The following is a 57,369-nucleotide window of genomic DNA, read 5'->3' on the forward strand; positions in this document are numbered from 1 at the left end:
AGCTGGCGCCCCGCCACGACGTCGGCAAGACCGTCAAACGCGAACCCACACTCCAAGCCCACCTCGCCGCGCGAGGTTAAAGATCAAGCTGAGAAGCCGTTGCTCTATCGATCATGGTGAGCGCCCATTCGAGTGTGATGACTCGGTCGGGTGATTTCCCGGCGCCAGGGCATGAGGGCGTGGCATCCCGTGCGGTTCGTGGGTGTCTCCATCCGGGCGTCAGGAGGTTTGCCCGCCTGCCACAGCTCCACAGGATCTTCCGACACGCCGGGTTTGCCGTGGCCAGCCGACCAGCCGAGTCTCCCCGATCTGGGCTCTACCGGCCGGACGCTGATGAGCGGGACCCAGTCGGAGCCCGACGAGTGCTGGCGGGGCAGCCGCGACCGATCCACCGTTCGCGGCCGCCCGGCCGCTTGCTCGTTACTGACCCACGCTCCTAGCGGTGGACATCCTCGGGGGGCTGTACGCCTGAGGCGCCTCCCGGTTGCCGGCGCCGACTGACAGCACCCATGATGATCTTGATCGCAAGCCCGAGGACGACGAGATCAGCGATCATCTGCCCGGTGACCACAAGCCGAGCCGCCTGGCTCTTGGCCGTGATGTCGCCGAACCCGACCGTCGAGAAGATGGTGACGGCGAAGTACAGCCCGTCGGTGTGGGTCAGCGGCCCGCCGAAGTTACCGGCCGACATCGCGGCCATGACGACATAGGCGCTGGCGAACAGCAGCAGGAACAACGGAACGCTGGTGGCCAGGGCTTCGACGGCCCGCAGTCCCGGGAACGGTGACCGGATGATCGAGCGGACCTGAAACGCGACCAATCCGACGAACACCACCAGCCCGACTACCAGCATCGTGACGGCGGACCAGGTCGAGGAGCGGTCCAGGGGCAGCAGAAAGTACAAGGTCACCAGCGCGGTGGCGGATCCCACGATCCGCAGAACAGCCCGCACGATCATGCGGCGCGGGGGTCTGACCTCTCGCCGGGTGTCCGGCCCGGGGCCGGCGCTGTCAGTCATTGGTCGCGGTGTGTGTTGGAGGGCTCACCGACAGCGGCGCGCACCCAATCGTGAGCACTGCCGGGGTCGAGGGCGGCGAGAAACTCTGTGAGCGAGCCATCCCAGCTGTACTTCGCACGTTCGGCCGCTGCCGCGGCGACCATCTGCCGTGTGTCTGCGTCCTTGCAGCGAACCAGCGTGATGGCGGCATGGGGGCCGGCTTCCGCGAGGATCCTGTGGGCTTGCTGCTCGTTGGATCGGACGTGTCCTTTACGCACTTCAGCGGCGTGCGCCCCGACCTCTGCTCCTTTCAGCGTGGAGAAGAGGCCCATGAATCCGACCGTCCATGAGAGGGAGATGCGCAACAGGGCGTTCGCAAAACCGCTGGCCGTCAGCACGCGAGACTGAGTCAGTTTCAGCGAGCCGTCGGCGTTTCCTCTGATCACTACAGCAGTCGCGCCGCCCTTGCGGGCCTTTGTGCGGAAGCCTCGCCCGAGCGACGCCAGCATGTGTTCGGCGCGACGGTGGTTGTCGAAGCTGGCGATGACTACCGATTCCTGCCCGGATTGTGCGACCTGCGTGGTCTCCGACGTCATGGGGTGTCCTTCGCAGCCGAGTGACCGAGGTCAAGACCTGGCGGAGGGTGCAGCCAGGCCTGCTCGATGGGCTTGCTGTCCTATTTTAGCTGTTCAGAAGCCTGCTGCTCTATCGATCATGATGGGCGCGGGTTCGAGTGTGGTGGCTCGGTCGGGTGGTGTTGGGTCCGGGCGCGCATGAAGACAGAGCCCGTGGTGCAGCTCGGGGTTGTCGAAGCCGTCGAGCCCGCCGGGAGGCCCTGATGTCGCAGTTGTACGCCCCTGTCGAGGCTGGCTCCAACTCTGCCGCTCCTGAGTGTGACTGCCTCGCGCACCGGTTCGGGAACGCCGGGGACCGGCCGCACAGGAGGCCGAGGTATCCCTCCGACATGAGGGACGGGGAGTGGGCGGTGGTCCACGACGCGATGCCCGTGCCGCCGTGGCTGGAGGGGCGGGGCGGCCAGCCGGAGGGGTACTGCCACCGGCAGATGGTCGACGCGGTCCCGTACCTGGTCGCGGGCGGCATCACCTGGCGGGCAATGCCGCTGGACTTCCCCGCCTGGGACCGGGTCTACGCCTTCGCCCGGCGTTGGCGTGTCTCGGGACTGCTGTCCGAGCTGCACGACCGGTTGCGCGGCCTGGTCCGCGAGGACGCCGGACGGGATCCGGAGCCCACTGCGGCGATCGTCGACTCGCAGACGGTCCGCGCGTCTGCGGCCGTGCCGCGGGCCACGTCCGGGTGGGACGGCGGGAAGCGAACGCCGGGCCGCAAACGGCATGTGGTCGTCGACGCTCTCGGCCTGCTGCTGGCCGTGATCGTCACCGCCGCCAGCGTGCAGGACCGTGACGCCGCCCGGCCGCTGTTGGATCGCCTGCGCTCGCGCTTCACGAGGATCACTCTTGCGTGGGCCGACGGCGGCTACGCGGGCCAGCTGGTGACCTGGGCGGCCGAGAAGCTCCAGCTGACACTGCAGATCGTCAAGCGCAGCGACGACGCCGCAGGATTCGTGGTGCTGCCGCGCCGGTGGGTGGTGGAGCGCACGTTGAGCTGGCTGGTGCGCACGCGCCGTTTGGTGCGCGACTACGAGACGCTGCCCGCCGTCCACGAGCAGATGGTGCTGTGGTCGATGACGATGCTCATGACGCGGCGGCTGGCCCGGCTGCCAGGGTGAACCTGCTCGGGGCCGGCTTGGCCAACCAGCCCCGGCCCACCAGCCGCTTCGCCTTCACCCGCACGCCTTCAGCCCGGGCCGAGAGCACATCCGATCCGATTGCGGCCGTGATCTCCTGACAGCTCATCATCCCGCTCCCGCCTGCGTGGCGGTGCTCGATCAGCAAGGCCATGATGCGCTGGTAGTCCACCGCCAGTGAGCCCACCGGCAACCCGGGCCGCCATACCGGCACGACCGAACCCGCACGCGCCGCCTGCGGTGGCACGACCTCGGGCGCGGTCTCCACCGGCTCGCAGGTGGCCGACGTCTGCGGAGACTCACTGTCCACCTTCGCCGCCGGCTCCGCCCGCGGCGCGGACAGGACCTGCCCGACGCGCTGCCGGGCGACGACCCAGTCCTCCCAGCCCGTCTCAGCCTCGGCCAAGACCCGGTCGGCTTCCTCCCGAAGCCCGTCCACACGCTCGCGCGCGGCCAGCTCCCGCTCCTCCAGCAGACCCAACGCCGACGGCATCCGGCACCTCCACCGACGAGACAATCCGACGGCCCGACTCTGCCTCGCTACGAAGGACTTCATGCCTGACCTGCAGAAACTCACCGATCAGATTCGGAAAACAACGGCTTCTGAGAGGTTGGCGAACATTGAGGATGCCGCTAGGCGCGCGGAGGTGATGGGTGCGGGCGTTCTCATCTGGTGAGGTGCCTGCCGGCTTCCCCCTGCTTCGCCTTGACCGGGATGCGGAGGTATGTGACTCGTCAAGGTGCCTCCGGGGCTGACGGCGTGTTTCGAGGTTCAGGGATGCCCGGATCGACGGCGGCAGGCCGTGTCCGACGCCTCCTGGCTGGTTGCCGTAGCCGGCAGGACCGAGTTCCGAAGTCGTATCGGCGAACTTCTGCTGGCCAGCGGAGGGCCTTATGCCGGCGCGGCCTACTGCGTCACTCTTGCCACGTTCGGCGACAGTGCCGACGCAGACCTGCTGTGCAGATATCTTGATCACTACTTGCTGCGGCCTGACCTCGACTACGACCAGGGCCTTGCTCTTGGCGCGCTGCTTCACCTCGATGCCGCCCTCGGGACCGAGCACGCATCCCGCTACCTTTCCGCAGATGGCTTGTGGCTTCAGTGGACCGACGCTCCGCCCAAGAGGGACCTGGATCCGCAGCGTATTCGGCAGTTCGTGGACCAGCTGCGCTCCTTCGCCGGCGAGTGCGCTGAACTCTTCGCAGCGCTGGAGAACGAGCATTGATAGTTCGTCCTCTCTGAACCTCCTGTCGCCCACCAGTCCACTTGGCGGCCCTGGCCGTCGGCATGTCAGCGGGCTCTGACAGCATCACGGTCATGACCGACACTGATGACCTCGTGCAACGCGTCGCCGGCCGGGCCGCATCGGACAACGAGGACCTTCCCGCGCCTGTCGGCGATGCCCAGATTGCGGAGGCCGAGAGGCAACTGGGGTTCGCGCTGCATCCCCTGCTTGCGCGTCTGTACCGCGAAGTCGCTGACGGCGGCTTCGGCCCTGACTACCGACTGCTGCCGCTGCTCGGTCCGGGCTCCAGCGTCGCCGGCGAGTACCTGACGCGACGTGAGGCGTCCGTTGGCGTGGAGCACCCGGAGTGGCCCGAAGGCGTCGTACCGATCCTGACCTGGGGTTGTGCCATGTACGCAGGCGTTGATTGTCTCAGTGAGGACGGTCAGGTCCTGCTCTTCGAGCCGAACCCGTACAGCGGCGGATCGTGGGACCAGTGTTGGTTCCTCGACTCCGCCAGCCTCGCAGCGTGGCTGGAGACCTGGCTCGCGGGGACGGGCTGGTTCGAGGAGGACGCCTTTGACAGGGACGACCTGGTTGAGCCTCAGCCATGGGACCAGGCAGCAAGCCGACTGCCCTCCGGCGCATAGCGGAACACCGACGCTTCGTCCCGTTGGGCCGGGTCCGGCCGGAGTCCAGCGCGGAACCGAGGGCCGGTAGCGGCCTGTCCGCTCCGGCACCCAGGCGTCCATCGGGTTGTGGTGCGCGTGCGCGCGGTTGGAACGACGCGCCAGGTCCAGCGGGAACGGGTTGAGCAGTGGCCCGGATCCGGCATCACGGTGCAGGTCGTAGAACCTGCGCAGCACCATCTCTGTGTGGGCGGCGGTCGACGGAGCATAGCCGCGCCCAGGCCTCCTTAGGGGATGACCCCGTGGCGTCCCTGACGTGCTGCCGACACCCTCTCCGGCACAACCCTTACGATTCTGAGGCGACGTCAACTCCCTTTCTTTGCACGTACGGTCATCGACATGACCGGAATCCGTCGCACAGTCGCAGCGGCAACTCTGCTGCTCGCCCTGCCCCTGTCCGTGGCCGCCGCCGCACCTGCCCTGGCCGCGCCCACGCCCGCGGCCACTGCCGCGAACCCCGTGCCGACAGGGGTCCATGCCGAACTACCGCGCCCGACGGGCCCGTTCTCGGTCGGCCGGGAGATCCTGCACTTCGTCGACCAGGACCGGCCCGACCCGTGGGTACCGTCGGCGGGCCCGCGCCAGCTGATGCTCTCGATGTACTACCCCGCAAAGGCGGGGACGGGCGGGCCGGCCCCGTACATGACTCCCGAGGCGGCCCGCCTCATGCTGGACGGGAAGATTCCGGGCAACACGATCCCCACCTCAGCGGTCGCGGGCACCCGGACCTGGGCGAGGTCCGACGCGCGCCCCGCGCACGGGCGCTTCCCGCTCGTGGTGCTGTCCCCGGGTTTCACCATGCCGCGCACCGAACTGACCAGCCTCGCCGAGGATCTGGCCAGCCGTGGATACGTCGTCGCGCTCGTCGACCACACCTACGAGAACACCGGTACCACTTTCCCCGACGGCAGGACGCTCACCTGCGTGATCTGCGGCCGGATGCCAGAGGGAGGTCCCGAGGCCGTACCCGCAAGCCGGGCGAAGGACGTGTCCTTCGTCATCGACCAGCTGACCGCCCACCCCCACCCGGCCTGGCGCTACTCGCGCATGATCGACGACGACCGGATCGGCATGGCCGGGCACTCGCTCGGCGGTGCGGCGGCCGTACCGGCCCTCCTCACCGACGACCGGATCCTGGCCGGGGTGAACCTCGACGGCACCATGGACATCAAGGTCCCCGCCACCGGGCTCAACGGCAAACCGTTCATGATGATCGGCCACCCGCTGGACGGCGAGGAGGACCCCAGCTGGACGGAGAGCTGGCCCCACCTGGACGGCTGGAAGCGGTGGCTGACCGTCGCCGGTGCCAACCACAGTTCCTTCACAGACGTCCCGGTACTGGCCGAGAAGCTCGGTATCCCCAGCCCTCCCGGCACCACGGTCTCCGCCAAGCGGGGGGTGGAGCTCACCCGGTCCTATGTCGCGGCCTTCTTCGACCTGCACCTGAAGGGCATCGACCAGCCGATCCTCGACGGGCCGACCGCGGACCACCCGGAGGTCAGCTTCGAGCTTTAAGGGTCAGACGGTCGGCAGGAAGCCGGCCGAAGTCTTCAACTCCACTGCGAGGAAGCCGTCATGAGTGTCGTCCCGAGCGGCGGGTGAGGGAGATGCAGGCCCATCCGGCGGCGATCAGCAGGGCACCGGCGGCGCCTGCCGGCCATCGCCATCCGCCGGGCGAGCCCGTCGGGGGAAGCTCACCCGACGGGCTCGGGGACGGCACCGGCGCAGGGTTGGTCCGGGTGGGCGAGGGGCTCGGGCTCGTCGGACTCGGCGAGGACGACGTTGGTGAAGGCGAAGGCGAAGGCGAAGGCGAGGGCGACGGGGAAGGTGACGGCGAGGGCGAAGGACTGGGCGAGGGCGAAGGACTCGGTGATGGCGAAGGCGAAGGAGACGGCGAAGGAGACGGCGAAGGAGACGGCGAAGGCGCCTGACAGGCGACCTCCACCTCGCCCAGCCGCAGAGCCGTGATGTCGCCCTGGTAGACCGGCTGTCCGGCGGTGTCATTGAGGGTCCCGGACACATTGATGTCCAACCAGGCCTCGGCGGTGGCCTGGCGGGTCTGCGCGGCAGGGTCCTGGTGCGGTGTCACCACCACGGTCAATGTGCTCGGCCCGACGTTGGTCACCCCGAAGTCCGCCCCGGTGACCGGGAGGATCGTGGTGCCCAGGCCGACGTTGTAACCGAGGACGGTGATCCGGCTGCTGTCGGTCCTGTTGTACGCCAGGGCGTACGGGCCGACCGGCGGCGGCACGCACTCCGCGTAGGAGTCGAGCGAGGCCACCGACCCCGCGGACGTCGGGGCCAGCCCGATCAGCCCCTTCTCGTTGAACAGCACCTCCAGCGCGGTCAGCTGGGCCTGCGCGTAGTACTTGGCCGGGTCGGTGGCGGTGCGGGTCGTCATCGTGCTGATCGTGATCCGCTGCAGCATGCCGTCGGGATCCGAGAAGTCCCCGGGGTCGGCGTCCGGGACGGTGGTACTCACCGCTCTGCCGTAGGTACCGGTGTAACCGGCCATGCCGATCGCGGGCACGGACTGGTAGGTGAGCTGGACCAGCGTCGCCTTCGCCAGCTCCCCGGGGCCGAGCGCGGCGTTCGCGGAGGTCGAACCCTGGGTCAGCACCAGCACCGCCACCGCGCCGACCGTCGTCCCGGCCACGGCCACCGCTGCGGGGGAGAAACCGCGTTCACGTCGCATCATGAGCCACTTCTTAGCAGCGGCGCGTCACCCCCCGGCCGCGCCACGCGCCCGCACCCCGCGCCCCTCCTCCATCCGCACCAGCACACGCACAGGCACCGCCAAGCACCCCGCCAAGCGCACGGGACCCGGCGTCAAAGCCCGAGGCACGCCCGACGGGAGGAGGATCCGGTCAGGTCATCCGATGGTTCGACACACCGTCCCGGACCATCCGCACATTGGGCAACCTGCCTCGCCAGAGCTCCCGTTCCCCGGTGAGCTCGAAGCCGTGGTGCCGGTAGAAGCGGACCGCCCTCGCGTTGTACTCGGTGACCCAGAGGCGTACCGGAGTGTCCTGCGCCCAGGCGAGGAACCCGTCCATCAGCCGCTGCCCGACGCCCTGGCCCTGGGCTTCGTCCAGCAGGTACATCGGTCCGAGGGTGACCGTCTCGTCCCGGCGGCCGCAGAGCACCCCGACGATCCGGTCGTCGCAGCGGACCACCCGGCAGTAGAGCTGGTCCAGCTGCCGCCCGGCCTCCTCGATGAACTCCCGCCACTGGCCGATGCCCTCCGCGGTGACGGTGGGGCCGCGGTGCTCACGGATCCACGCCTCGTCGATCCCCGCCGCCGCGTTGGGGTACGTCTGGATCCACGCCCTCAGCTGCATTCTGCTCACGGCCGCGGCATCGACGGGGCGAGGGACTTCGATCCGATGGAACATGAGGACATCCTGGACGACCGGACGCCGACCGCGTGCCGGCACGCGCGGACGACGGCGACTCGAGCGCACCTGCCGGGTCGGCCGGGCGCAGGCCCGCACCCGGTCGGCACCCAGCCACCACCCGGCAGCTCCGTCAGCCCTGGTCGCCGAAGTCCAGCCGGTCGGCCAGCCCGGCGGCGGTGAACGCGGCCACCAGTTCCTCACGGCCTTCGGTGAAGTGCGCCCAGCTGTCGTAGTGGGCGGGAACCACCCGGCGGGCGCCGAGGATGGCGGCGGCCTCGGCGGCCTGGGTGCTGTCGAGAACGATCAGCGCGCCGTCGAAGAGGACGGGGAACCGAGGGGCCCCGGCGAAGAGGACGGCGGTGTCCACCGGGCCGAAGCGCTCGGCGATCTCCCGGACCAGGTCGAGCGAGGCGTTGTCACCACTGACGTAGATCGTCGGCAGGCCGTCCCCGGTCAGGACGAATCCGACGACCTGGCCGGTCAGCGGCTCGACCGCTTCGCGCGCACCGGGGCCGTGCAGGGCGGGCACGCCCGTCACGGTGATCGTGCCGCCCCCGGGGCGGTCGAGCTCGATCGCCTCCCAGTCGGCCAGCCCCCTGGCCCCGCCCCCCAGGCGCTGCGCCCCGGTGGGGGTGGTGAGGGTGAGGGGCACGTCGGCGAGCAGTGCCCGGCCGGACCGGTCGAGGTTGTCGGGGTGCTCGTCGTGCGAGAGCAGGACCACGTCGACGCGGCCGAGGTCCGCCGGGCTGCCCGAGGGCGGCGCGGTCTTGGCCAGGATCGGGCGGGCCTGCACCAGGTACTCACCGGGGGCGTCGAAGGTGGGGTCGGTCAGGAACCGTACGCCGCCGTACTCGAAGAGGGCCGTCGGACCGCCGAAGACGCGGACGGGAATCTGCTCACCGGGCGTGCTGGAGTCGGCCGTGGGAAGAGCCATGAAAGAAACACCTCACGGATAGAGATCGGTTCATCCGTGAGAGACGTTAGCCGTTTCTCACGGCTGGAGGCAACCCTTAACATGAGAACTAAGATGAGAGCCATGAAGGAGACCGAGCCCGCCGAGCCCGCCGAGTCCGCCGTGCCACCCGCCCCCGGCGCGGAGCAGCACCCTGCGCTCGACTTCGCCAACAGCGCCGTGGCCCTGCCCGGCGGCCAGTTCACCGACCTCCTGGGCACCCCCGCCGCCGCCAACCGGTGGCTGATCGAGCACGACCTCGCCCCGGCCGAGGTGGACCTGCAGGAGATGTGCACCGCACAGCTGCGGTCGCTGCGCGAACACGTCAGATCACTGCTCGCCTCCCGGGTCGGCGGCCTCCCCGCCCTGCCCGGGGCGCTCGCGGCCGTCAACGACGCGCTCACCCGCGCCCCCGCGGCCTCCCTGCTGCACTGGGACCGCACCCACGGCCCGTTCCGCGCCGCGTCCCACCCCAACACCCAGATCGTCGAGCACGCCCTCGCGGTCCTCGCCTCCGACGCCGCCGACCTGCTCACCGGCCCGGACGCCGAACGCCTCACCGCCTGCGGATCCGCGCCCTGCAACCGGTACCTGCTGCGCCACGGCCGCCGCCACTGGTGCTCGGTCCGCTGCGGCGACCGCGCCCGGGCCGCACGCGCCTACGCCCGGCGCACCCGGGCCGAGTCCCCCGCCGCCCCCTGATCCAGGACACCCCTGCCACGGAAGGCCCTGCCGGCATGGTCACCCCGACGCTGTCCCCGCTCACGTTCGCACCGCACGAGATCGCCGAGATCGTCGACCTCTACGCGAGCAACCCGGGCTACTGCCTCGACTCGGGCGAGTACGATCCCGAGCTCGTCCAGGCCGACCAGGTCGAGGCGGACCTCCGCGAGGAGATCGGTACCGAGTCCTGCGAGGTCCTGCTCGCCCGCGACGCCCAGGGCGCTCTGCTGGGGCTCCTCTCCCTGCTCCACCGGCACCCCCGCGACGGCCGGCCCTGGATCGGGCTGCTGCTGGTGCACGGCAGGCTGCACCGCAGGGGCGTCGGCCGGCGGCTGGTCGACCTGGTCGAGGAACGCCTGCGCGCCGAGGGCAGGGACGGCATCCGCCTGGCCGTCCTGGAGAACCGGCCGTCCTCGCTGGCCTTCTGGAGCTCCCTGGGCTGGCAGGAGATCGACCGCCGTCCCGACGTCCAGCGCGGCCGCCCCTGCATCGTGATGCACAAGGAACTCGCCTGAGGACGGATACCGCGGGCCGCCCCTGACCTCGGCCACGCCCGAGAACAACCACCCCCGCCCGAGAACAGCCACCCCGCCCGAAGGCAGCCACCCCCGCCCTCGGCTACGCCCGGGGGCGCCGCGCCTGCCGCCACAGCAGGGGCAGGCCGACCGCCGCGGCGACCGCGACGAGGCCGGCCAGGCCGACCGCGCGGCCGGTGCCGACGGCCTGCACCTCCTGGTAGGCCGCGGTGATCGCGTCGGCGGTGCTCTGGTCGACCGAGGCGAGGATCTGGTCGGCGAGTTTGGAGTCGGTGACGGCATTGCCCAGTTGCTCGGCGTCGGCCTCGGAGAGCCCGGCCGCGCGCGCCCGGCTGACCGCCTGGTTGGTCTCCACCGCCTGCTGGACGGCCACCGTCACGGCGACCCCGAAGGCCCCGCCCAGCATGCTGGTGACCTTGAACATCCCCGAGGCCGCCCCGGCCAGCTCCTCCGGCGGCCCGGCCACCGCGGTGTCGGAGAGCGGGATCGACATCAGGCCGAGGCCGGCTCCGAGGATCAGCAGCCCGACGGCCAGCACGGCGTAGTGGTACGACGTGCCGAGCACCGCCGCCACCAGGGTGCCGGCGCCCAGCAGATAGAGGCCGAGGACGACCGGCAGCCGGGCTCCGCGCCGGGCCGCCACCCGCCCGCCGATCGGGTTGAGCAGCAGGATGGTCGCCGTCGAGGGCAGCAGCAACAGCCCCGCGGCCACCGGGCCGTAGCCCCGGACCTCCTGCAGGTACAGCGTCAGCAGGAAGCTGACCCCGGCGAAGACGATGTTCATCACGGAGTTGGCCACCAGCGCCCCGCTGAACGGGCGGGAGGAGAACAGCCTGAGGTCGAGCAGGGGGTCCGCGACGCGCCGCTCCACCAGGACGAACAGCCCCGCCAGGACGACGGAGCCGACCAGCAGGCCGATGATCACCGGGTCGGTGAAGCCGTCCTCCTGACCGGCCGTGCATCCGTAGAGCAGGCAGAACGCGGCGGCGGCGCTGATCACCAGGCCCGCCAGGTCGATGTGCCGGGTGGCGTTCGGGTCGGTGGACTCCACGGCGGCCCGGCGGACCAGCCAGAGGCCCACCAGCGCCACCGGGGCGTTGATCCAGAAGATCGACCGCCAGCCGAGCAGGCCGGTCAGCAGTCCGCCGACCGCCGGCCCGGCGGCCTGGCCCACCCAGGCGACCGCCATCCAGGCGCCGAACGCGCGCGGTTGCTCCTCGACGGGGAACATCGGCGGGATCAGCGCGAGCGTGGCCGGCAGGATCAGCGCCGCGCCGACGCCCATCAGCGCCCGGCCCGCGATCATGCCCTCCACCCCCGGTGTGAACGCCGCCGGAATCGAGACCAGGCCCATCACCACCAGGCCGATCTCCAGCATCCGGCGGCGGCCGAACACGTCGCCCAGCCTCCCGCCCGCCAGGACCAGCGCACCCGTGGAGAGGCTGAAGGCGTTGTTGGCCCACTGCAGTGCCGGCAGCGACACCGACAACTCGTCCGCGATCGTCGGAACGGCGACGCCGAAATCCGCGAACGACAACCAGACCATGCCGGCGGCGACGCACATGCCGGCCATCGCCGTCCATCTGTCCGGGGAGTAGCCGCCGTTCGGCGCCCCAGGCGATCGGGCCATCTGTCGGCTCCCTCATCCCGCGCCCGGCCCCGCTGCCGGACGGATCAGCCCACTATCCGGGCGCGCCCCCGCCACCTCCCGCACCCACGCCGGACACCTCCTGAATCGGTCCCGTACGCAGCAGCTCAGCGGGCGCGTCCGGCGGCGGCCGTCCCGCACAGGCACCTGCCCGGCAGGCGGCACCGGGGCACCCCGGCACCGCCCGCGGCCGCGTCACTCCGGGGTGACGTACGCCCCGGAGATGCCGCCGTCCACCAGGAAGGTGTTGGCGGTCATGAACGAGGAGTCGTCGCTGGCCAGGAAGGCGACGGCGGCCGCGATCTCCTGCGGCTCGGCGAACCGGCCCAGCGGGATGTGCACCAGCCGGCGGGCGGCCCGCTCCGGGTCCTTGGCGAACAGCTCCTGCAGCAGCGGGGTGTTCACCGGCCCCGGGCAGAGCGCGTTGACCCGGATGCCCTCGCGGGCGAACTGCACGCCCAGCTCGCGGGACATCGCCAGCACCCCGCCCTTGGAGGCGCTGTAGGAGATCTGCGAGGTCGCCGCACCCATCACCGCGACGAAGGAGGCGGTGTTGATGATCGAGCCCTTGCCCTGCCGCCGCATGTGCTCGATGGCGTACTTGCAGCACAGGTAGACGCTGGTCAGGTTGACGTCCTGGACCCGCCGCCAGGCGTCGAGCCCGGTGGTCAGGATGGAGTCGTCGTCGGGCGGCGAGATGCCGGCGTTGTTGAAGGCGATGTCCAGCCGGCCGTAGTGGTCGACGGTCTGCTGGTACACGGCCCGCACGGCGGCCTCGTCGGTGACGTCGGCCTGCAGGAACAGGCCGCCGACCTCGTCCGCTGCCTTGCCGCCGGTCGTCTCGTCCAGGTCCACGCACACCACCTTGGCGCCCTCGGCGGCGAAGCGCCGGGCCGTGGCCAGGCCGATCCCGCTGCCCGCGCCGGTGATGACGGCCACCCGGCCGTCGAGTCGCTCGGTCATGCTCATCATTCCTCCGTGGAGATGAAGACGTTCTTGGTCTGGGTGAAGGCGTCGAGGGCGTCCGGGCCGAGTTCGCGGCCCAGTCCGGACTGTTTGAACCCGCCGAACGGGGTCGAATAGCGCACCGAGGAGTGCGAGTTGACGGAGAGGTTGCCCGCCTCCACGGCGCGGGAGACCCGCAGCGCCCGGCCGAGGTCCGTGGTCCAGATCGATCCGGACAGGCCGTACTCGGTGGAGTTGGCGATCCGTACCGCGTCCTGCTCGCCCCGGAACGGGACCACCGCGACCACCGGGCCGAAGATCTCCTCGGTGAAGGCCCGGTCGTCGTGCCGGACGGGCGCCAGCACCGTCGGCGGGTACCAGAAGCCCGGACCCTCGGGGGCCGAGCCGCGGAACGCCACCGCCGAGTCGTCGGGGACGTACGACGCCACCCGGGCCCGGTGGGCCGCCGAGATCAGCGGTCCCATCTCGGTCTTCGCGTCGGCCGGGTCGCCGACCCGCACCCCCTGCACGGCGGTCTCCAGCAGCGCCATGAACTCCTCGTACACGGAGTCCTCGACCAGGATCCGCGAGCGGGCGCAGCAGTCCTGTCCGGCGTTGTCGAAGACCGCGTACGGGGCGGTGGCGGCGGCCCGGGCCAGGTCGGCGTCGGCGAAGACGATGTTGGCGCTCTTGCCGCCGAGTTCGAGGGTGACCGGCTTGACCTGGGCCGCGCAGCCCGCCATCACGGACCGGCCGACGGCGCCGGATCCGGTGAACACCACCTTGCGGACGGCGGGGTGGGTGACGAAGCGCTGCCCGACCACCGGGCCGCGCCCGGGCAGGATCTGCAGGACGCCCGGCGGCAGGCCCGCGCGCAGGGCGAGTTCACCCAGGCGCAGTGCGGTGAGCGGGGTGAGCTCGGCCGGTTTGACGATGACGGTGTTGCCGGCCGCGAGGGCCGGCGCCAGGGCCCAGGCGGCGATCGGCATCGGGAAGTTCCACGGCACGATGACGCCGACCACGCCCAGGGGCTCGTGGAAGGTGAGGTCCACGCCGCCGGCCACCGGGATCTGCCGGCCGAGGTGCCGCTCGGGGGCGGCCGCGTAGTACTCGATCACGTCCCGGGCGTTGCCGGCCTCCCAGCGGGCGTTGCCCACCGTGTGTCCGGCGTTGGCCACCTCCAGGGCGGCCAGGTGCTCCCGGTCGGCGTCGACGGCGGCGGCGAACGCCCGCAGCAGTCTGGCCCGGTCGGCGGGGGCGACCTTGCGCCAGGTCTCGAAGGCGGTGGCGGCCCGTGCGATGGCCGCGTCGGTCTCGGCGAGCGTGGCCAGTTCGACGGTGGTGATCACCTCCTCGGTGGCCGGGTTGATCACCGGGTGCAGGTCGGGTTCGGTCATCTGGCTGCCTCCTTGCAGCTGGCCGCGGTGAACGCCTCGAACAGCCGAGGGTCCTCCGGGTCGGTCTCGGGGTGCCACTGGACGGCCACCGTGAAGGCCCGGCCGGGCAGTTCGAGCGCCTCGACGTTCTCGTCGGCGCTCCAGGCGGTGGCCCGCAGGCCGGTGCCGAGGCGGCCGACCGCCTGGTGGTGGTAGCAGGAGACCTGCGCCACCGGGCCGAGGATCTCACCGAGCCGGCTGTCGGGCCGGATCACCACTCCTCGTCGGACGTAGGTGGCGGGCGGGTCCTGGTGGCTCTGGTCGGGCAGGTGCTGGCGCAGGTCGCCGCCGAGGGCGACGTTGAGCAGTTGCAGTCCGCGGCAGATGCCGAGGACCGGCAGGTCGCGGTCGAGTGCGGCCGCCAGCAGGTCCGACTCCCAGCGGTCCCGGTGGGGTTGGGGCGATCCGGTGCGCGGGTGGGGTTCGGCTCCGTAGCGGGCGGGGTCGATGTCGGCGCCGCCCGCGAGGAGCAGCCCGTCGAGGGCGCCGATCAGCCGTTCGACGCCGCCGTCCTGGGGCGGGAGCAGGACGGGGGTGCCCCCGGCCCGGGAGACGGCGTCGAGGTAGCTGCCGGGGAGGACGGCGGCCGGCTGGCGCCAGACGCTCCAGGCGGCCTCCTCCAGATAGGTGGTGATGCCGATCAGCGGGCGCACGGTCACAGCCGCTCGAATCCGCGGCGCCGCTCCCAGTCGGTCACCGACCTCTCGTAGGCGGCCAGTTCGGTCCGGCCGGCGTGGGTGTAGTGCTGGACGACGTCCGCGCCGAAGGCCTCGGCGGCGACCTTGCTGCGCTCGAACGCCTCGACCGCGTCGCGCAGCGTGGCCGGTACCCGGGGTGCGTCGGAGGCGTAGGCGTTGCCGGTGGACTCGGCCTCCAGCGGCAGCCGGTGCTCGATCCCGTGCAGGCCGGCCGCGATCAGCGCGGCGACCGCGAGGTACGGGTTGACGTCACCGCCGGGCACCCGGTTCTCGAACCGCAGCGAGGCGCCGTGGCCGACCACCCGCAGGGCGCAGGTGCGGTTGTCGCGGCCCCAGGCGACGGCGGTCGGGGCGAAGCTGCCCGGCGCGTACCGCTTGTAGGAGTTGACGGTGGGTGCGAGCAGCAGCGAGAAGTCGGCCAGGCAGGCGAGTTGGCCGGCCAGGAAGTGCTCCATGACCGGGGAGAAGCCGTGCGGCCCGTCGCCGGGCATCACCGGGCGGCCCCGGTCGTCGCGAAGGCTGAGGTGGATGTGGCAGGAGTTGCCCTCGCGCTCGTTGTACTTGGCCATGAAGGTGAGGCTGACCCCTTCCTGCGCGGCGATCTCCTTGGCGCCGGTCTTGTAGACGGCGTGGTCGTCGCAGGTGGTGAGCGCCTTACCGTACTTGAAGGCGATCTCGTGCTGGCCCGGGTTGCACTCCCCCTTGGCGGACTCCACGGTGAGCCCGGCGCCCGCCATGCTGTTGCGCAGCCGGCGCAGCAGGGGTTCGATCCGCGAGGTCCCGAGGATGGAGTAGTCGACGTTGTACTGGTTGACCGGGGTGAGCCCGTGGTAGGCCTTGTCCCAGGCCTGCTCGTAGCTGTCCCGGAAGACGATGAACTCCAGTTCGGTGCCGACGAACGCGTGCCAGCCGTGGGCGGCGAGCCGGTCGAGCTGGCGGCGCAGGATCTGCCGCGGGGAGACGCTGACGGGGGTGCCGTCGTGGTGGTGGACGTCGCACTGGACCATGACGGTGGCGGGGTGCCAGGGCACCGCCCGCAGGGTGTCCAGGTCGGGGGTGAGGACGAAGTCCCCGTACCCGCTGTCCCAGGAGGAGATCCGGTAGCCGTCCACGGTGTTCATGTCGATGTCGACGGCGAGCAGGTAGCCGCAGCCCTCGGCCGCGTTGGGGACGACGTCGCTGAGGAAGTACTCGGCGGCGATCCGCTTGCCCTGGAGGCGGCCCTGCATGTCGGTCATGGCCAGGACGACGGTGTCGACGGTGCCGTCGGCGACCTGCCGCTCCAGGCGTTCGAGGGTGAGCCGGGGGGCGGTCATCGGGTCTCCATTTCGTCGGCGGTGGCGGCGTCGCGCTCCGGCGGTTCCTGGCCGCCGGCTGCGGGGACGCCGTGGATCCGGGGGCCGGTGAACCAGTGCCGGGCGGAGAACAGCCACCACAGGCCGGCGAAGCCGAGCACCACGGCGACGGCCACGGGGGTGTAGTTGAAGCTCTCGGCGGTGACGGGGCTGACGGTGGGCAGCATGAACAGCACGGTGATCACGGCGGTCCAGCCGACGGCGACGGCTCCGACGGGCCGGCTCCAGCGGCCGAGGTGCCAGGGGCCGCGCGCGAACTCCTCGCCCTGGCGCAGCCGCAGGAAGACCGGGATCACGTAGGAGAGGTAGAGGCCGATCACCGAGATGGAGGTGACGGCGGTGTAGGCGGTGGTGTTCCACAGGGCCGGCAGCCCGAGCAGCAGGGCGCCGCCGGCGGCCAGCCAGACGGCGCTGGTGGGGGTCTGGGTGCGGGGGTTGATCCGGTGCCAGAACCGGGAGCCCGGCAGTGCGCCGTCCCGGGAGAAGGCGTAGATCATGCGGGAGTTGGCGGTGACCGAGGCCATGCCGCAGAAGAACTGGGCGCCGATCACGATCAGCAGCAGCAGCTTGGCCCCGGTCGGGCCGATCGCGTCGATGAAGATCTGCGCGGGCGGTACGCCGGTGGAGCTGGTGAGCGCCCCGTCGTAGTCCTGGATGGCGAAGGTGATGCCGAGCAGCAGGATCCAGCCGGCCACCAGCGAGACGACGATGGCGTTGACGATGCCGCGCGGGCCGGAGCGGGCCGCGTCGTGGGTCTCCTCGGTCATGTGGGCGGAGGCGTCGTATCCGGTGAGGGTGTACTGGGCCAGCAGCAGGCCGAGCATGCCGACGTAGAAGCCGTTCCCGAAGCCGGTGTTGTTGACGAATTCGGTGAACACGAAGGAGGCGGAGGCGTGGTGGTCGGGCAGCAGGACCAGCGCGCCCACGATCACCGCGACGCCGACCAGGTGCCACCAGACGCTCACGCTGTTGAACAGGGCGACCAGCCTGACGCCCCGGGTGTTGAGCAGCCCGTGCGCCAGCAGGATCACCGCGAAGATCGCCACGGTGTGGCCGGGGGTGGCGGAGAAGCCGAACTGGAGGTCGAGGAAGGCGTTGGTGAAGACGGCCGCGCCGTAGTCGACGCCGGCGGTGACGGCCACCTGGCCCAGGAAGTTGAACCAGCCGGTGAACCAGGCGGCGGCGGCCCCCTTGCTGCGGGCCAGTCGGGCGGCCCAGTAGTAGAGGCCGCCCGCGGTCGGGTAGCTGGAGCAGATCTCCGCCATCGCGAGACCGACGCAGAGGGTCATCAGGCCGACCAGCGGCCAGCCCCAGGTGATCATCGCCGGGCCGCCGGTGTTCATGCCCATCCCGTAGAGGGTGAGGCAGCCGGAGAGGACGGAGACGATGGAGAAGGACACCGCGAAGTTGGAGAAGCCCGACATCGACCGGGCCAACTCCTGGGTGTAGCCGAGTTCGTGCAGTCGCCGCTCGTCCTCGGACGCGGCGGGAGCGGCCGCTCCGGCGGGAGCCCCGGCGGCGGGGATCTTGGCGGCGGGGATCTTGGCGGTCGGGACCTTCGCGGACACGGTCGTGGAATCGGGAGGAAACACTGCTCTGGCAGTCTGCTCGGCCGGGCTGGAGCCGGCCTGCTCTTCGGACGTCATACGCACCCCTGGGGAATGAGGCGGGACCGGCACGTGCGCCCACGTCGTCGTGGTGCACCCTCCTTGCGCGTCAATGGCCTGAAAGCAGACCATTGAACCCGTGGGCAGCATCGTTCACCCGCGGCCGCCCCGCCGTCAAGAGGACTCCCCCGACCGGCCCCCGGGCACTCCCGGGTACCATCGCCCCGTGGAGGCACAGGTGGACCGGCAGCTCGACAGCGTCTTCCGACCCGTACGCACCGGCAACGCCTTCGAGGAGACCGTCGAGCGGATCCTGCAGGCCATCAAGCTGGGCGTGGTCGGCCACGGCGACCGGCTCCCCGCCGAACGCGACCTCGCCACCCGGTTGAACATCAGCCGGGAGACCCTGCGCGAGGCCCTCCGCTCGCTCCAGCAGGCCGGCTGGGTCGAGGCCCGCCGCGGCCGCTACGGCGGCACCTTCGTCACCTACCGGCTGCCCGCACCGGACGTCGGGGAGCTGCGCCGCGCGGCGGAGGACCTCGGCGCGGAGCTGGAGGACGCGCTGACCCTGCGCCTGGTGCTGGAGACGGGCGCCGCCGAACTGGCCGCCCGGCGCGAACTGACCGCGGACCAGCGCGCCTACCTGCTGCAGCGGCTGGCCGACGCGGACGGCGCCAGCGCCGAGGAGTACCGGCAGTGCGACTCCCGCTTCCACCTGGCGATCGGCGAACTCACCGGCTCGCCCTCGCTCGCCGCCGGCATCACCGAGGCCCGGATCCGGCTCAACGACCTGCTCAACGCCATCCCCATGCTCGGCCGCAACATCGACCACGCCTCCGAGCAGCACGGGGCGATGACCAGGGCGATCCTGGCCGGTGACGCCGCAGCCGCCCGCCGGGCCACCGAGGAGCACCTGGAGGCGACCGCCGCACTCCTGCGCGCGTTCCTCGGCTGAACGGCCCCGGGACCCACAACCAGGACTGGAAGCGCCCGCGGGGCGGGGCCGGAGTGGTCTCCGGCCCCGCCCCGCGGGGGTTCCTCCGATCAGGTCAGCTCAGCTGGGTCGGGGTGGGCTGGCCGGTGTCCAGGGCGGCGACGGCGGCCGGCGACAGGACGTAGTCCCAGGTCTGGACGTCGCTGATCCGGCCGGGGTAGTAGTCCCCGTTCCTGGCGCCGCCGAGGGTCAGCGGCCCGTTCGAACGCCACGGGCTCGGGTTGCTGCCGGTGCCGGCGAGCCTGCCGTCGACGTACAGGCTCATCGCGCGGCTGGCCGCGTCGTACGTGCCCACCAGGTGGGTCCACCGGTTGAAGGCGGGCGGGGTGGACGCGTAGGCGGCGGGATAGGTACCCGGGCTGGTGCTGTCCACGGCGGGGCTGACGAACGTCCAGGCGTTGAAGGCCTTCGAGTACTGCAGGTAGAAGGAGCTCACCGTGCTGCCGGACTGTGCGACCACCGTGGAGTACTCCCCGGTGGGCTGCAGATAGGCCCAGGCCGAGACCGAGTAGCTGCCCCCGGTGTCGAGCACCGGCTTGTCGGTCGACGCCATGGACCCGGCAGCGCCGGGAACGCTGAGCACCGTCCCGCGGTCCGGATCCGAAACGAGCGCGGCCTGCCCGGTCAGCGAGAGGTTGGAGACCTGCTGGACGGAGTCGACGGTGTCGCCCAGGTGCCACCGGTGGGTGGGCTGGTTCACCACGCCGAGCGCGGTCGGGGTGCCGAACCGGGCGATCCCGTCGACGGCCTTCACGCCCGGGTAGCGGGTGATCCGGCCGGCCCCGACGGTGTACAGGTCGGGGTAGGTGTCGCCGTTGACGTCACCGGGCGAGGCGAGGGTGCTGTTCGTGCTGCCGCCGCCGACGGGCAGGACCTTCTGCGGGGCGGGCAGGGCGCCCGCCGCCGTCCAGTTCTGGTTGTCGGCGCCCGCGCAGGTCCAGATGACCAGCCGGTTGCCGATCGTGTTCATGCCGTAGGGGATGTCCAGGCACTTGCCCGAGCCGGAGTTCATCAGGGTGCCGGGCTGGGGGCCGGGCTCCCACTGCTGCGCGCCCGAGCCGTTGCAGTCCCAGAGCTGGACGGCGGTGCCGTCCGCGGGGCCGCCGAAGTTGACGTCCAGGCACTTGCCCGCGAGGTGGATGCTCCGGTCGGTGCCGCGGACGACCGGCTGGGTGCCGGCGTCCTTGCACACGTTGATGACGGCGAGGGTGCCGGCGGTGGTGGCGCCGTTCTCGGTGTCCAGGCACATCGGCGCGCCGGCGGTGTCCTTGACCCTGGTCTTCAGGGGCGTGCTGGCGGGTGCGGTGATGCTCGTGGTCGGCACGCCGTTCGCGAAGGTCAGCGGGTAGGTGCTGATCGCCCCGCTGGAGCGGTCGCGGGCCCACAGGGTGGGGACGCCGTCCACCGTCCCGGGGGCGAGCAGGGTGGTGTTGCTCCAGTCGCCGGTACCGATCTTCACGCCGGCCGCGAGCAGGCAGCCGGCCCGCTTCGTGCCCGGGTAGTACCAGAGCTCGTTGTTGTCGACCGTGATCAGGTCGGGTGCGTTGACCAGCGAGGCGAGCTTGCCGGGGGCGAGGATCTGCCGGACGTTCCGCCAGGTGCCGTCCGAGCCCTTGGCCGGGCAGGAGGGGTCCGCACCGAGGTCCGTCACCTTGTCCCGCCTGGTGAAGTGGCCCGGGGTGGTGCCGCCGTCGTTCCGGTAGAGGTACAGGGAGCCGGCGGCCCGGTTCAGCACGAACAGGTCGTCCACGTTGGTGCTGGAGGACGTCCCGCGGTGGGTGATCAGGTAGTTGTTCCAGCCGATGCCCTCGGGGCTGTCCGCTGGCCTGGAGGCGATGACCGGCGCGGCCGCCGGGTCGGCGTTGCCGGGGATCAGGACGAGGTCGCCCTCGTCGGTGGTCGCGGCGAGGTCGGGTGCACCGTCGCCGGTGAGGTCGCCGGGCGCGACCTTGACGGCGCCCGCGGGGTTCCACGGCGCGAAGAAGGAGTACTGGCCGACGGTGGCCTGGGTGTTGCCGGCCGCGTCGACGGCGCGGACGAACAGGGTGTGGGTGCCCCAGTCCGCGGCGCCGACCTCGATCGGGATCTCGGCGCTCGCGGCGCCCCCGGTGGCGGGCACGGCCGCGGCCGAGGTCGCCCCGACCGTCGGGATGTTGGTGTCGAGCGAGTACTCGAAGCGACTGACCCCACTGCTCAGGCAGGCGCTCAGGGTGCAGCCGGCCGGGGTCGGGTCGGCGGCCGTGACGACGACCTTCGCCCCGAGGTCGCCCGCGTGGCCGGTCGGGGCCGCGCCGCCGAGCGGCGGGAACTGCGCCGAGGGGGCGATGGCCGGCACGCCGGGCGCCGTCAGGTCGGTCTTGAAGTAGCAGTAGGGCGAGCTGGGGCCGCCGAGGGTGCCGTCGTCGGCCCAGGTGTTCCAGCCGTACCGGTGGCCGTCGCCGACCGCGAAGCCGAGCTTGGTGTAGACCGTGCCCCCGTTGGAGACCCAGGGGCTGACCTGCCACGCCACGGTGGCGGGGCTGCCACCGCCGCCGTCGGTCATGTCGTCCCACACGTGGTAGTTGGCGCGCAGGTTCATGCCGCTCATCTTTGTGGTCAGCTGGGCGTTGAGGCTGATGTCGGAGGTGCCGGCGCCGGTGAGCCCGGAGTTGCCGATCCATCCGACGTTGCCGTCGCAGCCGTTCCCGGCGGGGTTCTGGAGGCCCGGCGTCAGGCTGATGGCGCCGGGAGCGTCCGGGGCGATGTCGAACACGGTGACCACGTACGGGTTGCCGGCGAACCGCATGAAGTCGTTGTTGCCCGAGGACTTGGTCTCGTTGCCGTACACGCCGACGGTCCAGTCGTGCCACGACCCGGCGGTGATCTCCTGCATCTGGCCGGTGACGTCGAAGGCCACGTCGTGGTTGCCGCACTTGTGGCTGATGTTGGCGCTCTGCGGGTACTGGGTGGTGAACCAGTGGTCCTGCCAGACCACCGGCCGGTGCCAGTTCCACGACGCGTCGGAGTACAGCTTGGTGGCCGTGGCGAGCGCGACCGGGGCGGTGTGCGTGCAGTCGAAGGCCGCGGCGTAGGTCTCGTTGAGGTGGAAGGTGGACTTGGAGACCACCATGTCCGGCGTCAGGTTGCTGGTGTCGAGCTCGTAGAACGACTGGTAGAGCCCGATGCACTCGGGGCCCCACTGCTGGTAGCCGGCGCCCTGGCCGTTCTCCTGCAGCCGGTCGTAGGTCTGCTCGCCCGGGCAGCCCTCCTTGAGGGAGGCGAAGTGGCTGGTGCCGTTGGTGACCGGGCTGACCGTTGGGTCGATATACAGCGGCCAGACGGTGTCCTGACCGGTGAGCAGCCCGGCGTCCGGGGTGAGCGTGAGGGACCCGGGCTCCGGGCGGACGGCGATGGGCTTGACCTGGGCGCCGCTGCCGGGCTGGCGGTCGCTGGACGGCTGGGCCGCGGCCGGGGCGGTGCCCGCGGTGTCGGGAGCCGACCCGGCCGGAGCCGCGCCGCGCAGGTCCTTGGCCCGGGCGTTCGGCGCGGCAGGCACGGCGGGTGCCGCGGTGGCGGCGGGCGCTGCCGCGGTGGCGGAGTCCCACATCAGGGGGCGGGGGGCGGTGAACGCGGTCGAGCCGTCGGCCGCGGTGACGGTGAGCGCGCCGGTCTCGTCGGCCTTCACGGCCAGGCCCTCGCTGGTGCCGGTGGCCAGGCGCAGCTCCCGCAGCGCGGGATTGGCCGCGGCCTTGGCGTCGTGCACGATCAGGACCTCGCGCAGGCCGCCCTGCTCGGTGGCGCTCACCTTGAGGTCGACGCCGGGCAGCACGCCGTTGTACTGCGCGCTGTCGCCGGACACCATCGGGGCCGGGAGCGCGACCGGGAAGGTCAGCGACAGGCGGTGGCCGGCCCGGTCGGTGAGGGTCGCCAGCGGGCCGCCCCCGCCGCCGGAGAGGGTCAGCGCGGCGGCCGTGGCTTTGGGCGACAGCGTGCCGTCGGGGTTGGCGGCGAGGGAGGCGTCGATCGCCGTCCAGACGCCGTTCCTGCGGACCCGGGCGGGCTGGACGTGCGTGGTCACGCTGAAGGTGCCGTCGGGGTTCGCGACCGTCTGCGAGGTCTCCGTGGTCAGCGCGTCGACGGCGACGGCCTTGCCGCTCGTCGCGGCGGCGGACCGGGCGGTCTGCAGCGGACCGGCCTTGGCCGGTTCTGCGCCGCCAGCCTGTGAGTCGGCAGCCTGTGAGTCGGCGGGCTTGACGTCGGCGGCCCGGGCGTCGGCCGCCGCCGGTACGAGCAGTGCCAGCACCAGGCCGACGACGGCGGCCGGAGCGGTCAGCCGGGTAGGTGTGAGCAATGCGACACGTCTGCGACGTGTCCCGCTGCGGGTGTGGTCCCCCATGTTTTTTCTCCTAGGACGTGACGGACCGCCAGTTCTGCGCGGGGATGCCCGGCAGCTTCCGACCGGTCGTCAAGAGCGAGACGGTCCCTTCGCGTTCGCATGAAATTTCCGCAGGTGAGGGGCGGTTCGCCGCCCGCCGTGACCCTGCGTCGGAAGGGCCGGGGGAAGGGTATTGCCGCGTTGTGGATCATGGCAATACGGTTCAGCTGGTGATCGCCAGGGGGGCTCTGTCGGCGTGCCCTGGCGTTCCCTCTCCCACTTTCGGATGGAACGGACATCAGCGTGTTTTTGCCACAACGGGGGCTTCGCGGCGGACGATGGCGCGTCTGGAGCAGACGGATCACGGTGGCGACGGCCATCGCCACCGCCCTCTCCCTGCCGACGGCCTCGATCAGCCCGGCGATCGCCCAGGGCGAGCCCCGGCCGCACAAGAGCAGGAAGTGGGCGGCCGATCCGCTGCCCGCCGAGCCGCGCGTCCCGGGGAGCCCCGCGGACGGGAGGACCGTCCGGGCCGCCCTTCCCCCCGCGGGGTCGCGCGCCCTGGAGCCGCACGCGGTCAGGACCGCGGCGTGGCCCGCCGGGACGACTCAGCGGATACCCGTGACCTCGCCCGCCGGGGGCGGGGCGCCGACCGGCGCCGGCACCCTGGTCTCACTCTCCACCGGCGGTCCGTCCGCCGCCCCCCGGAGCGAGCCGGCCGCCAGGTCTGCCGCCAAGTCCGCCGCTGCTGAGGCCGGTACGGCCGGCGGCGCCACCGTCGACGTCCGCTTCGCCGACCGCACCGAGGCGCAGGCCGCCGGTGTGGACGGCCTGCTGGTCGGCCTCGCGCCAACCGAGGCCTTCACCGCGGCCTCCACCGCGGCCCCGGCGTCCACCGCAGCCCCGACCGCGCCCGCCGCCGGCACCGTCGACGTCGCCCTGGACTACACCTCCGTCGAGCAGGCCTACGGCGGCGGCTGGGCGTCCCGGCTGCAGCTGGTGGCCCTGCCCTCCTGCGCGCTGACCACACCTCAGCTGCCCGAGTGCCGGGTCCAGCAGCCGATCGCCTTCCACAACGACCCGCTGTCACGTCGGATCAGCGGCACCGTGGCGCTGACGGACGGGCCCGCGCCCCGACCGTCCGGCTCCCCCGCGGCCGCGCAGGCCCCGCAGACCCCACAGCCCAAGACGGCCCCGCAGCCCAAGACGGCCCTCGGCGCGCCGATGGCGGCGCAGGGTATCGCCCCGGCCTCCGGCTCCACCGGTGTGGCCGTCGCGGCCGTCGCCGCCACCGGCGGCTCCCAGGGCAGCTACACGGCCACCCCGCTCTCCTCGACGGGCGAGTGGACCAACTCCTCCTCCGGCGCGTTCACCTTCGGCTACCCGCTCACGCTGCCACCCGGGCTGGGCGGCACGGCTCCCGCCGTCGAGCTCTCCTACGACTCGCAGTCCGTCGACGGCGAGACCTCGGCGCGCAACTCGCAGTCGTCCTGGATCGGCGACGGCTGGTCCTACAGCCCGGGTTTCATCGAGCGCTCCTACAAGGGCTGCGCCTACGCGGGGATCACCGACTCGGGCGACCAGTGCTGGGCCGGCTGGAACGCCACCCTCTCGCTCGGCTCGCACACCGGCACCCTGGTGCGCGACTCCGCGGGCGGGTACCACCTGCAGTCCGACGACGGCACCCGGATCGAGCGCCTGAGCGGGGCCGCCAACGGCCTCTGGGACGGCGAGTACTTCAAGGTCACCACCACCGACGGGACGGCGTACTACCTGGGGCTCAACCACGCTCCGGGCACCACGACCGACCAGGCCACCAACAGCGCCTGGGGCGTGCCCGTCTACCACCCCGACAGCGGGGACCCGTGCTACACCGCGGCGAAGGGCAAGGAGTCGCAGTGTGACAAGCAGCCCGGATACCGCTTCAACCTGGACTTCGTCGTCGACCCCAACGGCAACGTCCAGCGCTACGACTGGGCGACGGAGTCCAACTACTACAACATGGGGTACGGCCAGGCGGCCCCCGGCAGCGGCGGCAGGCTGACCGCCTACACGCGCGCCGGCTCGCTCACCCAGATCTCCTACGGCTACCGGCTCGACGACGCCAAGGCCGGCCGCGAGCCCTCCGCCAAGGTGGTCTTCACCACCGGACAGCGCTGCACCACCTCGGACACGGTCTGCCAGGGCGGCAACCTGTCGAAGAGCACGGCGGCGAACTGGCCCGACACCCCGTACGACCTGAACTGCCCGAGCACGGCGAAGACCTCCGGCACGGGCACCGACGTCTGCCAGGTCGGCGCGCCGACCTTCTGGTCCACCACCCGGCTGAAGAGCATCGACACCAGGGTGCGCACCGCGGCCGGCTGGCAGGACGTCGACGGCTACGCGCTGACCCACGTCTTCTCCGACGCCGGCGGGACGATGGACCCGGTCACCGGCAGGACGCAGGACCCCAAGAACGTCGGCGCCCTGCAGGCCGTGATGTGGCTGCAGGCGGTCCAGCACACCGCGAAGGACACCTCCGCGGGCAGCGCCGTCAGCATCCCGCTCGACCCGGTGACGTTCACCGGCATCGAGATCGACAACCGGGTCGACGGGCTCACCCCGGCCGCCCCGCCGCTCTACCACCCGCGGATCTCCAGCGTCCAGACCGAGACCGGCGCCTCCATCGCCGTCACCTACCGGGACGCCGAGTGCTCCCGCACCCGCGCCACCATGCCGGCCTCGGCCGACAGCAACACGATGGCCTGCTACCCGGCCTACTGGAGCACCCCGGGGGCCAAGGACCCGATCGCCGACTGGTTCACCAAGACCCTGGTCTCGCAGGTCACCACCAGTGACCGCACCAAGGCCGGCTCCCCCGCGCAGGTGGTCGGCTACGACTACAGCGGCGCCGCCTGGCACCGCGACGACTCGGAGCTGACGGACGACCGCTACCGGACGTGGAACGAGTTCCGCGGCTACCGGACGGTCACCACCACCACCGGCGCGGCACCCGACCCGATCACCCGGAACACCGTCTCCTACTACCAGGGCATGGACGGCGACTACCTGGCCAACGGCGCCCGGCGCAGCGTCCGGCTCGACAACTCCCTGGGCGAGCACGTCACCGACAGCCCCTGGCTCTCCGGCTCGGCGCAGGAGAGCGCCGATTACGCGGCGGCCGGCGGCGGCGTCGTGGCCAAGGAGCTGACGGACGAGGCCTCGGTCGTGACCACGGCCGCGAGCGCGCGCAAGGCGTGGAGCTCCGCCGTCCCGCCGCCGGCCCCCGACAGGCTGTCGGTCCTGCCGGACCTGGTCGCCCGCCGCTCGACCGCGCAGACCAGCAGGGTGCTCGGCCTGCTCGCGGACGCCACCACCTGGCGGACCTCGCGCACCGGCGTCGCGATGGACGACCTGGGCCGGCCGGTACGCACCGAGGTCAGGGCCGATCTGACGGATCCCGCCCAGGACAGGTGCACCACCGTCACGTACGCGGCCGCCCCGGCCGGCAACCCGATGATGACCGGGTACCCGGCCGAGACGGTCACCGTCGCGGGGCTCTGCGGCACCACGGCGGGAGCCGCCAACACCATCGACCGCACCCGCACGCTGTACGACGGCGACGGCACGCTGGCCAACCCGAGCCCGCTCGGCAGCCTCGGCCAGAACGGCCGCACCCTCGGCTACCCGACCTCGCAGCAGGTCGTCACCGACTACGACGCCTCGGGCGCCCCGCAGTTCAAGACCCTCGGCGCGCAGACGTACGACCAGTACGGCCGGATCACCCGGAGCCTCGACGTCGAGGGCGCCGTCACCACCACGTCCTTCAGCCCCGACACCGCCACCCTGCCGACCACGGTCACCACCACCAACCCGCTCGGGTGGAAGAGCACGACGACCATCGCGCCCGCCCGCGGCCTGACCACCCACACGGTCGACGCCAACGGCAAGGCCGCCGACGCCGACTACGACGCGATGGGCCGGCTCCTCGCGGTGTGGCGGCCGGGGCGGGCCAAGGCCACCCAGAGCCCGGACCAGAAGTTCTCCTACTCCGTCCACGGCACCGGAACCAGGCCCGACCCGGCCACCGTCACCTCGCAGAGCCTGCGGGAGAACGGCTCCTACAGCACCAGCGTCACCCTCTACGACGGCCTGCTGCAGAGCCGGCAGACCCAGAGCAGCACCGCCAACGGCTCCAGCGGCCGGGTCGTGTCCTCGCGGTCCTACGACTCCCACGGCTGGCTGGTCACCAGCATCCGGCCCTACGTCGACGTGACCACCGCCCCGGGCGGCACGCTCTGGTCGGAGGCCAACAACACCGGGCCCGCCGTCGACCAGACCGTCTACGACGGCCGGGGCCGCCCGACCGCCGCCATCCTGCGGTCCTTCGCCGACACCCTCTGGCAGTCCACCACCGCCTACCCGGGCGCCGACCGGGTCGACCGCACCGACCCCGCGGGGCGCCGGGCCAGCAACCTCCTGGACGCCCAGGGCCGGATCACCGTCACCGTCCTGCGCGACTCGACCGAGGACCGCAGCCTGACGGCCGGGCAGACCCTCGCCCCGGGCAGCTCGGTGCTGTCGAAGAGCGTGCGGCTCGACATGCAGGCCGACGGCAACCTCGTCCTCACCGCCCTCGCCGACAACACCGTCCTCTGGTCGAGCGGCACCGGCGGCCACCCCGGCGCCTCGGCCACCGTCCGGGCCGACGGCGACCTCGTCGTCCTGGACACCGGCGGCGCCCAGCTCTGGGCGTCCGGCACGGGCGGGCACCCCGGCGCCTCGCTGAAGGTGCAGGGCAACGCCGACCTCGTGCTCTACGACGCGGCCGCCACCCGGATCTGGTCGTCCGCCACCGCCGACCGCGCACCGCCGGCCGACCTCACCACCGGCTACACCTACACTCCGGCCGGCCAGGTCGCGACCGTCAGGGACGCCGCCGGCAACAGCTGGACCAGCACCTACGACCTGCAGGGCCGGCGCATCACGCAGACCGACCCCGACAGCGGAACCACCCGCACCACCTACGACCGCTACGACCGGGTCGCCACCTCCACCGACGCACGCGGCCAGTCGCTGGCCATGAGCTACGACGTCCTCGGCCGCCCCACCGGCAGGTACGCCGGAACCAGCACCGCCGACCCGGCCAAGCAGCTCGCCGAGTGGACCTACGACCAGACCTACAAGGGCTACCAGGACTCCGCCACCCGCTACACCGCCGGCAAGGCCGGCCCCGCCTACGTCGAGAAGACCGACGGCTACAACAGCACCTACCAGCCCACCGGCACCACCGTGGTGATCCCGTCGGCCGAGGGCGAGCTCGCCGGAAGCTACACCACGACCCGCAGCTACACCCGCACCATCGGCCTGCTCGGCTCCAGCACCTTCGGCGGCGACGCCGGGCTGCCCGCCGAGACCGTCGGCTACGGCTACAACCCGCAGGGCGGCCTCGACAGCGCCGGCTCCGACAGCACCACCTACGTCGTCACCACGGACTACAGCCCGCTCGGGCAGGTCCTGCTGACCCGCATCGGCGACGAGGACAAGGAGCTGCGCACCGCGCGCACCTACGACCAGGCCACCCGGCGCCTCGCCACCAACCGCGTCACCCTCCAGAACAACACCGCCAACCCGGTGTCGGACACCACCTACGGCTACGACCGGACCGGCAACCTGACCGCGGTCAGCGACGCCCAGTCCTCCGGCGGCGCCGACCGGGCCGTGGACACCCAGTGCTTCGGCTACGACTCCGCCGAACGCCTGGTCACCGCCTGGACGGACACCAAGGGCATCACCGCCCCCACCGCCGGACAGCTGACCTCGTGCACGACCGCCCGCCCGAGCCCGGCCACCATCGGCGGCCCGGCACCGTACTGGCTCGACTGGCAGTACAACCGCCTCGGCGACCGCACCAGCCAGGTCGCCCACGACACCGGCGGCAACGCCGCCCGGAACACCACCCAGACCCTCACCTACCCGGGCGGCGGCACCGCCCCGGCCAACCAGCCGAACGCCGCGACCGCCGTCACCACCGCCAACCCCACCACCGGCACCAGCACGCTCACCGCGGGCTACGACCCGGCGGGCAACACCACCACCCGGACCGGCACGGGGGCCCGGACCTCCCAGCAGACCTTCGGCTACGACGCCGAGGGCCGGACCACCACCGTCACCACCGACGGCAGGGACGCGGGCTACCTCTACGGCGCCGACGGCGACCTCCTCGTGCGCAGGGGTGCCGCCACCACCACGCTGTTCCTGTTCGACGGCGCCGAGGAACTCACCCGCGACAACACCACCAGGGCCGTCACCGGCCGCCGCTACTACAGCGCCCCCGACGGCACGGCCATCGTCCGGACCGGCGCCGCCACCCTCACCTACCAGCCCACCACCCCGCAGGGCACCGCCCAGCTCCAGGTCGACGCCGACACCCTCGGCCTCGTCCGCCGGGCCTTCGACCCCTACGGCGGCCCCCGCGGCGCCGTCCCCACCGCGTGGGCCGACGACCACGGCTACGTCGGCGAGACCAAGGACCCGACCAGCGGGCTCAGCCTGCTCGGCGCGCGGAACTACGACACCGCCCTCGGCCGCTTCCTCACCATCGACCCGGTCTTCGAGACCGGTGACGTCAACCAGATGGGCGGCTACTCCTACGCCGCCGACAACCCGGCCACCAACAGCGACGCCGACGGCCTCTTCGCCTCCCGGGGAGGCAGCGGCGCGAAGCCTCCCCGGCTCCGCACCTGCACCGGGAACTGCACCCCGGCCGACCGCCCCAGCCAGGGCGGGATCAACGGCACCGGCAACAACGTCCACATCGACAAGTGCCTGCTCTGCGGGTTCACCAACCCCCTCAAGCACCGCACCGACCTTCCGGTGTTGGACAGTGATACCGGCAAGGTCGTCAATCGCGAGGCCTTCACCGACGCGGAGGGCGTCCCCCACGTCGTCGGGACCAGGGCCAACCTCGACAACGACACGGGGAGGGTCACCTTCGACCTGCTCAACGCGGAGCTTAAGCGGACCGGCGACTTCTACGACCCCAAGACCGGCACGGGTTTCGAGTTCCTCCCCCAGGACGACCGGGCCAAGCTCATCCCCGAGAAGGGCTACGTGCCCGGCACCGAGGGCACCGCGGACCCGGTGATCAAGGGGATGACCTCGGACATGATGCTGGTGACGCGGATCGACCACAAGGTCGTCAGCGTCGAGTCCTACGACAGCACGCGCGCCGGGCCCCAGGCCACTCCCCAGGAGGCGGTGGGCACGGTGATGAAGAAGGTGACCGGCGGGCTCAAGGGACAGCCGCAGACCCAGAACGTGGTCATCCTGGTCAACACCGCCGCGCAGGTCGAGGCCCTTCTCCAGACCGCCATGGACCAGCTGAACCAGCGGATGATCCGGGTCGTCTTCAACGGCATCCTCATCCCGCGCGGCACCCCGCCCGCGGGAATGAGGACCCCGCCCCGCCCGACGCCGCCCGCGTCGTCGGGCGGCGGCCGTGGATCCGGCGGCTCCACCGGGGCGAGGCCCGGCGGTGGCGGCATCGGCGGCGGGGCGATCGTCGGAGGAGGAGGCGGGCGCGCGGGACGCATCCGGAACTGACCTGAGCCGACACCCCGGAGCCCTGGGGCCCGCCGAACGCGGCGGGCCCCAGGGCTCCGGCCTACCCAAGGCCTATCCACGGGTCAGGGGAACGAGTGGCCCTCCCCCAGGACCTCGCAGCCGACCCGTGCCGCGAGCATCCGGGCCCGGATCTCCTCGTGCTGGATCGCGTGGACGAACACCACGTGCCCGGCCGACGCGTCCCGCAGATCGAGGTCCGTCGCGTTCTTCACCAGGGTGACGAACGCGCAGCGCTCGCCGGTCGAACCCAGCCCGGCCTCGGGCATCGCGGGCCAGCCCGCGAAGTCCCAGGTGAGCCTGGCGGCGCCGGACCGGACCGCGTCGAGGAACCCCGCGACCGCCTCCGCCGAGTCGACCTCGCCGTCGAGCACGACCGGCAGATGGTCCTCGGGCCGGGCGCCGACGTGGCCGAACGACGAGATCTCGAAGGCCTTGTCCAGGGTCCACCAGTTCAGGGCCCCGACCAGCTCCTGCACCCGGTGCAGCACCGGCAGCTCGTCCACCGTCGCCCGCAGAGCGACCGTCATCTCGCTGGTGTCGGCGAGTGCGAGGAGCCCGGTTACGAGCCGGAGCGCCTCTCCCAGGTCGCTCGTCCTGCGGATCGGCCATGCGAAGGAAACCATGGCGCCATCATCGCAGTCCGAACGGCGCATCCCCGCGGTGGAGGGCGGGCGCTACGGGACGAGGACGATCTTGCCCGCGACGGTTCCGGACTCCGCCAGGCGCATGGCCTCGGCGGCGCGCTCCAGCGGGAGTTCGACGGCGATGTGGGCGGTGATCCGGCCCTCGCGCAGGGCCGTGAACACCTGGGCGAGGTCGCCGCGCAGGCGGGAGCGGAAGCTGTCGCGGGAGAGGGCGCGGCCGGCCCAGACGTTGAAGAAGTACGCGTGGCGGCCGTTGGGCAGCCCGTTCCACAGCCAGACCCGGCCGAGCAGCTTGAGCACGGGCCACTGCTTGGAGCCCTGGTCGTCGCGGGTCGCCGCGCTGCCGTAGGAGACGAGGGTCCCGCCGCGGGCGAGCAGACCCCAGGAGTCGATGATGCCGCGGCCGCCGACGTGGTCGAAGACGGCGTCCACACCGTTCGGGGCGAGCTCCCGCACCTGGGCGGGGACGTCCCCGCGGTAGTCCACCGGGGTCACGCCGAGGGCGCGCAGCGCGTCGTGGTGGCGGGCCGAGGCCGTGCCGATGACGCGGGCGCCGGCGGCGAGCGCCAGCTGGACCAGGACCGACCCGACGCCGCCGTTGGCGCCGTGGACCAGGACGGTCTGCCCGGATCGCACCCGGGCCTTGCGGTGCAGCATCTGCCAGGCCGTCAGGCCGTTGACCACCGCCGTCTCGGCCTCCGCCGCGCCGACCCCGTCCGGCACCTCGACCAGGTCCGCGGCGTCCAGCGCGACGTGGCTGGCCCAGCCGCCGGTCTTGGTGAGGGCGGCGACGCGCCGGCCGACCAGCTCGGGGCCGACCCCGGGGCCGACCGCCAGCACCGTCCCGACCAGGTCGTAGCCGGGAACGAAGGGGAAGGGCGGCTGGTCGTAGTAGCGGCCGCGGCGCATCTGCTGCTCGGCGAAGGAGACACCGGTGGCCTCCACGCCGACCAGGGCCTGTCCGGCGGCGGGCACCGGCAGCGGCAGTCCCGTGCGGACCTGCAGCCCCTCCGGCTCGACCTTGCCCGGCAGAACGACCTCGGTGTACTCGGCGGCGACCATGACGACCCCTTCGGTGTTTGATGTGCTCGCTTCCGTTAGAAGCTGTAACTAGAATGAACACCACTAAGCCGCCTGTCAAGCGAGCGGATCCATCGATCGTGAGCAGCCCTGCCGGGAGTGATAGGTTCTAACTGTGCGCTCGCGCGCAGCGGCGGACGCCGACGGATCCGAGCACGGGCACCAGAGCCGGAAGAGGTGGCAGGCATGGCCGACAGGGCGCCGACCCCGCGGGAGCGGTACCGGCAGCAGGTCCGCGCGGAGGTCAAGGAGCGGGCCTGGGAGCAGATCGCCGGCGTGGGCGCCTCCGCACTCTCGCTGAACGCGATCGCCAAGCAGATGGGCCTGAGCGGGCCCGCGCTGTACCGGTACTTCGCCAACCGCGACGAGCTGATCACCGAACTCGTCCGGGACGCCTACCGCAGCCTCGCCGACACCCTGCTGGCCACCGGCTCCGCGCAGGGCACCCACCCGGCGGACCTCGGGGAGCTCGCCCACGCACTGCGCCGCTGGGCGCTGGCCGACCCGCACCGCTACTTCCTCGTCTACGGGACCCCGGTGCCGGGCTACCACGCCCCCGAGGACACCGCCGCGACCGCCTCGGAGATCATGTCGACGCTGCTCGACGCCTGCATCGCCGCCGGCCCCGGCGCGGAGCCGACCGGCCCCGCCGCCGGCCTCGACGCCCACCTGGCGGACCACCGCCCCTGGGCCGCCGGACGCCCGGGCGCCCACGCGGCCGACCTGCGCCGCGCACTGGCCTTCTGGAGCCGCCTGCACGGCGTGCTCTCACTCGAACTGGCAGGCCACTTCACGGGCATGGACCTCGACCCGGAGCAGCTCTTCGCCTCCGAGGTGGCCTCCCTCACCGCCTGAGCAGCACCGCCTGAGTCCCACCGCCTGAGTCCCACCGCCTGAGCACCACCGCCGCAGGCATCCTGCCGACCGTAGGCGGGGGCCTCAGAGGCGCTCCTCCATGCGGATCGCCTTGCGGAGTTCCTCGTGGGCGCCGCCCTGGTGGCTCTGGTGCTCTTCGAGGAGGGCTGCCGCGATCGCGTCGAGCTTGCGCTGGACGGCGTGCTCGGCGCGACGCTCGGCGTTCTTGAGGAGTGCCAGCAGGAGCAGTGTGATCGCGGTCATGGTGTCGCCGACGAGGATCTGCCACTCCGCCGACAGGCCGACCGCGTGGACCGCGATGAAGGCGGCCACCAGCAGGACGCAGAACAACGAGAAGGCCGGCGAGCTGGTGAGGTTGGACGCGGCCTCGGCGAGCCGCTCGAACCGGCCGCGCGCGCCGTCGGTGCGGTCGGCGGGGTGTGACAGGGTCATGGCTCGTCCCTACGCTCTGCCGTGTGCGGACGCGTCCGGTTGCACCGCCCGGCACGGCCGTCAGTGCCCGAGCGCGTCGGCGAGTTGGCTCTTGTTCATCTTCGAGCGGCCCCTGATGCTGCGCTGCCTGGCCTCGTTGTACAGCTGGTCGAAGGTCGGCCCGCGGGAGCCGGAGTGGGAGTGCAGGCCGCCGCGGCGGCCGGAGGACATGTCGTGGGTGGAGGAGCGGCTGGCGGTCCTGGACTCGCCGTGCCTGGCCCGCTCCTTGTTCACCGTCCGGGCCGCGATCTCCTTGGCGCGTTCGGGGCTCTCACCGCGGTCCTCCGCGCTCTCCTTGATGTGCTCGTACTGCCGCTCGCGTTTGGGACTCGATCCACGGGGCATTAGGAACCTCCTTCGTCGGTGCGCCAGTCGGTGCGCTCGTCGGCGGGCGCCCACGGACCGGGCCGCCCGGGCGCCGTCCTCGCAGGCGGCGGCGCCCCGGCACCCGGCGGTGGTCAGCCGTGCCGCATGTCGTCCGGGTCCTCGGGCATCGGCGGGGCACCCTCCCCGGTCATCCGGGCCTGGGGCCGCTCGCGGAGGGACGCGTCACCGGTGCCCGCCGAGGTGCCGTCCGGGGCCAGCCGGCCGCGCCAGCCGCCGCTCTCCCGGCCCTGCTCCTCGATGAAGCCCTTGAACCGCTTCAGGTCGCCCTTGACCTGCCGGTCCAGGACGCCGAACATCGCACCGGCCTTCTCGGCCATGCCGTGCGGCTCGAAATCCATGGCCAGGCTCACCCGGGTGTGGGCGTCGTCGAGGCGCTGGAAGGTCACGACTCCCAGCTGCTGGACGTCGCCGCCCACCGTGCGCCAGGAGATCCGCTCGTCGGGCAGCTGGTCGACGATCTCGGTGTCGAACTCGCGTCGCGCACCGGCGACCTTCGTCGTCCAGTGGCAGTGCCGGTCGTCCGTCTGGCGGACCTCCTCCACGCCCTGCATGAAGCGCGGGAAGTCCTCGAACTGCGTCCACTGGTTGTAGGCGCTGTGCAGGGGGACGTCCACATCGATGGACTCCTTCACCTTGCTCACAACGGTCTCCTTCCGCATGACAGGCCGGACGTTCCGTGCCACCGACGCGTCTGCCCCCTCCTCGGGCACCCAATCAGGCACCTCGTCGGGCAGCCGGCCTGGAGGCTCGGCGGTCAGGCGGCCCGCGAGGTGCGGGCCGGCCGGAGGAGTACCGCGCGCTCGGACTCGGTCAGCCCGCCCCACACGCCGTAGGGCTCCCGCACCTCCAGCGCGTACCGGAGGCACTCGCGGCGGACCCGGCAGCCCTCGCAGACCTTCTTCGCCTCCTCCTCCCGGTCGTCGTGGGCCTGGCCGCGTTCACCGAACGGGTGGAAGAACAGGCTCGCGTCGACGTCGCGGCACTCCGCCGCGAGCTGCCAGTTCCAGTGGTCGTCGTGGGCGCCGGGCAGGCGCGAGATGTCGGTCACGGAGTTCTCACCTCGGGGGGACGGGGATCGGGACGGTCGGTACCGCGGTGTCGACCGGGGTGTCGACCGGCCGCGGGACGCCTCGTGGCGCCGGGCCACTCGGCCGCCTGCCCGCTTTCGCCGGTCCCATCCGCCTCGGTTTCAGGGATTCCCGCCCGGGCAGATGCGCTGCCACAGGACAGTCGGCAGCAGCCGCACAAGGGGGAGGTGCACCCGATGGACGGGAGCAGCAGGGTGGTGACCGCACAGGTCCGGGTCGAGCTGATCACGGCCGAGGGGGACGGCGTCGCCGTGCAGTCCTCCTGGGTCTACGACACCCGGGACCCGATCGCCGTCAGGATCGACTTCCAGCTCACCGTCGGCGCGTGCCAGCGGTGGCTCTTCGCCCGCGCGCTGCTCGCCGAGGGCCTGACCGCGCCGGCGGGTGAGGGCGATGTGGTGTTCGCGCCCGAGACGGACGGCGTCCACGTGCTGATGCTGCTGTGCGGGGTGGACGGTGCCGCCGTGCTCCGCGCACGCACCGCCGACCTGCGGCGGTTCCTCCACGGCACCTACGCCTGCCTGCCGCAGGGGGCGGAGCGGTGCGGGGACGCGCTGGACCGCTGGCTGCCCACCGTGCTCGGCACGGCGTAGCCGCCCAATCCGGCTACGCCGGCCCTGCGGGGGTCAGCCCTGCGGGAGTCAGCCCCGCGGGAGTCAGCCCCGCGGGAGGTCGATCTCGACCCAGACGGCCTTGCCGGGGGCGCCGACGCGCGGCTCGTGCCCCCACCGGCTGGCGAGCAGGGCGACGGTGTGCAGTCCGTGGCCGCCCGTGCGCACGGGCGAGTGCGGCACCCGCGGGAGGGGCGGCTCGTCGGAGCCGTCCAGCACCTCGATGCGCAGGGTGTGCGCGGTCGCGGCCAGCACCAGCTGGTCCGGTCCGCCGGCGTGCTGGCAGGCGTTGGTGGCGAGTTCCGAGACGAGGAGCAGCACGTCGTCGGCCCGCGCCTGCTGGTCCGGGTCGGCGGTGGGCAACCAGCCCCAGTCCTCCAACGCAGACCGGGTGTGGTCCCGGCAGCGGCCGACCGCTCCCGGCGCGCCGCTCAGGGTCAGCCTGCGGGTCTGGCCCGTGGCGGGCATCCCGGACAGGACCGACCGGCTCGTGGCCCGGAACTCACTGGCGTTCATCTGCCCTCACTCTTACGACCTCTTACGACCGACCGAGGCCGGGTGGTGTGGCCGGCCGTTGCTTCCTTGTGCCCACCGGTTCGCAGGAGACACCGGTGAACACCCGCCGAGTCGCGCCGGCCCGTGAAAGGCGACGGCCGCTGCGCGGGTCGCCGCCGGGTGGCCGCGGCGCCGTCAGGCGAGGGCGGAGCCGAGGTCCGCGCGGATGTCGAACACGGTTTCCGCCCCGGTGACCTCGAAGACCCTGGCGACCGCGGGTTGCAGGCCGGCGAGGATGAGGGTGACGTGTGCCTGGTCCGCCTCGGCGCGGGTGTTGAGCAGCAGGTTGAGGCCGGTGGAGTCGCAGAACGAGAGGTCGTGGCAGTCGATGACCACCCGCTCCTGCGGACGCCCGATCGCCTCGTGCAGCCGCTCGCGCAGGAGCGCGGTGCTGTCGTAGTCCAGCTCGCCGATCGGGGACACCACGACGGCGGCGCCCTCGGTCCGCAGGTCGGCCCTCAGTCGGACGGCGATCGCCCCTTCGCCGGGGTGCGGAGGGGGCGTGTTCGGTTCGGGGACGCTCTCGGGCATCGCTCTCCTCAGGTCGGATCGGCCGGCTGCACGTATGACCATACGGCGGCACCGTGCGCACGGTACGCCGGGTGGCGGACGCGGTCGAGCAGTCGCACCCGACTGTGGAGGACTGGTGAGGAGTGGGGGTTTCTCCCGTAAAGGCCGGTCTGATCCGGTCCAGACCGGGCAGGCGAGTCGCGCTGCCCGGAGCGGGTGACCACCAGCAGAGGAGAGAGCATGCCGAGCGTCGCGTCCCGCATTTCGACCCGTGACCGCGTCAACGCCCCTTCGGCCCACGGCTCGGCCGGACCTGCCGCGACCGGCGAACCCGCGACCGGCGACCCCATGACCAGCGACCAGATGGCCAGTGCCGAGCTGACCTGCCCGGCCGACCTCGTCCGGATGGCGGCGGGCCTGGGGATCGAGGCGGACCAGCCCTCCGCCGTGTGCCCGGCGGATGCCCGCCGGCTCTCCAAGGTGCTGTTCGCCCGCCTGCGCGCGGCCGAGGAGGGCACGGCCGAGTACTCGTACGTGCGCGGCACCCTGATCGAGCTGAACATGGCGCTGGTGAAGTTCGCGGCGAGCCGGTTCACCCACCGCAAGGAGCCGGTCGAGGACATGCTCCAGGTCGGCACGATCGGCCTCATCAAGGCCATCGACCGCTTCGACCCGTCGTTCGAGGTCGAGTTCTCCACGTTCGCGCTGCCGACCATCAGCGGGGAGATCAAGCGGTTCTTCCGGGACACCGGCTGGATGGTGCACGTCCCCCGGCGGCTGCAGGAGCTGCGCCTGGTGCTGGCCAAGACCAGTGACGCGATGGAGCAGCTGCTCGACCGCGCTCCCACCCCGGGTGAGCTGGCGGAGCACCTGGGCCTGACCGAGGACGAGGTGCGCGAGGGCCTGATCGCCTCCCAGGCGCAGAGCGCCTCCTCGCTCGACGCCCCGGCTCCCGGCCACCAGACGGACGGCGGCAGCGCGCTGGCCGACCGGATCGCGCGGGAGGAGGGCGCCTTCGAGACCGTGCTCTGCCTGGAGACCCTCAAACCGGTCCTCGCCGCCCTGCCCGAGCGGGACCGCACCATCCTGTCGCTGCGCTTCGGGGCCGAGTTGACCCAGGGCGAGATCGGCCGCCGGCTGGGCATCTCGCAGATGCACGTGTCCCGGCTGCTCACCCGCATCCTGACCGGTCTGCGGGCCGAGCTCCAGGCCGAGGCCTGACCCGCCCGGACCGCGGAGCGGCGCTCGCCGGCGGCCCGTCGAGTGCCGTTTCCGCACGTGCCCGCCCGTATCCGCATGTGCCCGCCCGTTTCCGCCGCGCGGTGCCGGAGGGGGGCGACGTGCGGGGTGGGCCTGGTCACTTTCGACCGGCGCCCGGCCCGCTTCCGGGCCGGCCCGGCACCCGCCCGGACCTGGTGCCACAGGGGTCGCGGGCCGGTCCCGCCCCGGTTTGGAGGGGTTCGCCCCCGACGGAACGGGTGCGGTAGCGTCCGGGACGGTACGGACGCGTGCCCGGCACGGCTTCGGCACGGCCCTCGGCCGCGTGCCAGGCCGGATCGGGCGTCGACTGTGGCGGGCCTACGGCCTGGCGCTCTACGAGAAAGGCCACGTCCCGATGGCTGGCACGACGAAGGCGCAGACGCAGCACCCCCCGAGCGGTGGCAGCGCGCAGGTCGGCGAACCGGACCTGCGGCGACTGCTGGCCGGACTGACCGCCGTACGCGACGGCGACTTCGGCACCCGGCTGCCCGACGACGCGGACGGCCTGCTGGGCGAGATCGCCACCGTGTTCAACGGCATGGTCGACCAGCTCTCCCTGTTCACCTCCGAGGTGACCAGGGTCGCCCGGGAGGTCGGCACCGACGGGCGGCTCGGCGGTCAGGCGGAGGTCCCCGGCGTGTCGGGGACGTGGAAGGACCTGACCGACTCCGTCAACGCGATGGCGGGCAACCTCACCAGCCAGGTCCGCGACATCGCCCAGGTCGCCACCGCGGTCGCCAAGGGCGACCTCTCCCAGAAGATCGACGTCGCCGCGCGCGGCGAGATCCTGGAGCTCAAGAACACCGTCAACACCATGGTCGACCAGCTGTCCGCGTTCGCCGACGAGGTGACCAGGGTGGCCCGCGAGGTCGGCAGCGAGGGCATCCTGGGCGGCCAGGCGGACGTCAAAGGCGTCTCGGGCACGTGGCGCGACCTGACCGACTCGGTCAACTTCATGGCGGGCAACCTCACCGCGCAGGTCCGCTCGATCGCCCAGGTGGCCACCGCCGTCGCCGAGGGCGACCTCTCCCAGAAGGTCAACGTCACCGCCCGCGGCGAGATCATGGAGCTCAAGGAGACCATCAACACGATGGTCGACCAGCTCTCGTCCTTCGCCGGCGAGGTGACCAGGGTCGCCCGCGAGGTCGGCACCGAGGGGCGCCTGGGCGGGCAGGCGGACGTCCGCGACGTCTCCGGGACGTGGCGCGACCTGACCGAGTCGGTCAACGTGATGGCCGACAACCTCACCGCCCAGGTCCGCTCCATCGCCGAGGTGACCACCGCGGTCGCCCGGGGCGACCTCTCGCAGAAGATCCGGGTGGACGCGCGCGGCGAGATCCTGGAGCTCAAGACCACCATCAACACCATGGTCGACCAGCTGAGCGCCTTCGCCGACGAGGTCACCAGGGTCGCCCGCGAGGTCGGCACCGAGGGCAACCTCGGCGGCCAGGCGACCGTCCGCGGCGCCTCCGGCACCTGGAAGGACCTCACCGACAACGTCAACGTGATGGCCTCCAACCTCACCGGCCAGGTCCGCTCGATCGCCCAGGTGGCCACCGCCGTCGCCAAGGGCGACCTCTCGCAGAAGATCAACGTGGAGGCCGGGGGCGAGGTCGCCGCGCTGGCCGGCGTCATCAACACGATGGTCGACACGCTCTCCGCCTTCGCGGACGAGGTGACCAGGGTGGCCCGCGAGGTGGGCACCGAGGGCACGCTCGGCGGGCAGGCCCGGGTGCCGAACGTGGCCGGCACCTGGAAGGACCTCACCGACAACGTCAACTTCATGGCCCACAACCTGACCAGCCAGGTCCGCAACATCGCGCAGGTGACCACCGCCGTCGCCCGGGGCGACCTCACCCGCAAGATCGACGTGGACGCGCGCGGCGAGATCCTGGAGCTCAAGACCACCATCAACACCATGGTCGACCAGCTGAGCGCCTTCGCCGCGGAGGTCACCCGGGTGGCCCGCGAGGTCGGCAGCGAGGGCCGGCTCGGCGGCCAGGCCGAGGTCGAGGGCGTCTCCGGCACCTGGAAGCGGCTGACCGAGAACGTCAACGAGCTGGCCGGCAACCTCACCCGCCAGGTCCGCGCGATCGCGGAGGTCACCGGTGCGGTCGCCGAGGGCGACCTGACGCGCTCGATCACCGTGGACGCCTCCGGTGAGGTCGCCGACCTCAAGGACAACATCAACTTCATGGTGGAGTCGCTGCGCGAGACCATCCGGGCCAACGAGGAACAGGACTGGCTCAAGTCCAACCTCGCCCGGATCTCCGGTCTGATGCAGGGCCGGCGCGACCTCACGGTGGTCGCCGAGCTGATCATGGACGAGCTGACCCCGCTGGTCTCGGCCCAGTGCGGCGCCTTCTACCTCGCCGAGGAGAGCGCCGGCACGGTCTTCCTCAACCTGATCGGCTCCTACGCCTTCCCCGCCGGCTCCACACCCACCCGGTTCGGGCTCGGCGAGTCCTTCGTCGGCCAGGCCGCGCGCAGCCGGCGCACGATCGCCGTCGACGACCTGCCGCCCGGCTACCTCAGCGTCTCCTCCGGCCTGGGCCGCACCGAACCCGTCTCGCTGGTGGTGCTGCCCATCGTGGTCGAGGAGCAGGTCCTCGGCGTCATCGAGCTGGCCACCGTCCGGTCCTTCTCCGCCGTCCATCTCGCCTTCCTCGAACAGCTGATGGAGGCCATCGGCGTCAACGTCAACACGATCGTCGCCAACGCCCGCACCGACGAGCTGCTCGGGGAATCCCAGCGGCTGACCTCCGAACTCCGTGTCCGCTCGGAGGAGTTGCAGGCGCGCCAGGAGGAACTGCAGTCCTCCAACGCACAGTTGGAGGACAAGGCCGCACTGCTCGCGGCGCAGAACCGGGACATCGAGACCAAGAACCTGGAGATCGAGCAGGCCCGCCAGGAGCTGGAGGACCGAGCGCACCAGCTGTCGCTGGCCTCCAGCTACAAGTCGGAGTTCCTGGCCAACATGAGCCACGAGCTGCGCACCCCGCTCAACAGCCTGCTCATCCTCGCCCAGTTGCTGGCCCAGAACCCGACCAGGAACCTCACCGCCAAGCAGGTCGAGTACGCGGGCATCATCCACTCCGCGGGCTCCGACCTGCTCCAGCTGATCAACGACATCCTCGACCTCTCCAAGGTCGAGGCGGGGAAGATGGACATCACCCCGGAGCGGATCCCGCTGCGCAAGCTCCTCGACTACGTCGAGGCCACCTTCCGGCCGCTGACGAGCCAGAAGAGCCTGCGGTTCACCGTGGAGACGGCGTCGGCGCTGCCGCCGGAACTGCTCACCGACGACTACCGGTTGCGGCAGGTGCTGCGCAACCTGCTGTCCAACGCGGTCAAGTTCACCGAACGCGGCGGTGTGGAGCTGCGGATCGAGATGGCGCACGACGCTCAGGTGCCGGAGGTCGCGCGCCGCGAGGACGGACCGGTGATCGCCTTCCACGTCGTGGACACCGGCATCGGGATCGAGCCCGAGCACCTGGAGAGCGTCTTCGGGGCGTTCCAGCAGGCGGACGGGACGACCAGCCGCAAGTACGGCGGCACCGGGCTCGGCCTGTCGATCAGCCGGGAGATCGCCTTCCTCCTCGGGGGTGCGATCACCGCCACCAGCGTGCCGGGCCAGGGCAGCACCTTCACCCTGTACCTGCCCGCCACCCGGGCCGAGTTCCTCGAGCTGAACACCCAGACCCCGCCGGCGGCACTGGAGGCCGGCACGGCCGAGGCGGCCACCGCGGGCGCGCGCGACGAGGCGGCGGCGCCCGCCGCGGCGCCCGCGGCCCAGCCCAAGCGGCTGCTCGTGGTCGAGGAACGGCCGCGCGGCCTGCTGTCGCTGGTCGCGGAGAGTGCCGTGGCCGACCTCGCGGGCCCCGCGGACCCGGGGGACCGGCGGGCGCCGGTGGAGGTCATCACCACGGTCGGCGCCCAGGAGGCGGCGACGACGCTGGCCGCGACGCCGTGCCACTGCGTGGTGCTCGAACTCGACCTGCCGGGCGGAGCGGCCCTGGCCTTCCTGGAGGAGATGGCCCGGGACGCCGCCCTGCACGGCGTGCCGGTCCTGGCGCACAACAACCGCCGGCTGGGCGCCGAACAGGAACGCCTCCTCCAGCAGCGGGCCGCCCTGCAGCCGCTCGAACTGCTATCCAGCCTGGACGAGTTGCGTGAGCGCATCACCCTTCACCTCAGCGCCGACCAGCCCGGTGACGTGCTGCCGCTGGTGCGCACCGAGGATCCGGCCACCGCACTCCCCCCGGACGTCGACAACGCGCTCGCCGGGCTGACGGTGCTGGTCGTCGACGACGACGACCGCAACCTCTACGCGCTCACGGGCATCCTGGAACTCAACGGCATGCGGGTGCTGCAGGCCGAGAACGGCCGCGCGGCGATCGAGGTCCTCACCGGGCACCGCCACATCGACGTGATCCTGATGGACGTGATGATGCCGGAGATGGACGGCTACGCCGCCACCGCCGCCATCCGCGCGATGCCCGAGCACGCGAACCTGCCGATCATCGCGGTCACCGCCAAGGCCATGATCGGAGACCGGGAGAAGAGCCTCGCCTCGGGAGCCACCGACTACGTCACCAAGCCGGTCGACGCGGTCGACCTGATCGCCCGGCTCGAACGGTGGCTGCGGCCTTAGGCCCGGTCGCGATCCGGCCACAGCCGTGGTGACCGCCACAGCCGCCGGCCGTACCGCGCCCCCGGACCGACGACCACCACGCCAACCGAGGAGACACCGATGCACGACTCCCAACAGCCTCGGGACGCAGAGGGACAGCCGCGCCCGCAGGTCCGGCCCGGCCGCGCCGCCGCGCCCGGCCCGGCCCAGGCCCTCCCCTCGGTCGTGGCACCGCGTGGTTCGGCCGACCACGGCGCCGAGCGGACCGCCCCGCCCGCCGGCGGGGGCGCGATGGGCCGGCTGACATCCACCGTCGACCGGCTGCGCCGCGAGCTCACCCGGGCGCAGGCACAGGCGGACGGACGGGCGCTGGTCGAGCTCGCCAAGGGGATCCTGGTGGAGCGCCTGGGCGTCTCCCCCGCCGAGGCCGGCCGCCAACTCGACACGCTGGCAGACCAGTCGACGCTGTCCGTACTGGAGCTGGCCGCCGACCTGGTCAACCAGTCCTCGCACGACCGGATCGCCGACGTCGCCCGCGAGTTCATGGCCTCCGCGGGCGAGCCGTCGGTGGGCGAGCCGATGGTGGGCGAGCCGTCGGTGGGCGTCCGGCTGCGCAGCGCCGAGACGGGGATGCTGGGCGCCTCCGACGTCCAGGCGGTGGCCCAGTCGGTGCTGGAGCACGCGCTACGGCCGCTCGGGGCGCAGGCGGTGGCGATCTGGGCGGCCAACTCCGACCAGTCCCTGACCCTGGCGGGAAGTGCCGGGTTCTCCGACGAGGAGGCGCTGCGCTGGCGCCACGTCCCGCCCGGCGTCCCCGTCCCGGCCCGCCGCGCGCTGACCGAACGGGCCCCGGCCGCCTACGAGTCGCTGACCGCGGCGGGCCTCCCCTCGATCGGGCAGCGGGAGTTCGGCGGCGGACGGCTGGCGGTACCGGCCGGCGCGGGCGGCCGGATCACCGGCGTCCTGGAGGTCTGCTGGAGCGGCCGCATGCCGGCCCGGTCACAGTCCCTGCAACGGCAGTTCGAGGCCCTGGCCGAGCTGTGCGCCACCGCTCTGGAGTCCCGCCCGGCCACCGGGAGCGACGACGGCGGCGTCGATCCGCAGACCACCGACCTCCTGGAGCTGATCCACGACCTGCAGGACCCGTGCCTGGTGATGCGACCGGACCTCGACCCGGCCGGCCGGGCGACCGACTACCTGATCAGGCACGTCAACCCGAGTTTCGAGGACTTCGCCGGCCGCCCGCGCAGCGCCATCGTCGGCGCCCGGCTGCTGGAGGCCTACCCGCTGGCCGCCGAACCGGGCGGCCTCTTCGAGAAGATCGAGTACGTCCTGGCCACCGGCGAGTCGTTCCGCTCACCGGCGATGAACCTCTCCGCGCTGGTCGACGGCGTCCCGCTGACCACCCGGGCCAGCGTGAGCGTCAGCCGGTTCGGGACCAGCGCGGTCGTCATCTGGCGGACCGAGGACGGCGCCGCCCGCGTCGCCAGCCTGCTCCAGCACGCCCAACGCCTCGGGCGCATCGGCGGGTTCGAGGAGAACCTGCACACCGGCGAGATCGCCTGGAACGACACCCTGTTCGACCTGCACGGTCTACCGCCGAACGCCGAGCCCATTCCGCTCGAACACCTACCGGCGCACGCGCACCCCGACGACGAGCACACCATCGGCCGGTTCCTGCGCACCCTGCTGCACCACCAGCGGCCCGCCTCCACCGCGTTCCGCCTCCAGCGGGCCGACGGCATCGCCCGGCACATCCGGGTCGTCGCCGAACCCGTCCTCGGCTCCGACGCCCGCATCACCGCCGTCCGCGGCGCCTACCAGGACGTTTCCGCCCAGCACTGGACCGAGGTCGCGCTCGCCGCCACCCGCGACCAACTCGCCCACACCGAGCAGCAGGCCGCCGAACGCAACCGGCTCGCCCTACAACTGCAGCACGCCATCATGCCGCCCAGCCGCGGCCCGCTGGACCTGCACGACCTCGAGGTCGCGGTGCGCTACCGGCCCGCCGAGAAGGACCACCTGGTCGGCGGCGACTGGTACGACGCACTCGCCCTGCCGACCGGCCAGGTGCTCCTGTGCGTGGGCGACGTCGCCGGGCACGGCATCGAGGCCGCCACCGGTATGGTCGCCCTGCGCAACGCCCTGCGCGGACTGGCCGCCACCGGCGCCGGACCAGGCCAACTCCTGGGCTGGCTCAACACCGTGACACACCATCTGACCGACAACGTGACGGCGACGACCATCTGCGCCCTCTACGATCCGCGGACCAGGGCGCTGCGCTGGGCCAGGGCCGGCCACCTCCCCCCGATCCTGCTGCGCGACGGCCGGGCCACCGAACTGCCCACCGTGGCCGGGATCCTGCTGGGCGCGATCGACCAGGCCGACTACGAGGAGGGCGAGATAGAGCTCAAGGCCGGCGACACCCTGATGCTGTACACCGACGGCCTGATCGAGCGCCGGGACCGCTCCCTGGAGGAGTCCCTCGACGACCTGCTGACCACGGCCGGGGACTCCGACGGCCTCACGGAACTCGAACGCCGGCTCGACCACCTGCTGCGGTACAGCAGTTCCGACACCGACGACGACACCTGTCTGATCGGCATCACGGTCTGCTGAGCCGCCCTCGCCGGGCGGTGGCGGGGTGGGGCAGGACGCCGGTTCGGTCGGCGCCCCGCTCCACCGGTGCGGCCTGGTCTCAGCCGAGCAGGAGGTACTTGGTGGACGGGGTGCCCTGGTTGTAACTGCAGTCGGTGTTCTGGGTGGTGGCGCTGTAGGTGGCGGCGTCAGGCGCCGAGCACGTCCAGGGACAGGCGTTTGGCGCGGTCCAGATCGGTGTCGTCGCCGAAGAGTTGGTAGCGGGTGTTGGCAGCGCGCAGATAGGCGTCGATGCGGAAGGCGTCGTCGGCCGGGAAGCGGCTTCCGGCGGCGGACAGTTCGGACTCCAGCAGGTGCAGCCACTCGCGGACGAGGTCGCGGACCGCGTCGGCGACGGGGCCTTCGCGGCGGCCGTATTCGACCGAGGCCGTGGTGATGAAACACCCGCCGGGGAAGACGCCGTCGCGCAGGTAGACGCCCCAGTTGTCGAGCAGGGCGCAGAGCCGGGGCCGCCCCGGGGCGGCGGGCCACGACGGCTCGACGACATGCCGCAGGTACAGGGCGCGGGCCTCCGCGACGGCGGCGATCTGGATGGCCTCCCGGTTGGCGAACACCGTGAGGATGCCGCTCTTGCTGTGCCCGGTCCGGGCGGCGAGCGCGCCGACGGTGATGGCGTCCAGCCCGTGCACGGTCGCGGACATGGCCGCCTGCCGGGCGACTTCACGCCGTGTCCGGTCGCCGCGGGCGCGGCGGCCGTCGGCGCGCGGCGCGGGGGAATCCGCAGCGGAGTCGAGGGTGTCCTGGGCCATCCGCCCATGGTATGCGATCGATCGGTCGTGTAGTGTTCCGCAATAATCACGACCGATCGATCGCATAGTGGGGGCGCAGATCATGGGTGTCGACGGTGTCGGGCTGGACGGCTTTGCGAAACGCGTGATCTCGCTGTCCGGGAGCGAGAAGACCGTCCACGTGGCCGGGGACGGGCCGGCGGTGGTCGTGATGCCGGAAATGCCTGGTATCAGCCCCGACGTCGTGCGCTTCGCCGGGTGGGTGCGCGATGCGGGGTTCACCGTCTACGTGCCCTCGCTCTTCGGTGTCGACGGGGCGTATCCCACCGTCGAGCTCGCCGAGCCGATCCTCAAACGGGCTTGCGTCAGCGCGGAGTTCAGGGCGTTCGCGGGCGGCGGCACGAGTCCGGTGGCGGTGTGGCTGCGCGCGCTGGCCAGGACCGCGCACGACGAGTGCGGCGGACCGGGCGTCGGCGCGGTGGGGATGTGCTTCACCGGCAACTTCGCGCTGAGCATGACGCTGGAACCGGCCGTCATCGCCCCGGTCCTCGGCCAGCCCTCGCTGCCGCTGGACGACCCGGCCGCCCTGGAGCTGTCGCCCGAGGACCAGGCCGCCATCCGCGAGCGGTTCGAGCGCGACGGACTCACCGCACTCGGCCTGCGCTTCGACACCGACAAGTGGTGTACCGGCCAACGCTTCGCCGCCTACGCACAACTGCTCGGCGACCGCTTCGACGGGCGCGTCCTCCCCGGTGAGCGCGCGAACCCCGAACCACCGCCGTTCTTCCGCGACCTGGTCCAGACCCCCCACAGCGTGCTCACCGCTCACCTCGTCGACGAGGACGGCCACCCCACCGTACAGGCCCGCGACGAAGTCCTCGCATTCCTGCGCGCCCGCCTGCTTCCCGGCCACACCACGGCCTGACGGCCTGAGGCAGCCAGGCCCTGTCCGGCCGCAGCCCGCCGACTCCCGTCCCCCGACCGCTTCAGGCGGCGCGAAGCCGCGTCACCCCAGGGTCGCCGTCACCACGGTCGCGTCCAGGTCCTCGCACCACCCCAGGACCGGCGAAAGGCCCGCTTCGCCCGCCACCGCCAACGCCGTCGCCGCCTGGCGCTCACTGGTCTCGAACAGCAGCGCGCCGCCCGGCGCGAGCCACTCGGGCGCCGAGCGGGCGACTCTGCGCAGCACCTCCAGGCCGTCCGCGCCGCCGTCCAGCGCCGGGCGCGCCTCGTGCACCCGCGCCTCCGCGGGCAGCAACTCAATGTCGGCGCTCGGCACATAGGGAACGTTCGCGATCAGCACCTCCACCCGCCCGCGCAACGCACCCGGCAGCGCCTCGAAGAGGTCCCCCTCGTACACCCCGGCCGCCACGCCCGCCAGATTGCGCCGTGCGCACCGAACCGCCGCCGCGTCCACATCCGCCGCGTGCAGCTCCACCGGGTACCCGACCGCCGCCGCCACCGCCGCGCCCAACGCGCCGCTGCCGCAGCACAGATCCACCACCAGCGCGCCCTCACCCACCAGGGCCGCCGCACTGCTCACCAGGAACTCGCTGCGCCGCCGGGGGACGAACACACCCTCGTCGACGCCGATCCGCAGACCGCAGAACTCCGCCCATCCCGCCACGTGTTCCAGCGGTCGGCCCTCGGCCCGACGGCGCACCATCAGCGCCAACTGGGCCGGCGACCCGGCCGCCTCCAACAGGACACGCGCTTCGTCCTCCGCGAACACGCACCCCGCGGCCCGCAACCGGGACGCCACCGAGGAACGCAACAACGAGGAAGAGAAAACCGACACAAGAACCCCTCAGGCAAAGGAAGAATCAACCTGGGGCTTCCCCGGGGGACACGCCACCCCGGCACCGACCAGTCCCATCGCCGTACCCGAGGGGCAACGGCTAGAACAACGGCGCCACAAGGGCCCGACCGCGTACGGGGAGCACCCGCTCCAGCACACCGGACACCGGTCCCACCTCCCCTGATAGCAGACGGTCACAGACAGCTGCCGCCACAGTACACCACCGGCCACCCCGATCCCGGCGGTACAGTGGTCGCACGCCCACTCCGGCTGGGCGGACGCCCGCTCGCCGACGAAGGCCGGGCCCGGAAAGCACCGAAGGAGTCCCACCGTGCCGACAGGCGTGGCCATCCGCGACCCCCGCGAGCAGCTGTTCGACGCCGCCGAACGCGTTCTGCTCCGCGGTGGGCCCAGTGCGCTGACCAGCCGCGCGGTCACCACGGAGGCCGACTGTGCGAAGGGCGTCCTGCACCGGCACTTCGCCGACTTCGACGCCTTCCTCGCCGAGCTCGTCCTGGAGCGCTCCGCCCGCATCCACGGCCAGGCCGCCGACCTGCTGGCCCGGGCCGGCACCGGCACCGTCGCCGAGAACCTCACCGACGCCCTGACCGACCTGTTCGAGTCGGTGGCCGTGGCGATCGTCAGCCTCGTCACCTCCCGTGACAGCCTGCGCGCGCGGCTGCGCGAGTCCATGCCCACCGGTGTCCCGCTGCTCACCGAGGCCACGGCCATGATCGCGTCCTACCTCGCCGCCGAGCGCGAGTTGGGCCGCCTCACGGCCACCAGCGACATCGACGCCCTCGCCCCCACCCTCATCGGCACCGCGCACATGCTCTTCGCCGACCGGACCGGCACCCCGCCGGAGCCCGCAGCCGTCCACCGGGCCGTCGCCACCGTCATCGCCGGCGCCACCCCCCAGCCCGCGAACTGACACGGCGGCGCCGCGCGGGCTGTCGTTCCTCGCGGCGTCGGCGCCTCAGGGCCCGGTTGTGCCCTGCGGGGCGGAGGTGCGGTAGCCGCCCACCGCTCCCGGCGGGACCAGACACGGGAGCAGCCACTCCCACAGGGCCCCCAGCCGGCGCGCCAACTCCTCACCGCCGCAGCCGCTGCCGTGCACCACCTCCAGGCCGCAGGCCGCCGCCACCGCCAGGGACTCCACGCCCACCCCGCCCGAGCGCGCCCGCAGTTCGCCGGCCCGGCGCGCCGAGGCCAGCAGCTCCCGGACCATCTGCGCCCAGACGCCGTGCAGGCCGCCCACGCCGGAGCCCGCAACCGTGACGCCGCCGCTCCACAGCTCCTCCTCCCGCCCCAGTCGGAAGCCCGCCCGCACCACCACGTCCGACTCCAGCACCCGGACGAGCCAGAACCCGGCGTCGATCAGCCCCTGCAGCGGCGACACGCCCGTGCCCGCGGTGCAGCCTCCGCGCACCGCCGTCTCCGCGCGCTCCACCACCGCCCGGGCCAACTCCTCCTTGGAGGCGAAGTGGAAGTACAGCGCCCCCTTCGTCACTCCCGCGGCTCCGGCGATCCCGCCCAGCGTCGCCCCCGCGTACCCCGAGCGGTCGAACTGCGCCGCTCCCGCCTCGACAAGACGCCCCCGCGTCCGCTCCGACCTCTCCTGCATCACGAACCCACAACCCCTCACACCGGAACCACAGAAAAGAGAGGGCCGCCCCTGTCAGGCGACCCCCGTAGCCTCGGCCGCCATCGGCCACACCACCACACACCCGCGTCCGCAGGACATCCCCCACCCGGAGGGGAGGGACGGCCCCGCCGCTACCGCACCTGCACGTACCGTCCGCCGCCGGGCGCCGCCTCACCCGCCACAGCCGCGCCGACCACAGCCGCGCCCGCCGGAGCCGCGCCCGCTGCGCCCGCACCCGCGCCCACCCGCTCCAACGGCCCGTCCGGCGACGCCATCAGGATCGACCGCTGCAACCGCCGCAGATACACCGACGGCTCCATCCCCAACTCCCGCACCAGCGTCCCCCGCAACCGCTGATACACCTCCAACGCCTCACCCCGACGCCCCGACCGGTGCAACGCCACCATGAACTGGCCATGCAGGTTCTCATGCGTCCGATACCGCTCCACCAACACCGTCAACTCCGCCAACAGCACCCGGTGACGCCCCAACCGCAGATCCGCCTCGATCCGCTGGTCCAACGCACACAACCGCGTCTCCTCCAACCGACGCGCCTCCACCCCCAACACCCCGCCCACCACCACATCCTCGAACGCACCACCACCCCACAACCCCAACGCCTCCCCCAACAACCGCGCCCCGCCCGGAAAATCACCCCCGTCCATCGCCCGATACCCCAACCCCGCCAACCGCTCGAACTCCCGAACGTCCACCAACCCCCCACCACTGTTCAACATGTAACCCCCCGGCGACGTCACCAACACGTCCTTCGCACACCCCACCCCACCCCCCGAACCGGCACCCGACCCCGACCCCGGACCACCCTCCGCCAACGCCCGCGCAATCAGATCCCGCAACTGCAGCACATACGTCTGCACCGTCGTCCGCGCACTCCTCGGCGGCCGCCCACCCCACAACTCCTGCGCCAACACCCCCGCCGACACCACCTGATCCGCCCGCAACGCCAACAACCCCAACACCTGCCGCGGCTTCGACGCCGACGGCACCACCGACACCCCACACACCCGAACCCCCAACGCCCCCAACACCCGAACCTCCACAACCACCACCCCAATCACAACAAACCCAGAGAACACGGACACCGGACGTCGAACTCCGGTACGTGGAACGCAGGACACGGGACACGGAACGCGGGAGATGGGAGACCGATGGGACACCGGACGTACCCGGGCGCCGGTCAGCCTCCCCACAACCACCCAGGCGCCTACATCGATTCAAAAACAGGACAGACGGTTTGTCAACACAAAACCGAACGCGCTGTTTGTTTACCTGGCAACAACCTGCCCGGCGCCCAGTGAGCCTTCGCTCCGCCGCACAGCCAGGGCCGTCGCCACCCCGCCGGCCCCGTAACCGGGCCAGGGCGCGACGGGCCATCGGGCGCGAGGAGCCCCGGACGATCAGGCCCGGCCGGACCGGGCTACGGGGCCGGCGCGCCCGCGTAAAGGGCTTGACGTTGCCAACTCCGGCACGCCACTGCGAATTTCTCGACCTCGACCAGAACCCGGTGAACCGCGATGCCGGATTCCCCACGGCACCGCCCGAAACCATTGACCCGACACGAACTGACGCCGTCCGACAGCGCCCGCCAACGCCGGCGGATCCACTCCCAGGACACCCCGAATCGCAGCCGGCAACCGCCCACCGCCGGCCGCAGGCGGGCACGCCTCACCCCGCCCGGACGCCCCCGCGACCGTGCGGTCCAGTGCAGTGCAGGCGCACCGCGAGGCGGCCACCCGGCCTATGCCTCCTCGTCGGCCTCCGGGTCCGCCATCTCCGCGACCACGCGGGCCCCCCGGTCCGCCCCGATGTCCAGCGAACCGAGCACGCCGGGAACCGCCACGCTGGGCATCAGCATCTGGTAGAGGCCGGAGATCCGCCGCTCCAGGTCGGCGCGGCCCGAGAGCTTCTGTGACTGGATCTGCACACCCGTCCAGGCCGCCGTCACCAGCCACGCCGCGTCGGCCGGGGCCACGTGCGGCAACAGCTCGCCGCGCTCCCCCGCCTGCTCCAACAGCTCCTGCAGGCGCGCGATCCACCCCGGGATCGCTCCCCCGCCAAGGTCCCCGAAATCATCCTGTCCCAAGGACAGCCGGGCGCCCGCCGACAACAGCGGGTCGCGCGGCATCAGATACGCCACCACCATTCCGGTGTCCACGAACTCCTGAAGCTTGCAGGCGCGTTCGGGAATGGCGTTCTGGACGAACTGCTCCTCCACCACCCCTTGCGCAAGCTCCCGCTTCGACGCGAAATGGAAATACACCGCCCCCCGGGTCACCCCGGCCCGCGCCACCACCTCGCCGATCGTCGCACCCTCGTAGCCGAACTCGTCGAAGACCGACGCCGCCGCCTCCAGGATCACCCGACGCGTCCGCATCGCCCGTTCCTGCCGCACCACCAGGACCACCCCGCCACACAACCCGAGCAAACCAAACCGACCACCCCGCACCCTACCCATCCGGGACTCCCGGCACCCGGGCGGTGCCGACCCTGGCGCGCCGACCGCCGTCGCCGACACCCGCACAGGCGGCACCTGTGCCCAACCACCCACGAAGGCTCCACCCACCGGACCAAGCGGACGGCGCCCCCTCACTTCCCAGTGGATCGAATACGCAGCATCCAGCTCCCACACCGGCCGAACGTCGGATCAGAACAGACTTTCGCCCCAGGTCACATGGCCTCTGCAGACAGCTCGGACATCTCCAAGGGCAGTCCGCTCGGCACACACCGCAACGGCCCGCTTGCGCTCGGGCGCCAACGAACCTTGCTCCACGCGCCTTGAAAACCAAACCGGAAGGTACGTATCTTACGAGCCCTGAGCCCCCACCCCGCCCATCACGGCCTTCCGGAGTGCTCCCATGACCCTGCTCGCCTACCGCCTCCCCGCCTCCGCGCCCGCCGCCGCCCCCGGCCAGGCGCCCCGGCTGACCACCACGGTGCCCAAGGAATACGTCCACCGCGCCTGCCACGCCGAGGTCTTCCTCACCGGCTGCCGACAGCTGGACGACACCGCCTTCACGGTCACCGCGCAGTGGCCCAGGGCGCACACCTTCTTCACCAGCCCGGACGGGGTGCGGCACGACCCGCTGCAGACCGCCGAGACCGTCCGCCAGGTCGGCCTGTACCTCGCGCACACCCAGTTCGGGGTGCCGCTTGACCACCAGTTCCTGATGTGGAGCCTCGACTACGCGACCCGGCCGCGGCAACTCGCCATCGGCGCCGCGCCCACCGACCTCACGATCGCGGCCACGCTCACGCCGCAGCCGCGCAGGAACCGGTCCACCATCGACTTCCTGCTCACCGCCACCCTGTTCCGGGGGGACCTCGTCGCCGCCACCGGGTCCACCAGGTTCACCACCGTCCCGCCCGCGACCTACCAGCGCCTGCGCGGCCCGCAGCGGGCGGCCCGGCCGGAGCCGCAACCGGCCTCACAGCCGCCGGCCCAGCCGCTGTCGGAGCCGGTGCCGCTCGCGCCCGGCACGGTCGGACGCGTCCACCCCCGGGACGTCATCCTCGCGCCGACCGGGGAGCCGGACACCTGGCACCTGACGCCCAACCCCCGGCACCCCATCCTGTTCGACCACTCCAACGACCACATCCCGGGCATGGTCCTGCTGGAGGCCGCCCGGCAGGCCACCAATGCGCTCACCACACCCACCACCATCACGCCCACCGCGGCCACGACCACCTACCACCGCTACGCCGAACACGACCTCCCGACCGTTGTCACCGCCCGGTTCACCCCGGGCGACGACGCCACCGCGCTGGTCACCACCGTCACGGGACACCAGGGCGGGGAACCGGTCTTCACCACCGTCATCACGGGCACCCCCGAGCACAGCTGACCGCCGGGCCCGCGACCCAGGCCGCCACGGCGCCCGGGAGTCCGTCCGATCGCCCCGACCGGACCGGCTCCCCACCCGCCGGGGCACAACCCGCATCACCCTCCGGCTGGTGAGGTGCAGGCGGCCTGCGCAAGGATGGCGGGGATCGCACCACCTTCACGGGGAGAGGGATGTGGCCGAAGTGGCTTCGGAAAGCATCGAGTTGATTCGTCTCGGCGACCGCCCGGGCAGCAGCGGGCAGAGCGTCGCGGTACGGGTGCGGAGGCCTCCGGCGGACCGCGGCCCGCTCGCCTGCGAGATCACGATCACCACGGGGGTGGTCACGGGGAGGTTCCACGCCGACCTGACTGTTCGTCAACTCGACGAATGGGAGCAGGCGTTGGACAGACTCGACAGGCGTTCCGCCGTCCGCTGGCTGGACGGGGAGCGCGGTCCCGAACTGCGGATTGAACCGACCGGACCCGACGGGGTGTGGGTGACGGTGTCCGACGCCGAGTCCTCCGGCGTCCTGGTACGCCTCGCCCTGACCCCTGCGGCGGGCTGGGTCGACGAGCAACGCGCCCTGCTCGCGCTCGTCCGGGAGGCACTCCCCCGCTAGGCCCTTGTCCGGGCCGGTCCTGGGCCGCCGTCTTCGAACTCCCTTTGTTCACCCGGAGGGTGGGAGTTCGAAGACGGACCGGCGCAGGCGGTCTACCAGCCGCCGGAGGTGGTGACGCCGCCCGAGGAGGTGGACGAGCCGGAGGAGGTGCCGAAACCCCCGGAGGAGGTCGACGTACCGGAGGTCCGGGTCGACGGGAGGTCCGCGCCGGAGGTGCTGATCCGGCCCGGATCCTGCTGCCGGCCCGCCGACTCGGTGGCGGACCACCGGGCGGCGGACGCGGACGCGGGGGCCGACGCGGGTGCCGCCGCCGGGCGCGGGTCCTCCTGGTCGATCCGCAGCACCAGGCTGCGGCCGCCGGGGCTGCCGAGCCGGTCGCGGTCGGTGCAGCGGACCACCTGGCTGCGGGTCCCGGCGCGGTCCTCCCACCGGCCCACGACAGCGCGGATGCTGGGCCCCCAGACGTTCTGGTACTCGTGCTCGACGGCGAGGTCCCAGTCCTCCGCGTCGATCAGCTCGCTGGTTCCAAGGACCCCCGGCACCACCACGGTGCCACCGCCCCGGACGGTCACCACGGCGCGTTGCGGCCACTCGGCCTGCACACCGGTCACCGTGATCCGGTGGGCGCCTCGGTACTTCGGCATCGGTCACTCCCGCAGGTTGGTTCGGCTGTTCCGCACTCCTCCTCCCTAGTACGGCCGGTGGCCGGGCGGGGGTTCACCACCCCCGCCCGGCCACCGTTCGTATGTGGGCCTCGGCCCTGCCTAGAAGTCGAACTTCGCCACCACGGGTGAGTGGTCGGACGGCTTGCCGTGCGACGCGGCCGGGTGGGCCTCCGCCATGCTGGGCAGCGCGTCGAGGCCGGTGGAGACCTCCTTGAACCTGGCCAGCAGCGAGTGGCTGATCAGGAGGTGGTCGATCAGCTCGTGCTGCCCCTCGAAGACGCGGGAGAAGCCGCCCTGCTCCAGGATCCTCGGGGCCAGGTTCCACAGCCGCCTGGCGTCGTTGTGCGGGTCCGGGTGGTCGAAGCCGGCGCTGCCCATCTGGGAGCCGGGCGGGCCGTAGAGGATCTGGGTGGTGGCGGCCTGCCACCCGTCGTTGAGGTCGCCCATCAGGATGACGTCACGGTTGGTGCCGTCGCCCTGGAGCAGCTGGTCGGCCAGCTCCCGCATCGCGACGGCCTCCGCGCTGCGCCGAAAGAGCGCGTACGCGCCGACCCGGGCACGCAGGCCCTCGTCATGGGTGCTGTGCTGGTTGCCGGGGAAGGTCAGCAGCTTCGACTTCAGGTGGCAGACGGCCACGTCCAGGGTGTGGCCGGGCGTCGGCTCCACCGTCACGGCCAGGCCGCCGCGGCCCATCTCGTGAACGGGCTCGCCGTCGTCATCGACCTGGATGGCGCGGAGGCGGGCGGGAAAGGCCACGTGCTGCCGGACGTTGGTGAGCGGCCAACGGCTGATGACGCCGACCCGGATGCCCCGGGGGTCGGGGTGGTCCGACACGGCGGTGTGCCAGGTGCCCGGCAGCTTGGCCACCAGGTCGTCCAACGGCTCCTGGCCGCCCACCTCCTGCACACCGAGCAGGTCCGGCCCGAGCCCGCTGATGACCTCGGCCAGGGCGGCGACCTTGGCGTCGTAGGTCGCCTGGTCCTTGGCGGCGCACTTGTCGGGGTCCGGCGGGCTACCGGGCGGCAGCGGTCGGCAGAAGTTCTCCAGATTCCAGGTCCCGATGATCGCACTCACGGCTGCTCCCGTCGGTCATCGGCCGACGCCATCGCCGACCTCCGCACCCCTTATCCCCCGGCCCGGTCCTGATCCCCGGGAACGCGCCCGGCGCCGGCTCGCCCCTTCACCCGCGTGCAGGCGCCACCGGGGTCTCGGAGTCGGGCACGCGGAGCCGGGCACGCGGACGGCGGGCGGGCCCCCGCTCCGCTGCCCGCAGGGGCGGCCGGTCGTCCCGTCCCGTCGTCGCCGTTCGCCCCGCCGCCCGGCTACCGGCCGCCGCGCAGTTGGGTCGGCGCCGACGGGCCGGGAACGTCGGGCGGGCGCTCGTCGTCGACGGCCGTGTCCTCGTGGTAGCGGACGCATTCGGCCGACGCGAAGACCTCCAGGTTGTCGTTCGGGTAGAGCACGACGCCGGCCCGGACCGCGACCTTGTCCTGCGTCGCCGGGGCCTCCAGCCGCAGGCTCGCCTCGCCGCCGGAGACGTCGTACGAAACGGTCTTCCAGCCGGCCGCCTCCAGCGTCCGCCGCGCTCGCGCGATCGCGTCGACGGCCTGCTCGCGCGTCACGCCGGCGAGTGCCCAGCTCTCGTGGACGGCGGCGGTGCCGGGCTCGCGCGGCGGCGAGTCGGCGAGGGTGTCGGGGAAGTTCGCAAGGCCGCGGGGGTGGCAGTCGTAGATGGAGGCCTTGATCCCGGCGCCCGGCCAGGTGGGGTTGAGCTTCGCGTCCGGAAGGCGGAGCCCGTCGTAGATCGTCTGTGTCCGCGCGTCCAGCCGTTGGGCGACGGCGACGGGGTCGGCGCTGGGGAACGGCTCGCCCCGCCAGAGGTCGGCGAACCGCATACCCCCGAGGATCAGCGCTCCCGTCAGAACCACTCCGACCCCCAGGGTCTTTCCCAGGGCCCGCCTACTGCTTCGATCACTGGACATGCCGGCGATCCTGCCGCACCCCCGGGACCGTTCGCCTGAGTACCGGTACTCAACCCGCGGGGCGTCAGGTACCGGGCTGAGCCGCCTCCCGCGGATCAGGGAGACTCCGGTCGGGCGGGCCGAGCGGGCCGACCGCTCCGGAAAACGGTTCGCCCCCGCTCGCCTCGCCCGCTAGCGTTCCGAGCGTGCACGCGCTGCGTGGGCCCGTTGAGACCTGTGTGCGGGCCGACCAGGCAGTTCTTTACGTCGAGAGTGGGTTTCGTCCATGGCATCCCGTTTCAGTGAGCTCGTGATCAAGTGTCACGACCCCGAGGTGCTGGCGCGGTTCTGGTGCGAGGTCCTGGACTTCGTGGAGCTCGACCGCGAGGCGGAGGTCTACATCGAGA

The 57,369-nt window shown here is 72.2% G+C and carries 47 protein-coding genes (1 of these 47 only partly in view); 18 read left to right on the forward strand and 29 right to left on the reverse strand.

Annotation, left to right across the window (positions count from 1 at the left end):
• Positions 1–436: 436 nt before the first annotated feature.
• Both ACIGZJ_RS27460 and ACIGZJ_RS27465 read right to left on the reverse strand, forming a co-directional pair.
• A complete protein-coding gene (locus ACIGZJ_RS27460) occupies positions 437–1,018 on the reverse strand; it encodes a potassium channel family protein (protein WP_363638235.1) in 582 nt (193 codons plus the stop codon).
• Complete coding sequence (locus ACIGZJ_RS27465; protein WP_396459735.1) at positions 1,015–1,593, reverse strand: hypothetical protein; 579 nt, start codon at positions 1,591–1,593, stop codon at positions 1,015–1,017. The genes ACIGZJ_RS27460 and ACIGZJ_RS27465 overlap by 4 nt, the downstream gene beginning before the upstream one ends.
• Positions 1,594–1,961: 368 nt before the next feature.
• Between ACIGZJ_RS27465 and ACIGZJ_RS27470 the strand changes: the two genes are divergently transcribed.
• The gene (locus ACIGZJ_RS27470) at positions 1,962–2,744 is read left to right on the forward strand and encodes an IS5 family transposase (protein WP_396459736.1); all 783 of its coding nucleotides are present in this window, start codon (positions 1,962–1,964) and stop codon (positions 2,742–2,744) included.
• Here the strand turns inward: ACIGZJ_RS27470 and ACIGZJ_RS27475 are convergent.
• Positions 2,710–3,255, reverse strand: coding sequence for a hypothetical protein (locus ACIGZJ_RS27475; protein ID WP_396459737.1), 546 nt, complete (start codon positions 3,253–3,255; stop codon positions 2,710–2,712). The genes ACIGZJ_RS27470 and ACIGZJ_RS27475 overlap by 35 nt on opposite strands.
• Before the next feature lie 310 nt (positions 3,256–3,565).
• On the opposite strand from ACIGZJ_RS27475, the gene ACIGZJ_RS27480 reads away from it, so the two are divergent.
• The 3 genes from ACIGZJ_RS27480 to ACIGZJ_RS27490 all read left to right on the forward strand — a co-directional run bounded on the left by ACIGZJ_RS27480 (position 3,566) and on the right by ACIGZJ_RS27490 (position 6,192).
• Positions 3,566–3,988 (forward strand): DUF6000 family protein, encoded by a 423-nt coding sequence (locus ACIGZJ_RS27480; protein ID WP_396459738.1) that lies wholly within the window; start codon positions 3,566–3,568, stop codon positions 3,986–3,988.
• Positions 3,989–4,080: 92 nt separating this feature from the next.
• Positions 4,081–4,638, forward strand: coding sequence for an SMI1/KNR4 family protein (locus tag ACIGZJ_RS27485; protein ID WP_396459739.1), 558 nt, complete (start codon positions 4,081–4,083; stop codon positions 4,636–4,638).
• 378 nt (positions 4,639–5,016) lie between these two features.
• Entirely contained in the window at positions 5,017–6,192 is a 1,176-nt protein-coding gene (locus ACIGZJ_RS27490; protein ID WP_396459740.1) for an alpha/beta hydrolase family protein, read from the forward strand.
• Between the two features lie 58 nt (positions 6,193–6,250).
• On the opposite strand, the gene ACIGZJ_RS27495 is transcribed toward ACIGZJ_RS27490, so the two are convergent.
• From ACIGZJ_RS27495 to ACIGZJ_RS27505, 3 genes are all read right to left on the reverse strand, one after another.
• Positions 6,251–7,375: a hypothetical protein gene (locus ACIGZJ_RS27495; RefSeq protein WP_396459741.1), complete on the reverse strand. Its 1,125-nt coding sequence runs from the start codon at positions 7,373–7,375 to the stop codon at positions 6,251–6,253.
• Positions 7,376–7,544: 169 nt separating this feature from the next.
• Complete coding sequence (locus tag ACIGZJ_RS27500) at positions 7,545–8,018, reverse strand: GNAT family N-acetyltransferase (protein ID WP_396459846.1); 474 nt, start codon at positions 8,016–8,018, stop codon at positions 7,545–7,547.
• Positions 8,019–8,205: 187 nt separating this feature from the next.
• A complete protein-coding gene (locus tag ACIGZJ_RS27505; RefSeq protein WP_396459742.1) occupies positions 8,206–9,009 on the reverse strand; it encodes an MBL fold metallo-hydrolase in 804 nt (267 codons plus the stop codon).
• A 93-nt stretch (positions 9,010–9,102) separates the two neighbouring features.
• Between ACIGZJ_RS27505 and ACIGZJ_RS27510 the strand changes: the two genes are divergently transcribed.
• Together ACIGZJ_RS27510 and ACIGZJ_RS27515 are read left to right on the forward strand one after the other, a co-directional pair.
• A complete protein-coding gene (locus tag ACIGZJ_RS27510) occupies positions 9,103–9,729 on the forward strand; it encodes a CGNR zinc finger domain-containing protein (protein WP_396459743.1) in 627 nt (208 codons plus the stop codon).
• Between the two features lie 35 nt (positions 9,730–9,764).
• Complete coding sequence (locus ACIGZJ_RS27515; protein WP_396459744.1) at positions 9,765–10,265, forward strand: GNAT family N-acetyltransferase; 501 nt, start codon at positions 9,765–9,767, stop codon at positions 10,263–10,265.
• A gap of 103 nt (positions 10,266–10,368) precedes the next feature.
• Here ACIGZJ_RS27515 and ACIGZJ_RS27520 read toward each other — a convergent pair whose 3' ends face one another.
• From ACIGZJ_RS27520 to ACIGZJ_RS27545, 6 genes are all read right to left on the reverse strand, one after another.
• Positions 10,369–11,916: an MFS transporter gene (locus ACIGZJ_RS27520; RefSeq protein ID WP_396459745.1), complete on the reverse strand. Its 1,548-nt coding sequence runs from the start codon at positions 11,914–11,916 to the stop codon at positions 10,369–10,371.
• A gap of 213 nt (positions 11,917–12,129) precedes the next feature.
• Positions 12,130–12,897: a 3-oxoacyl-ACP reductase gene (locus ACIGZJ_RS27525; protein WP_392939398.1), complete on the reverse strand. Its 768-nt coding sequence runs from the start codon at positions 12,895–12,897 to the stop codon at positions 12,130–12,132.
• A 5-nt stretch (positions 12,898–12,902) separates the two neighbouring features.
• Entirely contained in the window at positions 12,903–14,276 is a 1,374-nt protein-coding gene (locus ACIGZJ_RS27530; protein WP_396459746.1) for an aldehyde dehydrogenase family protein, read from the reverse strand.
• Positions 14,273–14,974 carry a gamma-glutamyl-gamma-aminobutyrate hydrolase family protein gene (locus ACIGZJ_RS27535; RefSeq protein ID WP_396459747.1) on the reverse strand — a complete coding sequence of 234 codons (702 nt, stop codon included), beginning with the start codon at positions 14,972–14,974 and terminating at the stop codon, positions 14,273–14,275. Before ACIGZJ_RS27535 ends, ACIGZJ_RS27530 begins: the two co-directional genes overlap by 4 nt.
• Complete coding sequence (locus ACIGZJ_RS27540; protein ID WP_396459748.1) at positions 14,971–16,329, reverse strand: glutamine synthetase family protein; 1,359 nt, start codon at positions 16,327–16,329, stop codon at positions 14,971–14,973. The genes ACIGZJ_RS27535 and ACIGZJ_RS27540 overlap by 4 nt, the downstream gene beginning before the upstream one ends.
• Entirely contained in the window at positions 16,326–17,894 is a 1,569-nt protein-coding gene (locus ACIGZJ_RS27545) for an amino acid permease (RefSeq protein WP_396459847.1), read from the reverse strand. The genes ACIGZJ_RS27540 and ACIGZJ_RS27545 overlap by 4 nt, the downstream gene beginning before the upstream one ends.
• Before the next feature lie 307 nt (positions 17,895–18,201).
• Between ACIGZJ_RS27545 and ACIGZJ_RS27550 the strand changes: the two genes are divergently transcribed.
• Positions 18,202–18,930 carry a FadR/GntR family transcriptional regulator gene (locus ACIGZJ_RS27550; RefSeq protein ID WP_392939390.1) on the forward strand — a complete coding sequence of 243 codons (729 nt, stop codon included), beginning with the start codon at positions 18,202–18,204 and terminating at the stop codon, positions 18,928–18,930.
• Positions 18,931–19,024: 94 nt separating this feature from the next.
• Here ACIGZJ_RS27550 and ACIGZJ_RS27555 read toward each other — a convergent pair whose 3' ends face one another.
• Positions 19,025–23,299, reverse strand: coding sequence for a LamG-like jellyroll fold domain-containing protein (locus ACIGZJ_RS27555; protein ID WP_396459749.1), 4,275 nt, complete (start codon positions 23,297–23,299; stop codon positions 19,025–19,027).
• A gap of 390 nt (positions 23,300–23,689) precedes the next feature.
• Here ACIGZJ_RS27555 and ACIGZJ_RS27560 point away from each other — a divergent pair, with 390 nt between their 5' ends.
• On the forward strand, positions 23,690–30,910 hold the full coding sequence (locus ACIGZJ_RS27560) for an RHS repeat-associated core domain-containing protein (RefSeq protein ID WP_396459750.1): 7,221 nt from the start codon (positions 23,690–23,692) through the stop codon (positions 30,908–30,910).
• Between the two features lie 83 nt (positions 30,911–30,993).
• Here the strand turns inward: ACIGZJ_RS27560 and ACIGZJ_RS27565 are convergent, their stop codons facing one another.
• Both ACIGZJ_RS27565 and ACIGZJ_RS27570 read right to left on the reverse strand, forming a co-directional pair.
• A complete protein-coding gene (locus ACIGZJ_RS27565; protein ID WP_396459751.1) occupies positions 30,994–31,554 on the reverse strand; it encodes a hypothetical protein in 561 nt (186 codons plus the stop codon).
• Positions 31,555–31,605: 51 nt separating this feature from the next.
• Entirely contained in the window at positions 31,606–32,637 is a 1,032-nt protein-coding gene (locus ACIGZJ_RS27570; protein WP_396459752.1) for a medium chain dehydrogenase/reductase family protein, read from the reverse strand.
• Positions 32,638–32,841: 204 nt separating this feature from the next.
• Between ACIGZJ_RS27570 and ACIGZJ_RS27575 the strand changes: the two genes are divergently transcribed.
• The gene (locus ACIGZJ_RS27575; protein WP_396459753.1) at positions 32,842–33,510 is read left to right on the forward strand and encodes a TetR/AcrR family transcriptional regulator; all 669 of its coding nucleotides are present in this window, start codon (positions 32,842–32,844) and stop codon (positions 33,508–33,510) included.
• Between the two features lie 84 nt (positions 33,511–33,594).
• Here ACIGZJ_RS27575 and ACIGZJ_RS27580 read toward each other — a convergent pair whose 3' ends face one another.
• The 4 genes from ACIGZJ_RS27580 to ACIGZJ_RS27595 form a co-directional block, all read right to left on the reverse strand.
• The gene (locus ACIGZJ_RS27580; protein ID WP_396459754.1) at positions 33,595–33,963 is read right to left on the reverse strand and encodes a low affinity iron permease family protein; all 369 of its coding nucleotides are present in this window, start codon (positions 33,961–33,963) and stop codon (positions 33,595–33,597) included.
• A gap of 60 nt (positions 33,964–34,023) precedes the next feature.
• Complete coding sequence (locus ACIGZJ_RS27585) at positions 34,024–34,347, reverse strand: plasmid stabilization protein (protein ID WP_396459755.1); 324 nt, start codon at positions 34,345–34,347, stop codon at positions 34,024–34,026.
• Between the two features lie 113 nt (positions 34,348–34,460).
• Positions 34,461–35,030 (reverse strand): SRPBCC family protein, encoded by a 570-nt coding sequence (locus ACIGZJ_RS27590; RefSeq protein ID WP_392939382.1) that lies wholly within the window; start codon positions 35,028–35,030, stop codon positions 34,461–34,463.
• A 113-nt stretch (positions 35,031–35,143) separates the two neighbouring features.
• Positions 35,144–35,437, reverse strand: a complete 294-nt coding sequence (locus tag ACIGZJ_RS27595) for a WhiB family transcriptional regulator (RefSeq protein ID WP_396459756.1) — start codon at positions 35,435–35,437, stop codon at positions 35,144–35,146.
• A 216-nt stretch (positions 35,438–35,653) separates the two neighbouring features.
• Between ACIGZJ_RS27595 and ACIGZJ_RS27600 the strand changes: the two genes are divergently transcribed.
• Positions 35,654–36,070 carry an SsgA family sporulation/cell division regulator gene (locus tag ACIGZJ_RS27600; RefSeq protein ID WP_396459757.1) on the forward strand — a complete coding sequence of 139 codons (417 nt, stop codon included), beginning with the start codon at positions 35,654–35,656 and terminating at the stop codon, positions 36,068–36,070.
• A gap of 63 nt (positions 36,071–36,133) precedes the next feature.
• Here ACIGZJ_RS27600 and ACIGZJ_RS27605 read toward each other — a convergent pair whose 3' ends face one another.
• On the reverse strand, positions 36,134–36,604 hold the full coding sequence (locus tag ACIGZJ_RS27605) for an ATP-binding protein (protein ID WP_396459758.1): 471 nt from the start codon (positions 36,602–36,604) through the stop codon (positions 36,134–36,136).
• A 174-nt stretch (positions 36,605–36,778) separates the two neighbouring features.
• The gene (locus tag ACIGZJ_RS27610; protein ID WP_396459759.1) at positions 36,779–37,174 is read right to left on the reverse strand and encodes an STAS domain-containing protein; all 396 of its coding nucleotides are present in this window, start codon (positions 37,172–37,174) and stop codon (positions 36,779–36,781) included.
• 219 nt (positions 37,175–37,393) lie between these two features.
• Between ACIGZJ_RS27610 and ACIGZJ_RS27615 the strand changes: the two genes are divergently transcribed.
• The 3 genes from ACIGZJ_RS27615 to ACIGZJ_RS27625 all read left to right on the forward strand — a co-directional run bounded on the left by ACIGZJ_RS27615 (position 37,394) and on the right by ACIGZJ_RS27625 (position 45,665).
• On the forward strand, positions 37,394–38,374 hold the full coding sequence (locus tag ACIGZJ_RS27615) for a SigB/SigF/SigG family RNA polymerase sigma factor (RefSeq protein WP_396459760.1): 981 nt from the start codon (positions 37,394–37,396) through the stop codon (positions 38,372–38,374).
• Positions 38,375–38,768: 394 nt separating this feature from the next.
• A complete protein-coding gene (locus ACIGZJ_RS27620; protein ID WP_396459761.1) occupies positions 38,769–43,067 on the forward strand; it encodes a HAMP domain-containing protein in 4,299 nt (1,432 codons plus the stop codon).
• Between the two features lie 99 nt (positions 43,068–43,166).
• The gene (locus ACIGZJ_RS27625) at positions 43,167–45,665 is read left to right on the forward strand and encodes a SpoIIE family protein phosphatase (protein ID WP_396459762.1); all 2,499 of its coding nucleotides are present in this window, start codon (positions 43,167–43,169) and stop codon (positions 45,663–45,665) included.
• 167 nt (positions 45,666–45,832) lie between these two features.
• Here the strand turns inward: ACIGZJ_RS27625 and ACIGZJ_RS27630 are convergent, their stop codons facing one another.
• The gene (locus ACIGZJ_RS27630; protein WP_396459763.1) at positions 45,833–46,453 is read right to left on the reverse strand and encodes a TetR/AcrR family transcriptional regulator; all 621 of its coding nucleotides are present in this window, start codon (positions 46,451–46,453) and stop codon (positions 45,833–45,835) included.
• 82 nt (positions 46,454–46,535) lie between these two features.
• Here ACIGZJ_RS27630 and ACIGZJ_RS27635 point away from each other — a divergent pair, with 82 nt between their 5' ends.
• Complete coding sequence (locus tag ACIGZJ_RS27635) at positions 46,536–47,357, forward strand: dienelactone hydrolase family protein (RefSeq protein ID WP_396459764.1); 822 nt, start codon at positions 46,536–46,538, stop codon at positions 47,355–47,357.
• Positions 47,358–47,438: 81 nt separating this feature from the next.
• Here ACIGZJ_RS27635 and ACIGZJ_RS27640 read toward each other — a convergent pair whose 3' ends face one another.
• A complete protein-coding gene (locus tag ACIGZJ_RS27640; RefSeq protein ID WP_396459765.1) occupies positions 47,439–48,230 on the reverse strand; it encodes a putative protein N(5)-glutamine methyltransferase in 792 nt (263 codons plus the stop codon).
• Positions 48,231–48,561: 331 nt separating this feature from the next.
• Between ACIGZJ_RS27640 and ACIGZJ_RS27645 the strand changes: the two genes are divergently transcribed.
• A complete protein-coding gene (locus tag ACIGZJ_RS27645; RefSeq protein WP_396459766.1) occupies positions 48,562–49,161 on the forward strand; it encodes a TetR/AcrR family transcriptional regulator in 600 nt (199 codons plus the stop codon).
• Between the two features lie 45 nt (positions 49,162–49,206).
• Here the strand turns inward: ACIGZJ_RS27645 and ACIGZJ_RS27650 are convergent, their stop codons facing one another.
• The 3 genes from ACIGZJ_RS27650 to ACIGZJ_RS27660 form a co-directional block, all read right to left on the reverse strand.
• Complete coding sequence (locus tag ACIGZJ_RS27650) at positions 49,207–49,854, reverse strand: ScbR family autoregulator-binding transcription factor (protein ID WP_396459848.1); 648 nt, start codon at positions 49,852–49,854, stop codon at positions 49,207–49,209.
• Positions 49,855–50,006: 152 nt separating this feature from the next.
• On the reverse strand, positions 50,007–50,936 hold the full coding sequence (locus ACIGZJ_RS27655) for a BTAD domain-containing putative transcriptional regulator (protein WP_396459849.1): 930 nt from the start codon (positions 50,934–50,936) through the stop codon (positions 50,007–50,009).
• 698 nt (positions 50,937–51,634) lie between these two features.
• The gene (locus ACIGZJ_RS27660) at positions 51,635–52,300 is read right to left on the reverse strand and encodes a ScbR family autoregulator-binding transcription factor (protein ID WP_396459767.1); all 666 of its coding nucleotides are present in this window, start codon (positions 52,298–52,300) and stop codon (positions 51,635–51,637) included.
• 451 nt (positions 52,301–52,751) lie between these two features.
• Here ACIGZJ_RS27660 and ACIGZJ_RS27665 point away from each other — a divergent pair, with 451 nt between their 5' ends.
• Positions 52,752–53,738, forward strand: coding sequence for a ScbA/BarX family gamma-butyrolactone biosynthesis protein (locus ACIGZJ_RS27665; RefSeq protein WP_396459768.1), 987 nt, complete (start codon positions 52,752–52,754; stop codon positions 53,736–53,738).
• Positions 53,739–53,919: 181 nt separating this feature from the next.
• Positions 53,920–54,336: a DUF5959 family protein gene (locus ACIGZJ_RS27670; protein ID WP_396459769.1), complete on the forward strand. Its 417-nt coding sequence runs from the start codon at positions 53,920–53,922 to the stop codon at positions 54,334–54,336.
• Positions 54,337–54,428: 92 nt separating this feature from the next.
• Here ACIGZJ_RS27670 and ACIGZJ_RS27675 read toward each other — a convergent pair whose 3' ends face one another.
• The 3 genes from ACIGZJ_RS27675 to ACIGZJ_RS27685 all read right to left on the reverse strand — a co-directional run bounded on the left by ACIGZJ_RS27675 (position 54,429) and on the right by ACIGZJ_RS27685 (position 56,896).
• Positions 54,429–54,980 carry a hypothetical protein gene (locus ACIGZJ_RS27675; RefSeq protein ID WP_396459770.1) on the reverse strand — a complete coding sequence of 184 codons (552 nt, stop codon included), beginning with the start codon at positions 54,978–54,980 and terminating at the stop codon, positions 54,429–54,431.
• Between the two features lie 120 nt (positions 54,981–55,100).
• Entirely contained in the window at positions 55,101–56,075 is a 975-nt protein-coding gene (locus tag ACIGZJ_RS27680) for an endonuclease/exonuclease/phosphatase family protein (protein ID WP_396459771.1), read from the reverse strand.
• Positions 56,076–56,323: 248 nt separating this feature from the next.
• A complete protein-coding gene (locus ACIGZJ_RS27685) occupies positions 56,324–56,896 on the reverse strand; it encodes a hypothetical protein (RefSeq protein WP_396459772.1) in 573 nt (190 codons plus the stop codon).
• A 352-nt stretch (positions 56,897–57,248) separates the two neighbouring features.
• Here ACIGZJ_RS27685 and ACIGZJ_RS27690 point away from each other — a divergent pair, with 352 nt between their 5' ends.
• Positions 57,249–57,369 carry the start of a VOC family protein gene (locus ACIGZJ_RS27690; protein WP_396459773.1) on the forward strand. It continues 260 nt past the right edge of the window, so only the first 121 of its 381 coding nucleotides appear in the window; it begins with the start codon at positions 57,249–57,251; its stop codon lies beyond the right edge, outside the window.

Origin of the sequence: Kitasatospora sp. NPDC052868 (assembly GCF_044547105.1) — a bacterium.
Classification (GTDB): Bacteria; Actinomycetota; Actinomycetes; order Streptomycetales; family Streptomycetaceae; genus Kitasatospora.

Bases quoted from the DNA above. Each gene is read 5' to 3' on its own strand.
- ACIGZJ_RS27460 (WP_363638235.1), bottom strand. From the start codon at position 1,018: ATGACTGACAGCGCCGGCCCCGGGCCGGACACCCGGCGAGAGGTCAGA.
- ACIGZJ_RS27465 (WP_396459735.1), bottom strand. From the start codon at position 1,593: ATGACGTCGGAGACCACGCAGGTCGCACAATCCGGGCAGGAATCGGTA.
- ACIGZJ_RS27470 (WP_396459736.1), top strand. From the start codon at position 1,962: ATGAGGGACGGGGAGTGGGCGGTGGTCCACGACGCGATGCCCGTGCCG.
- ACIGZJ_RS27475 (WP_396459737.1), bottom strand. From the start codon at position 3,255: ATGCCGTCGGCGTTGGGTCTGCTGGAGGAGCGGGAGCTGGCCGCGCGC.
- ACIGZJ_RS27485 (WP_396459739.1), top strand. From the start codon at position 4,081: ATGACCGACACTGATGACCTCGTGCAACGCGTCGCCGGCCGGGCCGCA.
- ACIGZJ_RS27490 (WP_396459740.1), top strand. From the start codon at position 5,017: ATGACCGGAATCCGTCGCACAGTCGCAGCGGCAACTCTGCTGCTCGCC.
- ACIGZJ_RS27495 (WP_396459741.1), bottom strand. From the start codon at position 7,375: ATGATGCGACGTGAACGCGGTTTCTCCCCCGCAGCGGTGGCCGTGGCC.
- ACIGZJ_RS27500 (WP_396459846.1), bottom strand. From the start codon at position 8,018: ATGCAGCTGAGGGCGTGGATCCAGACGTACCCCAACGCGGCGGCGGGG.
- ACIGZJ_RS27505 (WP_396459742.1), bottom strand. From the start codon at position 9,009: ATGGCTCTTCCCACGGCCGACTCCAGCACGCCCGGTGAGCAGATTCCC.
- ACIGZJ_RS27510 (WP_396459743.1), top strand. From the start codon at position 9,103: ATGAGAGCCATGAAGGAGACCGAGCCCGCCGAGCCCGCCGAGTCCGCC.
- ACIGZJ_RS27515 (WP_396459744.1), top strand. From the start codon at position 9,765: ATGGTCACCCCGACGCTGTCCCCGCTCACGTTCGCACCGCACGAGATC.
- ACIGZJ_RS27520 (WP_396459745.1), bottom strand. From the start codon at position 11,916: ATGGCCCGATCGCCTGGGGCGCCGAACGGCGGCTACTCCCCGGACAGA.
- ACIGZJ_RS27525 (WP_392939398.1), bottom strand. From the start codon at position 12,897: ATGACCGAGCGACTCGACGGCCGGGTGGCCGTCATCACCGGCGCGGGC.
- ACIGZJ_RS27530 (WP_396459746.1), bottom strand. From the start codon at position 14,276: ATGACCGAACCCGACCTGCACCCGGTGATCAACCCGGCCACCGAGGAG.
- ACIGZJ_RS27540 (WP_396459748.1), bottom strand. From the start codon at position 16,329: ATGACCGCCCCCCGGCTCACCCTCGAACGCCTGGAGCGGCAGGTCGCC.
- ACIGZJ_RS27565 (WP_396459751.1), bottom strand. From the start codon at position 31,554: ATGGTTTCCTTCGCATGGCCGATCCGCAGGACGAGCGACCTGGGAGAG.
- ACIGZJ_RS27570 (WP_396459752.1), bottom strand. From the start codon at position 32,637: ATGGTCGCCGCCGAGTACACCGAGGTCGTTCTGCCGGGCAAGGTCGAG.
- ACIGZJ_RS27575 (WP_396459753.1), top strand. From the start codon at position 32,842: ATGGCCGACAGGGCGCCGACCCCGCGGGAGCGGTACCGGCAGCAGGTC.
- ACIGZJ_RS27580 (WP_396459754.1), bottom strand. From the start codon at position 33,963: ATGACCCTGTCACACCCCGCCGACCGCACCGACGGCGCGCGCGGCCGG.
- ACIGZJ_RS27585 (WP_396459755.1), bottom strand. From the start codon at position 34,347: ATGCCCCGTGGATCGAGTCCCAAACGCGAGCGGCAGTACGAGCACATC.
- ACIGZJ_RS27600 (WP_396459757.1), top strand. From the start codon at position 35,654: ATGGACGGGAGCAGCAGGGTGGTGACCGCACAGGTCCGGGTCGAGCTG.
- ACIGZJ_RS27605 (WP_396459758.1), bottom strand. From the start codon at position 36,604: ATGAACGCCAGTGAGTTCCGGGCCACGAGCCGGTCGGTCCTGTCCGGG.
- ACIGZJ_RS27610 (WP_396459759.1), bottom strand. From the start codon at position 37,174: ATGCCCGAGAGCGTCCCCGAACCGAACACGCCCCCTCCGCACCCCGGC.
- ACIGZJ_RS27615 (WP_396459760.1), top strand. From the start codon at position 37,394: ATGCCGAGCGTCGCGTCCCGCATTTCGACCCGTGACCGCGTCAACGCC.
- ACIGZJ_RS27620 (WP_396459761.1), top strand. From the start codon at position 38,769: ATGGCTGGCACGACGAAGGCGCAGACGCAGCACCCCCCGAGCGGTGGC.
- ACIGZJ_RS27625 (WP_396459762.1), top strand. From the start codon at position 43,167: ATGCACGACTCCCAACAGCCTCGGGACGCAGAGGGACAGCCGCGCCCG.
- ACIGZJ_RS27630 (WP_396459763.1), bottom strand. From the start codon at position 46,453: ATGGCCCAGGACACCCTCGACTCCGCTGCGGATTCCCCCGCGCCGCGC.
- ACIGZJ_RS27635 (WP_396459764.1), top strand. From the start codon at position 46,536: ATGGGTGTCGACGGTGTCGGGCTGGACGGCTTTGCGAAACGCGTGATC.
- ACIGZJ_RS27650 (WP_396459848.1), bottom strand. From the start codon at position 49,854: ATGCAGGAGAGGTCGGAGCGGACGCGGGGGCGTCTTGTCGAGGCGGGA.
- ACIGZJ_RS27665 (WP_396459768.1), top strand. From the start codon at position 52,752: ATGACCCTGCTCGCCTACCGCCTCCCCGCCTCCGCGCCCGCCGCCGCC.
- ACIGZJ_RS27675 (WP_396459770.1), bottom strand. From the start codon at position 54,980: ATGCCGAAGTACCGAGGCGCCCACCGGATCACGGTGACCGGTGTGCAG.
- ACIGZJ_RS27685 (WP_396459772.1), bottom strand. From the start codon at position 56,896: ATGCGGTTCGCCGACCTCTGGCGGGGCGAGCCGTTCCCCAGCGCCGAC.